We start from the raw sequence: 57131 nt of genomic DNA, 5'->3' as shown, positions 1-57131 counted from the left end.
GAGTTAAAAAAATGGATTGAATCCGGCAATTTTACCCTCACAGAACCCGTGGCTCCCATCTCTGACAATCGTTCCTTTATTCCCCAAAATACTTGGGGTTCTCAAATTAGTTTAGAGTGAATTACTGATAACGGGTAAGGGCGGGTTCTGTTAGATTTTTGTTAATTACCGCGCCTTTTGATGAACCCGCCCCTACAACTGATAACTGATAACTGATAACTGATTTTAGCTTTCTTCCGGGGAAGATTTGCGTTTTAACGGTTTAGGAATTGGTTCTCGACGCGCCGGGGGCGGAGCATCATCCGATGGGAATTTGGGTTTATAGGGAGGATGAGAAGATCCAGCGTTAAACTGACCTTGACCGGATGGTCTTCTCGGGCCTCCTTTTTGAAACGGAGGTCGGCGTTTTTTAGTCGGAATCATGCCGATATCATGGCTTTCTTGGATGACTAAATAATCTTCTTGTAACTGAACGTGTAAATCCCAGAAATGACCAACGGCTCTCATCCCAGCAATCCCTAGGAGTTTCAGCTTAAAAAACTTAGGTTTATCATTATCTTTGCGGGGAGCTTGGCGAATTTTAACAATCACATACTTCTCAACTTCTTGAGACTGATAAACCACTTCACCCCGAATGGAAAAATAGCCCGGCTGAACATTCGCCAAAGCTCCCGTTTTCTCCTCTGATGCTGCTAATTGAGTTTCAGAAGTAACGGCGGTGGAATCCTCGGGTGATTCATCGGATCTCAGGGTTTGGGGTTCCCAAACCCCCATAATTTGAACGTGCAGATTATCTTCTTCTTGGCGGGTACGGGGATAAACCACCCAAAGATGATCTTGATCTAAGTCAATATGTTTTTTCACTAAACTCATGACCCGACCCAATAACACGGCATCGAGTAGTTTCCCTTCACTGGTGAGTAAAGTTCCCTGGGTAAACTGATCCGCAGAAGCAATATATCGGCCATGAACCAATCCAATGGCTCGATATTGACGGGCTTCGCTGGGGGGCGGAATCGGATGTTGCCAGAGTCGCTCGATCGAGTCGAGAGCATCTGGCTCTGATTCTGCGGTTTCATCGATTTGATCCGGCTCAGACGTGCCAAGGCTCGTCTGGGGCAGATCTTCTGGCGTTTCTGGCGTTTCTACAATTACACTTTCACTTTCGTTCGGTGTATCAATGGAGACATCTTGAGACATATTCACGGCGGGCTCACTGGCTGGAGTTGAGCTTGAAGAACGTTTGGATCGAGAGGAACGATTCGGAGAAGGACTCATAACACCTCTTAGCGGAGACATATCCCTTATGGGAGCAAGGACACGGCGAGTAAAAACCCTTTTTCTTTAAAAATTGATCCGGGGCTTTATACTAAACTTAAATCAAGGATCAACACTATCAGGACATTTCAACATTTGCACCCCTGCTTGAGCAGGAGGCGGCCGTTGCAATCAAAATTGATACGGGTTAACTTGCTTATTGTACTGAATCCCCATGCGGATTGGATAAACCCAGGACTTTCTACAGGAACTGTTTCTGTTAACATATTAGCTGCAAGGAAGTTGGCCTCATAGGTACAGGATTGAGTTTCATGGTAGATAAACGTCGTGGGTTAATTAGTGTGGTCTTGGTTTTAGCGGTGATTGCCTTTGTGGGATTTTCTATGGGGCCACTGATTAGTGGGATTGTCCAGAACAATCAGTCGAAACAACAACCGACTCCCACTCCCACACAATCGGCTCAAGCGGGTAAACAATCGGATTTACAAGCACAAGCCCGGGGTTATGAGTTAGTATTGCAGCGAGAACCCGATAATGAAACGGCTTTGAAGGGTCTATTACAAGCCAGGTTAGAACTGATTCGGTTTAAGCAGGCCGAAATGAAGGATGTGATTGAACCTTTAGAGAAACTGGCGAAAAAACATCCTGAAGATACACGCTACAGTATTTTATTGGCACAGGCGAAAGCCTATACCGGAGATCAAGAAGGAGCGGCTCAAACCTATCGCACGGTTTTAGCCAGTCAACCTGGAGATATTCAAGCTTTGCAAGGTTTAGCAAATTTATTCTTACAACAAAAACGTCCAGAAGCGGCGATTGGATTATTACAGGATACCCTCAAAGCGGCGGCGAATGCGAATCAAACTGTACCTAATACGATTGATGAAATGTCGGTGCAGTTAATTTTGGGACAGGTTTATGCTGAAGATAAACGCTATGATGAGGCGATCGCTATTTATGATGAAGCGATCAAAAATGATGAAAAAGATTTTCGTCCAGTTTTTGCTAAAGCTCTAGTTTTAAAAGAACAGGGAAATTCGGGAGAAGCGGAACCTTTATTCGCTAAGGCGGTGGATTTAGCCCCAGCAGTTTATAAAGATCAAATTCAAAAACAAGCTGGTATTGGTATAGCTCCAGCTAAGTCGGTTGAACCGGTTTCTCCTAATGCTTTAGAAACTAAACCGGAAGCTAATTCCGCACCTAAAAAACCGGCGGAGTAAACTGGTGGCTTTCTCCTCCAAAATCTAGTTATAATTCCCTAGAATAGAGTTAGGGAAACATTAATTTTTTCAATCTAATCATGAACTTGAAACGTCTAGGCCATGTTGCCATTTGTGTAAATGATATTGACTTGTCCGTGGCATTTTATCAAAACTTAGGGATGGATTTGGTTTGGAAGGATGCAGACTGGGCTTATTTAAAAGCGGGTGAGGACGGATTAGCTTTACTGAGTCCGGGTTATGACCAGGCTGGCCCTCACTTTGGTTTTGTATTTAGTGATCGCACTGAAATGGAAAGTGCCTATCACAGCCTAAAGGCCCAAGGGATTCCCGTTACAACGATTCATGAACATCGGGATGGTACGGCCTCCTTTTATGGGCGAGATCTTGACGGAAATGGCTTTGAATACCTGTATGAACCCATTAAATAAGTAATAGTGTTTTAAGTAAAAACTATGTTTCAAAAAATTCGATGGGGAAGTCGCCGGAGTTCAATGTTTTATGCCTGGGCGGAGGCGGATTTGTGGCTGATGGGAGCCTGTCTTCTCCTCACCGTATTTGCGGGAATTATGATCCGCAGTGTGGAGTTAAACCAAGGTTTAACTGATTGGTGGCAACATTGGGTGACGGGAGCGATTGGTTTTACTTTAGCTTTAATTTTTTCCCGTTGTCGTTATGAACGTCTAATTCAGTGGAAATGGGTGATTTATGGAATCACAAATTTGTTGTTGATTGCGGTACAAATTATTGGGACAACGGCATTAGGGGCGCAACGATGGATTAATATTGCGGGTTTTCATGTCCAACCCTCGGAGTTTGCTAAAGTGGGAATTATTATTACTTTAGCGGCTTTACTTCAAGAGTTAAAAACTCCAAATTTGAGGGATATGATTCGGATTTTAGCGATCGCTGCTGTTCCTTGGGGGCTGGTTTTTATTGAACCTAACTTGGGAACTTCTTTGGTGTTTGGTGCGATTACTTTGGGGATGATGTATTGGGGTAATATTCATCCGGGTTGGCTAATTTTGCTGCTTTCTCCGGTAATCACGGCAGTTGTTTTTAATATCTATTTTCCAGCGGGAATTGTCTGGGCTATATTAATGGGTTTTGTCGGTTGGTGGAGTCTTCCCTGGCGATGGCTCACTGGCCCTTTAGCCCTATTAGTGAATTTAGCAGCCGGGGAGTTAAGCCATATCCTCTGGAATGTGTTGCAAGATTATCAAAAAATGCGACTGATTGGGTTTTTGAATCCTGAGCAAGATCCTTTGGGGAGTGGTTATCATTTAATTCAGTCTCGAATTGCGATTGGTGCCGGACAATTATATGGACGGGGACTTAATCATGGGACTCAAACTCAATTGAATTTTATTCCTGAACAACATACGGATTTTATCTTTTCCGCCGTGGGTGAGGAGTTGGGCTTGATCGGTTGCATTGCAGTATTAGCTATTTTTTGGTTTATCTGTTTACGCTTAGTGATTATTGCCCAAACTGCTAAGGATTCTTTTGGGTCTTTGATTGCTATTGGAGTCCTTTGTATGTTATTATTTCAGGTATTTGTTAACATTGGGATGAATATTGGTATAGCACCTGTTACCGGAATTCCTTTGCCTTTCTTAAGTTATGGTCGATCTTCATTATTGAGTAATTGGATAGCCATTGGAATTGTACAATCGGTCGCCAACTATCGACAAAGGATTAAGTTTTAAGCAATTTTACCTTTGACACCTATAGGAATTATTGTCTTAATTTAATACTTTTTTGTTTAAACAACATTTTTTTTAACCCTATGAGAAAAATATTACAAGTTTATTTTCTATTGTTTATAATTGCTAACTTTACGGTTTTTGTATATCCGAGTTTAGCTGCACCTGAAATATTAATTGCCCAAACTGTTCAGTGTCGGCCCGATGGCAATACTTTAGAAATGCGAAAATGTGCCTCTGATCAATATCAAATAGCGGATCAAAAGCTGAATCAAACTTACCAAAAACTTATCGGTCAATTATCCCCAGAACGGAAAAAACGTTTAACTGAAGCGCAAAAGGCTTGGATTTCCTTTCGAGACAAAACCTGTAGTTTTGAATCGAGTCAAGTGTTAGGAGGTACGGCAGAACCTTTATTTTTAACCCAATGTTTAGCAAAAGTGACTCAGCAAAGAGTTCAAGATTTACAAAACTATTTAGCTGAAATTAAGTAATGTCCACCAGTTCCTGGTTAAATTCCGAGATGAATCGAATGCGTAAGATTGTGCCTTCTATTCTCGGCTTTTTTCTATTTTGTCTCTCGATTTGGGCCATTAGCCAAAAGCTGGAAAAATATTCTATAGATGATGTTTTGATTAGTCTATCTAATCTTCCTAAAATTAATAGGTTAGGCGCAATTGCCCTGATGATACTCAGTTATTTGATGACCACAGCCTATGATATTTTAGCGTTTATTTATATCGGTTTTTCACTGAATTACGTTAAGATCGGCATCGGTGCATTTATCAGTTATGCCATTAGTAATAATGTGGGGTTTGCCCTATTAACAGGGAGTGCTGTTCGTTATCGCTTATATTCAAGGTGGCGTGTTCCTCCAGGTGTAATTGCCCAGGTAATTGCTTTTACTAACTTAACATTTTGGTTGGGATTATTGGGAGTCTGTGGATTAGTTTTTCTATTAACCCCCTTAAAAGTTCCCAGTATTTTAGATTTACCATTTGTATCAGTTCGTCCTGTGGGAATCATCTTTCTCCTAATTATTGGAGTCTATCTATTATGGGCGAGTTTTAATCATAAACCTATCAAATTTGGACAATTAGAATTAAACTTTCCTACCGTGAGTGTTTCACTGGCTTTAATTGCTTTTGCCTCCGTAGATTGGGGAGCCGCCGCCGGGGTTTTATATGTATTATTACCCGAAGGTAGCACCGCTTCTTATCTGAGTTGTTTTAGCATTTATTTATTAGCAATGACGGCTAGTATGGTTAGTAATATTCCCGGAGGTTTAGGGGTCTTTGAAACCGTTGTTTTAACCTTGGTTTCTTCAGAAGTAAATCCAGCTAATGTTTTAGGATCTTTATTAGCCTATCGCGCTATTTATTATCTACTTCCCATGATTGTAGCAACTGTGTTACTAGGAATTAATGAACTAAAAAAGCATCACTAAGCCGTTTAAAATTTACTCGCTACAGGTGACTATGACGACGAAATTTGAACCCCCAATTTCTACTCAACGCACAGGTTTATCTCTCCTCGTCGCTAGAATTTTAGCTCTGATTGTTACAGCTAATTTTTGTTTAGTTGTTTTTGATTTAAGTTATATTAAACTTCGTCGATTTTATTTACAATGGAGTCAACATCAAACCCAATCTGAAAATACACCTAAAAATCAATATTTGCAGCAAGTTGATCAACTGGAAAAAACCATTAATCAGTTTGGAATTGAGTCTGAAGAAGTTAAGTTAGCATTAACCGATATTCGTGAGTCTAGTTTAGAATTATTGATAGAAAATCCCCCGTTTCGGGTTCTCAATTCCTATGGAACTTTAGCAGAAATTCAAAATCGCTTTCAGAATCATGTCAAAATTAATAATTTTCAGCAAGCGTTAGAAAAATTCTGGAGTCCCAGTTTTTTCAATCAAAAACAATGGCAAAAAGAGTTAGATTTTTTTAATAAAAATATCAGGTTTTTAATTTTATTTAATGAACCCAGTTTAACCTATGATATCATTAAAGGGATTGAACCCGATCGATTAACTCAAAGTTATTTAGTTAAAGTTTCAGAATTAAAAGTTTATTTAAAATACAATGGTTTGGATACACCTAAATCCCAGGCTTTACTTAAAGAACTTCGAGAATCAAGTGCTAAGATTATTGACCGCAGTTATTTCTTACAATTAGAACATAATTTGGGGCCATTAACCGCAGCGAAATATCGCATGATTGATCATATCTATAGCCGAGATCCCAAAGTAACAACCCGGCTAACACCGACTCTAAAATTTTTATATAAAATTAAACTGTTAAATTTTTTAGCCCCTGAGTTAATTTGGTCAGATCGATCCTCCAGACAGGCTTTTTATGTCTTTTGGAGTGTGGAAAATTTAGAAAAACAAGGATGGGAAAAAGAACTCGAATTTTTTGAAAATGACATTCAAGATTTAATGGAGTCATTCTATTTTCGACAATTGAGTTTAAATGGTCAATTTGTGAATCGATTTTGGTTGATTGATTTACCTTGGATCAACCTGTTTTTCTTAATATTTTTAATGGAAATATATGTCCTCCGGTCTCGCCAACCTCAACTAACACTAAGGGAGGCAATTTTAAAATTATGGTATTATGTATTTTTGTTAATTCCTAAATTATTATTTTTGCGTTTTATTTCAGCCATTTATCACTTAAATCGAGCCAATTTTCCGAGTTTACAACCGACGATTGATTACCTAAAATTAAAAATAATCTATAGTTTTGCTCAAGAATTAGTTCAGGTTTTAGTCAATCAAGGGGTTGATAAAATTCAAAATTTTGTTAAACAAGGAAGCCTGAAAAAGTTAGTTAATCCGCCTTCCTCCTATCAATCGATTTCCTTAGAAGCTATTGAACTTGAATCCCAGTCTCCCCCCGGAATTTCCAACCAAATTGTTGAGATTACAATTTCTAAAGTTTTACCCACCATTCGTCCTGAATTAGAGGCTTACCTACACTATCAAGTCACTAACTCTATTCAACAGTCTCTGATTTATAAAGGATTAAATAAAATTCCTTTGATCGGACATTTGCCTCAACAAGTTGCTGATAGTGTTGTGAAAAAGATTGCAATTACCATTTCAGAAAGTCCTAAAAAATCTCTGGAAGCCGGGAAAAATAAACCCCCTGATTTTATCGCTATGCAGTTACAAAAACGCTTAACACGACAGTTTGTAGATACATTAAGAATGGAATTACAAAAAGAACAAATTGTTGATGATGCCGAACTAATTTTAGTTAAGTGGTTAGAAGGTTTAAAATCTAATCGCGTTAAAGATTTAGCAGCAAAACAAATTATTAAAACGGCTAATATTGAAGAAATTCAACAGATTTCTCCTAGTCCAGATTGAAGGATTATATTAATGATTTTTAATTGATCGGAGTTGCGAAAGGGAAGCGCACTCACCATACTACTTTTTTTGTTTGATTTTCATTAATTAATATGAAGTTAAATTTTAAAGCTGGACAAGTTTGACGGCCTGTCTTTTGACAAGGGGAAAACCCTTTTGCACCATAGAATAATTGATTAAATTTCCTCACAGGAGAATATTGATGAAAAAGTTAATCTCAGCCTTGTTAATCATTGCTGTAACTGTTTTAAGTTTTGTTCCTAATGCCTTCGCCGCCGATTTAGCAAGTGGGGCTAAAGTATTTTCAGCAAATTGCGCTTCTTGTCATGCTGGGGGTAAAAACCTGATCAATGCTGCGAAAAGTTTGAAAAAAGCCGATCTCGAAAAATATGGGATGTATGATGTCGAGAAAATCAAAACCCAAGTGACAAATGGTAAAGCTGCAATGCCCAGTTTCAAAGGTCGTTTAAAAGACGATCAAATTGCTGATGTTGCAGCTTATGTATTAGCTCAAGCGGATAAAGAATGGAAAAAGTAATATAAATTAACCCTGAATTTTAATACAGTTAAACCTCTTACTCTCTATAATTAATTAGAGTTTGGGGGGTTTTCTGTTTTTAGATATTGAGTGGAGAAATCAGAACAACTTGATTTTTATTCAAATCATCTATTACACTAATTCAATAATAGTATTTTTATGGATTCTCTATGGCTCCTCTGCCTAATTATCGTCCTCGGCAACTTTCCCTCGGCCCTTTAGAAACCGAAATCCTAGAAATAGTCTGGGAATTGGGTATAACCACGGTGAAAGATGTCCATGAACGGATTTTATCTGACCCGAACCGAGAATTAGCCTATACTTCAGTAACCACCGTATTGCGTCGTTTAACAGATAAGGGTTGGTTAGTTTGCAATAAACAGGAACGGGCTTTTTATTGGCAAGCTTTAGTCACCCGTGAACAAGCCCAGGCTATTTTAGCTTATGATCGTTTAAATCGATTTTTAGCCATAGGTAATCCCGATATAGTTGCTTCTTTTGCTGATAGTTTGGATACCGCAAGTTTAGATCAAATTGATGCCATTGCCTCACGCCTTGATGCTATTCGTCGCCAACGGGAGGGACAACAATAATGCACTTAATGATTATTTTATTCGCCCTAGGATGCGCGGTTGGTTTGCGACTTATCCCCTTACCTCAAGGGGGAAGTTGGCATCAACGCTGGCAAAAATCTCTATTTTTGTTTGTCTGTCCGCCTTTGGTTTTATTAATGACAGCCTTGGCGGTATTATCGATGGGAACAAAGGGGGAAATGTTGGGACTTGAAGCCAGTTGGTTTAGTTATTTTTTGGCTTTGGGATTTGTCGGTTGGGGAATATTAACGGTTATTCAGTTAATCGGTCAATTGTGGCAATCTCAATGCCGAATTCATCGCTTATCTCAACAGGTTGTTATGGGAAAAACAGCGAGAATTTTAGAAGATGATTTTCCCTATAGTGCTCAGATTGGATTTTGGCAACCGGAATTGGTAGTCAGCCAAGGATTATTAAACCTCTTAGATGAGACTCATTTAGAAGCAGTAATTGCCCATGAACAAGCCCATTTAAACTATCGAGATACTTTTTGGTTTTTTACCTTGGGTTGGCTACAAACTTTAACCTGTTGGCTTCCTAATACCAACCAACTCTGGCAAGAATTACTATTATTAAGGGAAATGCGGGCTGACCGTTACGCAACCCAACAAGTTGACGCTTTAGTATTAGCAGAATCCCTATTATATCTCGCCAAAGCTCCGTTTAAATCCCCTGATTATGGCAATTTATCCTTTAGTTGTTCGATTCGGAGTAGTCGTTTAGAGGAAAGAATAGATGCAATTTTAACGGAAGATTCTGTTCCTTTAACCTGGGGATGGTGGGTCTGGATATTACTATTTTGGGTCTGTTTACCTTGGATTACCGTCCCCTTCCATTATTCCTAATTACACCAATTATTTGAATACCCTGAACCTCCTCCTTTAACCTTGGAGGACAGGGATTTTAGTTTGTTGACGATAGCGATAATAGGCGGCACAAGCGCCTTCAGAGGAAACCATTGGCGCCCCTAAAGGATGTTCGGGAGTACAACGGGTTGCAAAAACCGGACATTCCTGGGGTTTTTTAATCCCTTGGAGAATTTCACCACTAATACAATCTTGGCAGGGGGAAGAAACGGGAATTAACTGTTGAGAATTAAAGCGTTTTTGAGCATCAAAATTAATATATTTTTGTTTAATTCCTAACCCACTTTGGGGAATTTCTCCCAGTCCTCGCCATTCCCTGGGGACAATTTCAAATACTTCTTGAATAATCGTTTGAGCGGTTTCATTTCCCCCTCGACGCACGGAACGATTATATTGATTTTCTAATTTATATTCTCCTTTTTCCAGTTGTTGAATACATAAATAAATTCCTTGTAAAATATCAATGGGTTCAAACCCTGTCACCACAATTGGAATCTTATATTTATCAACAATCGGTTCATATTCCTTATATCCCATGACGGTACAAACATGACCCGCGGCTAAAAACCCTTGCACCTGACAATTCGGACTCGATAAGAGGGCTTCCATCGCCGGAGGCACCAGAACATGGGAGACTAAAAGGGAGAAGTTATTAATATTTTGTTGCTGGGCTTGATAGACTGCCATGGCGGTGATTGGGGCAGTGGTTTCAAAGCCAACGGCAAAGAAAATTACCTGTTTTGTGGGGTTTTGTTGGGCAATTTTTAAACAGTCTAAGGGATTATAAATAATTCGGATATCTCCCCCGGTAGCTTTAACACTTAATAGGTCTTTTTCACTCCCCGGAACTCGCAACATATCTCCAAAGGAACAAAAAATAATATTAGGTAAGGAAGCGAGGGCAATAGCTTGATCAATAATATTAATATCGGTGACACAAACGGGGCAACCAGGGCCATGAATTAAGGTAATTTCTGAGGGGAGAAGTTCATCAATTCCGTATTTAACAATAGAATGGGTTTGGCCTCCACAAATCTCCATAATTTTCCAGGGTTTTGTGGTGATTGATGTGATCGCTTTGGCATAATCCTGAGCGAGTTTTCCATCCCGGTATTCGTCAACAAATTTCATAATATTTTTTATAACTAATCAATCAATTATCGTTATATTAACACTTGTTCCCTGGCTCTGCCACGGAATGAAAGCTAACATCTTTGCAAATACAGATAATCCTGATTTTCGATGCACTTGCGGAGTTCTTGCAGGATTTTTAAGCGGTATGTCGCCTGTTGATACTCCTGTTTCGAGGGAGAATCGCCAAGTTGAGTTAGCACTTGATCACTTTCTTGGGTGATCACATCTCGAAAAAAATTCTTGAACTTTTTGCGAGTGTCTTTCCCTAACTTAACCAAAAATAGTTTTTCTGTTTCTCCATCAATCTCCATTTTTCGCAATACCGACTTCCCAATTTTAGAGAATTCGGATTTCGCTAACCATTGATAAATTTCTTCTGAAACATCAACAGAATAAGATAACTCACCATTAGCAGGATAGAACACAATATCTAACATTATCCTTCCTCCTCTACTTCAGATTCCATGAACTCGCTTTCAGGGATTTCTGCATAGGCAATTCATTTTTAGTTGTTTCTTGACAATTTATTCCTTGTTCTTTTAACTTTTTTATAACAAATCTCTTTAAATTTCTATGTTTAATATATATTTCTATCATTCTATCTTCATCGGACATGAAATTAGACATTTAAGACCCCCTTTAGTGTTTTATCTAAATTTTAAAGACGGTCGAATTTTCGATTAAATATGGACAAAAGCAGTTTTAGATGTAGCTCTAACCTGAAAAAAGTATTCCCCGGCCGAAACCAGGGAATCACAAAAAAAGATATTAACCGCCAACGGTGATGGGTTGTCCATCTGCGTCTAATAGCGCCCGTTTCGGGCCGTGAATCGGATCTTCGACAATAATAGTTTGATCTCGACTCGCACCTAAAGAAACAATCGCGATCGGAACTTTCATTAATTCCGCCAAAAATTTCAAATAACTGAGTGCGGCTGGAGGTAAATCTTCTAATTTCCGACAGTCTGCGGTGGATTCTTTCCAACCTGGAACCGTTTCATAAATGGGTTCGCACCGGGCAAAGGTTCGCGCACTACTGGGGAAATGTTCACACCGTTTTCCATCAATATCATAGGCGATGCAAACCTTAATTTCATCTAAGCCATCCAAAACATCTAATTTAGTAATGGCTAAACAGTCTAAACCATTAATTCTGACAGCATAACGGCCAATCACCGCATCAAACCAACCGCAACGGCGTTGACGTCCGGTGGTGGTTCCAAATTCTGCACCGCGATCGCACAAGACCTGGCCAATTCCATCCACCATTTCCGTCGGGAATGGCCCCTCTCCGACCCGGGTAGTATAGGCTTTCGCCACCCCAATCACCCGGTCAATCATTGTCGGGCCAACTCCCGTACCCACACAGGCGCCACCTGCAACCGGGTTAGAAGATGTGACATAGGGGTACGTCCCATGATCTAAATCTAACAGGGTTCCTTGTGCCCCTTCAAATAAAATATTCCGTCGATCCTGCACCGCCGCGTAGATTTTTAGTGACGCATCAACAACATGGGGACGCAAGCGTTCTGCATAGCGCAAATACTCCGCAATCACCGCTTCCGGGTCGAGGGGCGGGAGATTATAGAGTTTTTCGAGAATAACGTTTTTATTGCTAATCGTCCAGCGCAACTGATCGGGTAAACTCTCGGTTTCCATCAAATCAATGATCCGAATACCCGTGCGTTCAGACTTATCGGCGTAGGTCGGGCCAATTCCCCGGCCCGTTGTCCCAATCTTTTGAGATCCCCGTTGTTCTTCCGATGCTTGATCCAGGAGGCGATGGTAGGGCATCGTCACATGGGCTGTCTGGGAAATCATCAAATTTTTGGTGGAAATCTTCAGAGACTCCAGTTGATCCAGTTCTTCAATTAAAATTTTGGGATCAATGACGGTTCCTGAACCGATAATGCACTCGGTATCGGGATATAAGATGCCTGAAGGAATCAAGTGCAGTTTGAAGGTTTGATTGTCCACAACAACTGTGTGACCTGCATTTACGCCACCTTGGTAGCGGACAACCACATCTGCTGAACCACTGAGCAGATCGGTTATTTTGCCTTTTCCTTCATCGCCCCACTGGGCACCGATAACAACTACGTTAGCCAAGAGAGTTTTCACTCCGACAGTTTACACAAATCCTGATTATCTGTGATTACAGGCACTCTGTCAAATTAAGTTTTGTGAAATATAGGGCTATGCTATGGTTAATGGTCAATATCATCATCATTCTATTATGCCGTTACACGCCGAGTTACATCGCCATTTAGGGGGTTCAGTTGTACCGCGCATTCTGTGGCGGTATTTCCAACGTCATAACCCTCAGTTTACCCAAGGTTTTGCAGAATATGAACGGTTTGAAGATTTTTATACCAAACCCCGCAATACCTTAGATGAATATTTAGAACTGCATACCATGGTGGAAAGTGTGCAGACCGTTGAAACCCTCCCCTATTTTATTTATCGGTTGATGCGCGGCGCTTATACTTTTGAAAATTTAGCTTATTTAGAATTACGTTATACACCCTATTTACGCACCCCAGAACATCTGAGTCAGTCCCAAAGAATTGACTGTATGGCTGAAATTGTGGAGGTGGTGGGAAAAGCCAGTCAACTGAGTGATACCCCCATTATCACCAGCCAAATTTTGTGTATGCACACCCGACTTCCGTTTGAAGTCAATCAAGCGATTATTAATTTGGCTGCCCAAATGCCCCAATATGTCTGTGCAGTTGATATCGCCGGAGGGGATAATCATTATGCTCAACGGTTGGATGAATTTATCAATTTGTACAAATATGCCCTATCCTTGGGCTTGAAAACCACCGGACATTTATATGAAACCCCGGAAGGTTGTTATCCTGAATTATTACCCTATTTAATGCGAATTGGCCATGGCATCCAAATTCCGTTATTACATCCAGAATTATTACCGGAATTAGCCAGAAATAATCAATGTTTAGAAGTTTGTCCCACCACCTATATTAAAACGGGAACCCTCAAGGATATTCAGCAGTTAAAAATTGTCTTTGAACGCTGTTTTGAGGCCGGGGTTGATATTGCGATTTGTACCGATAATGCGGGGTTACATAATGTTCGTTTACCTTTTGAATACGAGAATTTATTAACCCTCGATATTATCGAGTTTGAACAATTAGAAGCCTGTCAACAAGCCGCCTTTCGCCATGCCTTTGCCTGGCCCCATCAAAACCCGCCTACACAAATTCTTCATGGCTTATTAAAACCCGAACCAATAATCAGTTATCAGTAATCAGTAATCAGTAATCAGTTATCAGTTTAAAATTGCTTAATAATTAATAGACAATTGCGTCCATCTTCACCGTGTTCATAACTTAAATAGTCCGCAATATCGCGCATTAATAGTAAGCCTCTTGTGCCACCCCCACCTAAAGGAGGATCACTATCCGTTGGAGTATCCTTGATTTCTTTCGTTATATCCTTGATTTTCTTCATTAAATCAAAAGGTACGCCAAAATCCCAGATCCGAATTTCAATTTGCCGATCTAAAATAGTAACTTCTAAATCAATATATAAATCAGAAGAAAGTCCTTGGTGGGCGTGACGAACTGCATTAGTAAACCCCTCGGCTAAAGCTAACTGACAGCGTAACCAAACGGATTTAGGAATAAAGGACTGATACAGTTGATCAAACCAGGACAAGACCTTAGCTAGACTGTCTAGGCTAGAGGGAACTTGCAGTTGGGTAATTTGGGGTAATGGCAATGGTTTTAAACCCTCTTATTCAATCACAATAAGTTTATGATCATAAAATGAAAGTTCAAGCTCCAGTGATCTCGGTTGAACCTCTGAGACAGCTTGGGACTAACGATCTGATTATTCCGACTGAAATCAGTAATCGCTCGTTGAGTCTCCCTATACTTTACTGCATTTTTAGAAAGTTTTGCAGTTGGATTGAACCGTAGTTGTGCCAAATCAAGTAAAATACTTCTTTCCACCGCGAGAGATCGCCCCCGACTTGTTGTAACCTTTAAGCAAAATCAACCTATTTAGGAGTTAAAACACCTTCCTTGGAAATTAAACTGACCTTCTATGGATGAACATTAATATTGCACAAAATTATTGCTCTAAAATTCCAGAGGATTAATCAGAACTTTTATGGGACAAACTGTATGAATCTTCAATATTAACTGAACATCATCCTAAATTCCTTCAATCTTAAATTCAGTCAACCCTCCAATTAGACTATACTCAAAGAGCATTCATAGAAAAGTCTTAACTTAGCCTTGATTACCCTCATCTGGTGTACCAACGTACCTCAACACTCATGTTTAAAATTCTGGTTATTGATGATGATGTTGCCATTTTAGAACTTCTTAAAAGAACGCTGAAGAAACAGGGTTATGATGTCAGTGTGGCAACTAATGGTGAAGAAGGCATAGAACAGGCTAAACAGCTATGTCCGGCATTAATTATTTGTGATTGGATCATGCCCAGGCTAACGGGGATTGAGGTCTGTCGTCAAGTTAAGGCTACCCCGGAATTATCAACCACACAGTTTTTCCTATTAACTTCCTTGGGTTCGGTTTCTGATCGGGTTACGGGGCTGGATGCGGGGGCTGATGATTTTATTTCTAAACCCATTGAAATGAATGAACTCTATGCTAGAGTTCGGGCTGGATTAAGATTACATCAACTTAGTCAAGATTTACAAACCCAAAAACAACTAATTGAAGCCGAACTAGCCGAAGCCGCTGAGTATGTGCGATCGCTCCTTCCCGAACCCTTAATGGAACCGATCAGAATTGATACTAAATTCATTCCTTCTCGTCAATTAGGCGGTGACTCCTTTGACTATTTTTGGCTAGATTCTGACCATTTATCAATTTATTTATTAGATACATCAGGACATGGTTTAAAAGCGGCTCTCCCTTCAGTTTCCGTGCTGAATTTACTCCGATCTAGGGCAATTCCTAATATTAATTACTATCAACCCAGTAACGTTTTAAAAGCCTTAAATACTACCTTTCAAATGACCTACCAAAACGATAAATATTTTACGATTTGGTATGGGGTTTATGATTTTTCCACTCGAAAATTATTGTATTCTAGCGCCGGTCATCCCCCCGCTATTTTGTTAACTGGCAAAGATCCAAAAAATCTCAAAATTGAAATGTTAAAAACCCGAGGAATGCCCGTCGGAATGTTTTTAGACGCTGAATATATAGATGCAACCCACGATATTGCAGAATTCAGTAATCTTTATATTTTTAGTGACGGAGTTTATGAAATCCAACCACCAGAGAATAATACGATGTTGGGTTTAGATGGATTTATCTCTATTTTAACAGAATATAATCATTTACAATCAGATACTTTAGAATTGGTATTAAATACGGTTAAAAAATATAATTCCAACAATCCCTTTGATGATGATTTCTCACTCCTAAAAGTAAGTTTTGATTAACTTTTGATCAAGAATAGAATTGAGGGTGAAATTGGGAAACACCAATCTGCATAAATTCAGATCAACCCCCGTTTTCACCCCGTCTTAGTGACCCAATAGCACCAGGTTAGCTTTCAACAAATTCCAAAAATTTCTCTTGGCTTTCAAAAATCTCGAACACCCGATCCATGCTGGTAAGTTCAAACAAAATCCTAATTTGCTCATTAATAGAACAAACAAATAATCGACTTCCAGCCGCTCTGACTGCTTTCAAAGCTAATACTAATGCACCCAAACCAGAACTATCCATAAACGTGACATCTTGGAAGTCAATTAATATGGTCTTGGCTCCTTTCTCAACTAAAGCAACAATATCCTGCCGAAATTGACTCGCTTTAGTGCCATCCAAAATCCCGTTAGGTTTAAGAATTTTAACATCAGAACTCATAGTTTTTTAGGGGTTGAACCCTCCATAAGACTCGCTCGACTCCGTTAGTATAGCTTTGAGTTGAACTCCATGCCAAATCTATCCATTTAACTTGAACAGGCCTATACTGGACTGACCTTAGCGCGATAGAGCAGTTTACTTCCCTGTCGGTATCCAGTATATCGCACAATCACCGGTTCTCCTGGTTGAGCCGTTCCCTCCAAAAGCTGGTGAAGATGGGGATCATAAGCAACTTCTGCCCCAACAGGTGCGATCGCTTCTACTCCCCATTCTCCCATAAGCTGTTCCACCGGACTTACAAAGCGTAATAATTTGACCGCCGGGAGTTGGGGATTTTCTTGAACTCGATAGACCACCGTTGGCCATTGTAAGAGCCAAGACTCCAAGGTGTGCAGACTTTCCCGTTTCCATTCCTCCAGCAATACAGAACGTTGCTGTTCCATCTGGGTTTGTAAGTGTTGATATTCCTGTGCCAAATTCCCTGGAGAGGCTTTTTCTTCATCTGGGACAGCACCCGCAGCAAACACCGATAGGAGTTCGGTCAGGGAAATCTTTAAACCCTGGCTAATTTTCAGCAAAATACCCACAGGGGTTTGCAGCGCCAGTCCCCGTCGCAGTCGAATAATCTGTAACGGGGAAACCCCAGCATTTTGACTGAGTTCTTCTAAGCTAGAAACCCCCGCCCGTTGCATTAATTCCTGCAATTGGGAAGTACAATCAGGCAACGCAGATTCACTCATTTTAATTTTTAGTTCACGAGTTATCTGCCATTGACGGCTCTTTAATTGCCTTGTAAATGGGATTCTAAGAACCACAAGCGCTGATCAATGGCGCGGGAAATTCCAGTATACAAATCGGTGGTATCCGCGTCGCCCAATGCGCTTGTTTTATCAATGGCTTCTCGAACTATTTTGCCATAAGGAGCATAGCGATCGGCTAAAGCCACCACATAATCTTTATCATTAGCGAGATCCAAGGGAAATTCAGGTAAAATTGTATCGGCAACCGCCATCCGAGCCGTTCCCATGGCTGTCCCGCCCAAAGCCGTCGCTCGTTCCGCAATTAAATCCACATATCCTTCTAATTCCGTTGCCATTTCATCAAACAGCAAATGCAACTGATAGAAATTAATCCCTTTGACATTCCAGTGGGCTTGTTTGACTTGGGTTTTTAAGTCTAATGTTGTCGCTAAACTGTAATTAAGAATCTCAATAATTTTGGCGCGGGTGGCTTCGGGTAAATCAATTCGAGTTGCATAAAGACGTTGTTTACGATTTGTTGTTACCATGATTAAAAAAGCTCCTTTAAAGGTTTTATTGGATGAATAGAAAATTTCAAAACAGACAGGAAACTAGGGGTACTATATCGGATTTTAAACCTTTCTAAATCTACCTCAAGCCAGATGTTTTTGCAGAATAGAACGGGGCGCTTTTCGCACATTACAGCGAATGGTTTCTAACCCTAATTTTGTACAGGCTTCATAGCGATGACACCCAGAAAAACCGTAATATTCCCCCTCTACTTCTAAAACATCAATCGGTTCTTGCAACCCAATTTCTTGAATCGATTGCATTAATAGTTCTACTTTAGCTTGATCAGTCTGCCGGGGCAGGGGACGACGAATCTGCCGGAGAGGAATTTCTTTAACCTGCATGGAGTCTATTCTCCTTGTTCTTGTCTTTTTAGATCATACTCGTAATGACTTCGACTTACAACCCATGGAGCTCAAAAATTGAGCCGTTGGGTTTCCGGCATCGGTGATTGAATCGCGAGAAGTAATGCAGTAGGGTAGGTCGGGGCAAGGATACTTGGCTTTAAACCGTCGATAGACTTGACAACTGAGCTATCCACCCTCGATAAAAGACAATCAAAGACAGATTTTTAACCCATGACAACGGACAATCGACAAAAAAGAATCGCAATATTTGATAGTGGTGTGGGGGGATTAACGGTTTTAAGGGAACTGTACCGCCAACTTCCGAATGAATCCGTTCTTTACTTTGGAGATACGGCGCACTTGCCCTATGGAACCCGTTCACGAGAGGAAATCTTGCAGTTTGTCCGTCCGATTATTCTTTGGGCGATGCAACAGGACGCCAAAATGATTCTCATGGCCTGTAATACCAGTTCCGCCCTGGCCTTAGAAACAGTTCAAGATGAATTTGATATCCCCATACTAGGACTTATTCTTCCGGGTGCTCAAGCAGCAGTTCGACAAGGAAAACGGATTGGAGTAATTGCCACCCCCGCCACGGCCGCCAGTAATGCCTACCGCCATGCGATTCAAGAAACCGATCCGTCGGTTCAGGTTTGGCAAGTGGGGTGTCCAGAATTTGTTCCCCTCATTGAACAAAACCGAATTCATGATCCTTATACCTATCAAGTGGCACGGGAATATTTAACTCCGTTAATTCAGCAGCAAATTGATACTCTGATTTATGGCTGTACCCATTATCCTCATTTAGCCCCGGTGTTGCGCTCAATCCTTCCGGCTCAGGTTCGGTTGGTTGACCCGGCGGTTTCTTTAGTTAAAGCTACTGCTAAGGAATTAGAACTATTAGGAATGCAGAACACCCAGTCTCCTAAACCGACGCGGTTTTGTGTGAGTGGCTGCCCTCAACAGTTTGCCGATCTTTCGGTGCAGTGGTTGGGATTTACTCCCGCAGTAGAAGCCACCACCTTACCCACGATGGAACCCGTAACCGTCAGTAATCAGTAATCAGTTATCGACCATCCGTAAAACGGTGGCGCGGCGAGGAATCACCGCACTTCTAGGGCGGTGAGGATGTCAACAAATTACACTGACACCGTAATGGGCGAGGAGACCTCGCCCCTACGATCAGGAGATGTTTGTCGTATACTTAGCAAGGGCTAAGAGTAAATAAATCATTAAAACATAACCCGCGGCCAGGAGCGGGATGGTTAAAGGCATATCGTTATAGAACATCATGAGTCAGCCCGAAGAAATAGGAGGAGGAGCATCACAGAAGTTTAAGACCCGCTACATCAGGTCAACACGCGATCGCTAACGCCTGCGCTCTTGATGACCCACAAATAGAAAATCTCCGAGGGAAATTCTCATTTCCCCGAAATATTGCTTATACCGAAACTCAGCAGAGGATTCCCTACTTTAAAACCCAGGATTCTCTCATCAAACCCTAAATAGAGACTCCCCTCACCGATATTGTGGACAGCCTAATGACCAGAATGAAGTTAGAAGCTCGTCGAGAAGTCCTAACGGCTATCCTTAAGCCAATAGATTAATTAGGTGGCGATAGATTCTCCTGAACCCAGTCGCTAGACCTGTTGTCCCTAATGTATAGAATTCCTTAAACTCCTGCTTCCAAGATAACATAAAAATTAGAGAATGGAGGCTATTCACGGAAATTTTTTTCAGTATTTAATCCGCCCACCGAGCCTAAAAAATAGAGTAGGGGAAAGGGGGCGCAAAAGCACCAGAAGCGACCTTTTTCAAGGGTTAACGGTGTTTAAATTTTTGAGGACTGCTTCCGGCTACGGAGAGTTCTCGATACAATATTTTAGCAAAAATGCGATCCCCTGAGCCGAAACAGCTTAGAATCAGACTATAATATGTAAAATTTTGTTAACTCAATGCCTGAGTTGGCTAATCCATGACATCGCAAACTTTTTTATTTTCGCCAGTTGAAGCAGACCTGCGGCAGTTAACCGATAACTTAAAACAGCTTGTCGGTGCACGACATCCGATTTTGTATGCCGCCGCAGAACACCTGTTTAGTGTCAAAGGGAAACGGGTACGTCCTGCGATTGTCCTGTTAATTTCCCGAATGACAATGCCCGATCAAAATATTACCCTCAAGCACCGGAGGTTAGCAGAAATCACGGAAATGATCCATACCGCCAGTCTTGTCCATGATGATGTCGTGGACGATTCTGAAATGCGTCGGGGAGTTCCCACGGTTCATAGTTTGTTTAATAACCGAGTTGCGGTATTAGCAGGAGACTTTCTCTTTGCCCAATCTTCTTGGTATTTAGCCAATTTGGATAACCTGGAAGTGGTGAAATTGTTGTCCCAGGTGATTATGAATTTAGCAGAAGGAGAAATTCAACAGGGTCTGAATCGGTTTGATACAGGGTTATCCATTGAAGCCTACCTAGAAAAAAGTTATTATAAAACGGCTTCTTTGATTGCCAATAGTTCTAAAGCGGCAGGTGTTTTGAGTGAAGTTTCTCCGCAACAAACCGAAGATTTATATAACTATGGTCGTTATCTAGGTTTAGCCTTTCAAATTGTTGATGATATTTTGGATTTTACGGGTTTAACCGAGGAATTAGGGAAACCCGCAGCGTCTGATCTCAAAAGTGGAAATTTAACTGCACCCACCCTTTATGCTTTAGAAGAAAAACCCTACCTGGAAACTTTAATTGAGCGGGAATTTACTGCTGATGGAGATTTAGAACAGGCTTTGACCTTAATTAAAGATAGCTCCGGGATTCAACGCTCTAGGGAATTAGCCTCTTATCATGCCCAACAAGCGGTCAAGTATTTGGAATCTTTTCAAACTTGTGAATCTCGACAGGCGTTAATTGGTTTAGCAGATTATGTTTTAAGTCGGCTGTATTAAAAGGAGTTGACAGTTGACTGATGACAGTTAACTGTTAACTAACAAGGCAGTTATTGTTTGCATCCCGAAATCAATTAAGCTACATTTTCAGAAAAGAAAAATACCTTTCCGCCATAGGCTTGTTGTAGATAATCTTCTTTCAAAACTTGTTGACGATTGCCCATAGCAATGACTTCTTGATTGAGAAGAACCAAATCATCAAAATTAACAATGGATTCCCCCAAATCATGGTTAATCACAATTACAATTTTACCCGATTCGGCTAACTCTCGAAATAAACTAAAAATCACCGCTTCGGTTTTTTGATCAATCCCGACAAAGGGTTCATCAAAACAAAAAATCTCCGCTTCCTGGGCTAAAGATCGGGCTAAAAATACGCGCTGTTGTTGACCGCCCGACAGTTGACCAATGGGGCGATGTTTATATTCAACCATTCCTACCCTTTCTAACGCTTGGGTGGCGATGCGACGACTGACTCCAGAAAAAGGACGCAACCACCCGGTTTTCCGCACTCTCCCCATCATCACAATATCCCAAACTGTTGCTGGATAGTTCCAGTCAATTTGCGATCGCTGAGGAACATAGGCGACCCGTTGACGTTGCTGAATTAGGGGTTTTCCGTCATAGACCACCGCACCCTTGCCCATGGGAATTAACCCCAACATCGCCTTCATTAAGGTACTTTTCCCCGCCCCATTCGGCCCAATAATCCCGGTTAGTCGTCTGGGTTGGATGTTTAAACAGATATCTCGCAATGCTTCTACCCCGCGATAGTTGACGCTAAGGTGGTCGATAGTTAAGGCTGGGTTAGGATGGGGGAAGTCTATAATGTTCATCGGCGTTTGCTGTGTTTTTTATTCCCTTTTGGGGGAGGATGATGTTTCTAGTCTATCATGAAAATGAAAAGATTATGAAAATCATAAAATGATGTTGCCAATAATTGCTCAAAAGTCCTTTTCTATAAGGTTTAGGGGTATTTTTTTCGGGATTCTGTTAACGGGATTAAGTAGTTGTACTCAAGGGAAAACCGACCTTTCTGTTAATAGCAATCAACCAAAAGTAGTATCTACGAGTACCATTATTGCTGATTTAACTGAACAAATTGCTGGGGATGAAATTGAACATCTAGGAATTTTAAAGCCGGGTACAGATCCCCATGTTTATGAACCTGTTCCTCAAGATAGTATTGCTTTAGAAAAGGCGGATTTAATTTTTTATAATGGTTATAATTTAGAACCGGGATTAATTAAGTTAATTAGGGCGGCGGGAACTCAAGGAAAAAAAGTGGCTGTGGGGGAGGTAGTTAAACCTTTGGATTTTCAATATAAAGGACAAAAACAACCCGATCCTCATGTTTGGGGAACGGCTAAAAATGCTATTTTAATGGCGAATAAAATTAGGGATGAGTTGATTATTTTATCTCCTGAAGATCGGGAGATTTTCAATAAAAATGCAGCAAAATTGACACGGGAGTTAACTCAATTAGATACTTGGATTCAAGAACAAATCGCAACTATTCCCCCTAAAAATAGAAAGTTAGTGACAACCCATGATGCGTTTCAATATTATGCCCATGACTATAAATTAGAGGTTATTGGTACATTAATTGGGATTAGTACGGAAGAACAACCGAGTGCAAAAACTGTTAAAACTTTAGCGAGTTCGATTCAACAAGCGGGAGTTCCAGCTATTTTTGCGGAAACCACTATTAACCCGCAATTAATTACAACGGTTGCGGAAGAATCGGGAGTTAAATTAGCTCCAGAGCAGTTATATTCTGATTCGATTGGAATTCCAGGAAGTGCGGGAGAAACCTATATTAAAATGTTGGTTAAAAATACTAAAACTATTGTGGAAGCATTGGGGGGAAAATATACTCCTTTTAATCCTAATTAAAAGTTTGTTGTTGCGCTTCAGCGCAATCTTTATGAGGGCACTGAAGCACAACAACAAATGTTTTTGGTTGTTGGGATGAACACTCTGATCAAGAGTGCGCTGAAGCGCAACAACGGGCAACAACGCCATAATTTTAATCATTCAGGACTTGATAAATATTAATTAACTGTTGACGTCCATGTAATTGAACCCGACCAACATAACAGGTAGGAAACCTACTATCAATTTGTTTATGGGTTTCTTCATTAATTAATATCCGACAGATTCCTTGATTATAAAACGATTTATCATAACTTTCTAAGCGAGCCGCAATATTAACACTATCCCCTAAAGTTGTGTATTCCATTCGTTGAGAACTTCCTAAACTTCCGGTTACGACAATTCCGGTCGCAATCCCAATTCTCATAGAAATTATGGGTTGATTTTGTTGTTTCCAATGTTGATTTAGAGAGCGCAATTTTTCCCCCATTGCTAAAGCACAGGATACCGCCGATGTGGCATCTTGAGCAATTTCTTGATCGGAATTTCTAGGAATAGGAACTCCAAAAACCGCCATCACAGCATCCCCCATAAATTTATCCACAACTCCATCATGTTCAAACACAGTATTAGCCATAGCATTCATATATTCATTTAACCAACCCATTAACATAGCTGGTTCCATTTGTTCAGCAATGGTACTAAATCCTCTAATATCAGTAAATAGGACAGTAGCAATCATTTTCTGTCCCATGATTTGACCTTTTTCTAATAAATCCTCTCGATTTTGCCAAATTGTTTCGGCAATTTTAGGAGTCACATAACGTTGAAATAAAGTCATTACCATTTTCCGGTCTTGACGTTCAACATTAGCAATATAAGCTGTGACCACCATTCCCGAACTAACTAATGCTAATAGAGGAGAAATTAAGGGGAGCCACCATCCACTTAAAAAAGCCCAGTAGGAAATCAGAATTAAACTCCCGGTCGCTAAAATCAAACAATAGGCAGTCCAACGGGTTCCCCCATAAACCCAGCCTAAGCTACTTCCTAAAGTTGACCAAACAAATACCCAAAACCACTCCATTCGATCTGACCAAACATAAATTAAAGGCCGTCCATCTAAGGCGCTACTAATGATTTTACTGGCAATATTGGCATGAATAATCACCCCAGGAGTTCGATCGCTGATACTAAATAAATTACTGGTATAGGGAGTAAAAAATAAATCATTTAAACTTTGAGCAAAGGGGCCAATTAATACAATTTTATTTTTAAAAAAATCTGGAGGAATTTGATTATTTAAAACCTCCGTTATCGAAATTTTATTAAAATTATCCTGCGATCCTCGATAATTTAATAGGATTTGATACCCCTTATCATCAGCACGAACATAACCGCCATCATTTTTAGTAAATCTAATGAATTCGGCTTTTCCTAATTTCACCTGATGATTTGCCGTCATTTCCGGTGTCACTCCTTGAGCTTCTAAATACATCAGAGCAACCCGCGCCCCCAAATTAAGAATTGTAGGACTATTCGGGGGTTTTATGGATAATAATGCCCGACGAATTTTGCCATCGGCATCTAAAATTAAATCCGCAGCCCCCACTTGATCTTTCTCTTTTAAGATGGGTGGGGGTTCAATAGAAGCTCGATTTTGATCCTCAACAACTTTTTCTACACCAATTAAATTGGGAGTAGTTTTAAAAACAGTAACTAAGTCCTTATTCCCTGGTTCAACGGGTAAGTTTCTATAAATATCTAAGCCAATGGCAACGGGGTGTTGTTGCTTGATTTTCTTAATTAATTTTGCTAAAATAGCATCAGGAATTGGCCATTGTCCGAGCTTTTTTAAATCCGGTTCATCAATCGTAACAATAACGATTCGAGGGTCGGGAGCTTCCAGGGGTCGCCAACGGACAAATTGATCAAAAGTTGCCCAATCTAAAAGTTGTAAAAAACCTGTACTTTGCAAGGCAATGACTGAAGCGGTTATCAATGGACTTAACCATAAATAACGGAATAACTTCAGCCCTTGCCAAGAAACTCGCATTCTTAAAGTATGAAGTCTGAAGGCGGTTTTTTTTGATTTCATAACTTCATACTGCATGGGAGTTTAACCTTAATTAATGATCAAGGGTATTTACAAATGGTTGATTGGCAATCGTTTCTAAACCAACGGATTCCAAAAGTTGTTTCCATTCTTGAGTTAAATTGCTATCGGTTGGTTGAGTTTGACGCAATTTGGCTAAGGTGGTTAAACTCTCAAACCAAATCCCATTTTCAGCATAAATTTTAGCCTGTTCCAAGGGTTTAGCTTGTTGCAATTTTGCCTTTAAGCTGGCATCGGGTTCGGTTCTTTTGATTTCCCCAGTCACAAACACAACTTTAGGTTCGGTGGTATTTTCCGCACTACAAATTACCCCAAATGACCAACGATAGGTTTGACCAACTTTTAAGGGCGGGGTGTCTTTGGGAATTTCAATACTAACAATTCCCTGTTGATCAGAAATCGCCACATTGGTTTGGTAAATGTCGTTGTTGTTTTGATCTTTCAGACTAAAAGCGGCTTTGGTTGCCGGAATTGGGGGAACATAAAAAAAGAAGGTCGGAGTTGCTGCCACCGTCAACCCTTTAATATCCGTTTGTTTGCTATTCGGCTGAGTCGAAAAAGCCGGAACTAAAGCCATTAAGGGGGGGTTGATTCCCTGGGCAACATTAGGGCATTGACCGCGAGAACCTCCCCCGGCGGTGCGGCTGGGCATTCCTTCCCCGGCTGGGGGTTCAAAAGCCATACTGATTCGGATGCCCTCAGCACTGTTAGGCTGGGCGATAACAGACAGTTGGGGAACAAAAGCTCCTCCCACAAGGGTAAGGAGAGACAGGCTAATCCAATGTTGGTGCAAATGTTTCCGAGGCATAAAAGTATAAGTCTCCAAAGAATACCAATAAATCATGGAATCAGATTCAACGGGACTGGTCTGAGATGAATTTGTCCCGGGTGATGCACTAATATTTTAATTTTATCAAAAACCTATCTAAAAACCAGGATAGCAAACGCAATTAAATCTTTAATAACCTACGGTCAGAGTCACAAATTCACTGCCAATTTCCTACTAAAACAAAGGGAGCCCAATAATAGGGATCTTGATATTCAGGCTGCTGTAACAGTTTTAACTGGGCTTGGCGCAGGGCTTGGGATTTAGTGACTTGGGGCCGTATTAATTCTTGATAGAATTGTGCCATCAAGGAGGCGGTGGAGGTATCATTAACTTGCCATAAGGTCGCCAAGGTACTCCGCGCCCCCGAACGCACGGCTACCCCCGCTAACCCTAAAGCGGCTCGTTGATCTCCGGTGGCGGTTTCGCAGGCACTCAAAACCAGTAATTCCACAGGGTTTTGTTCTCCGGGTTGGCGACTACGAAGCAGATAATCTAAATCTTTAACATTAATTCGACTTTCCCAAGTTAATAAAAATGTATCTTCGGCTTTAGAACTAAATTGTCCATGGGTGGCTAAATGTACGATAGGAAAGGCGTTTTTTTGAATTTGTTGTTCAACGGCATCCCGGGTAAATTGTTGATTCAATAAAACTTTTGTGGGAATATTTTCCTGAATTTGTTGAATTTCCGAGGCAACCGCAGGTAAGGCGGAAAATCCTTGGCGAGCTTCACTTAATCCGACGGTTAAGGTTTGTAGTTGATTCGGTTTTAGGGAGCGAGAAGCCAGGAGTTGTAAACCGGGGGTTAGGGCTAGATTATAGTTTTCAACGAGATATTTTTTACCATCATATAGGGCAGCCATGGGGATATTCCGCAGGGAACCATCTAAGACAAAAACCAAGGTTTTAATCGAATTATTTTTGAGATCCTGTTCGGCTGAACGAATCAGCCATTCATAAACCTGTTGAGATAATTCTATCCGCTCTTTTGTGGAAAAAATCGGTTGGAAAGATAGTCGTAATTTCCGCAGGATATTTTCAACTTGTTCTTGAGGAATTGTGGTGGAATACTGTTGTAAGGGTTTACCAGGAATTGAGATAATTACTTCTAATCGATTCGCTAAAATAATCGGATAAATTACGGCGGCTTGGGAATCGATTTGATCAATTTGTTGGGGTTTAATTTTTTGATCTAAACAGGCTTCTTGGAAAAAGTTATCGAGTTCTGCGACCTGTAGGGATTCTATCAGTTCCCGGGCGATTTTCAGGTTTTCCTGGGTGGGAGATTGTAAAATTAAATCGACTAATTCTCGATAGACAGGTTCCACACTTTCCCGAAAGGAAAACTGCACATTTTGGTCAATGGATACTAGGTCTTTTCTCAGGGATTTTAGGTTATTAACGGCTTCTGTATAGGCGGTGATCGCTTCGTTTTTGTGATTTTGTTGTTTGAGCAGTCTTCCTAACTGCCATTGCCATTGATAGGCAATATCGGAGGCATTAATAGATTGGGCAATTAGCAATGCTTTTTCCGTTAACTCTTGGGCTTTTAAGGGTTGTTGATTTTGTTCATAAAACTTGCCCAAACTTCCTAATGCGTAGGATTCTGCTCGCAAATCCTGTAGATTTTTAGCATCTTGAATTGCCGTATTAATCAGGGCAATCACTTCAGAAAAATTACCCTCTGATTTTTTTTCAGCTTTGATTAAATAATTACTAAAATTAACTTTAGCATAAATTGAACTCCGACTGACGGGAACTTGTGGCAGAAAAGATTGAATTTGATTTGACAAAGTTTCAGCTTCCGTTTGTTTGTTTAAGTCAATCAGTAAACTATATTGATTAATTAGGGCTTGGATTTTTCCCGAGGCATCGGGAGCAATTTTGGTGGCATTTTGATAATAGTTTAAAGCCAGATCCAAATTATTTTGACTGCGATTAAGATTGGCTAAACTCAAATAAACTTGACTTAATAACTGCCAGTTATTTAAGGTTTTAGCTAATTCTAAACTTTGTTTTAAAACCTTTTCAGAAGTTGTTAAATCTCCCACCTGTTTTAAGGTATTTCCCAAACTCAATAAAGCCGTTGCTTTAATTAAAGAATCCGGTTGTGATTTTAGAGTTTCGTTGACTTCTGTTAAGGTTTTTAAAGATTGTCGATAAAGTCCTAAACTTTGTAAAGCAATTGATTGATTAATTTGATTGGTAATTTTTCCTAACCAATTTCCTGCTTCAGCATAGAGTTTAAAGGCTTGTTTCCAGGTTTTAATAGCTTGTTCAGGCTGTCCTGTTGTTAGTTGTAATTGACCTTGAATATCTAAGATTTGAGCTAGAATTAAAGGTTGTTTAGAAAAAGATGAATCCTGAATCAATCCCAAACTTTCTTCCAGGGTTTTTTCGGCTTTCTGCCATTGTCCTAATTGCTGAAAGACCAAAGAGAGGTTACTTAAAGCGATCGCTTGATTCACCCGATCTCCCTGTTGAGAAAAACCTAAAATTGCCCGTTGTAAAATTTCAGCCGCGTCAATATATTGTCCCTGATTGTAATATTGTTTTCCCTGTTGAAATAAAGCCGTTGTATCCTGGGTATTATTTTGAACAATAGTGTTATTTGTTGGCGGTTGAAAATTGCCCAAATTCAGGGTAAAATTATTGAATAATACAATGGGTAAAATTCCTAAACTCATTAAACCTTTATTTAACATAATTAACCTCTTTCTCTATTTCCCGTTCTCTGCTATACTACAATAATGAATTGATTCTAACAGGATCAGTTATTGTTTTTCTTTTCGTTATTGAAGTTTATATGGGGAAAAATGGCTAACTTATTAGTGACCGGGGTGGCGGGATTTATTGGATTTCACCTGTGTCAACGTTTGTTAGACCGAGGGGACACCATCATCGGAATTGATAATCTCAGTGATTATTATGATGTTTCTCTGAAACAAGCCCGTTTAGAACAGTTAAAAAACCGAACAGGATTTTCCTTTCAAAAACTAGATTTAGCGGATAGAGAGGGAATCAATCAGTTATTTGTTCAGGGAAATTTTGAACAAGTTGCCCATCTTGCTGCCCAAGCCGGGGTAAGATATTCTTTAAAAAATCCCTATGCTTATATTAATAGTAACCTAGTGGGGTTTATCAATATTTTAGAAGGGTGTCGCTATTCCCCAATTAAACATTTAGTTTATGCGTCTTCCAGTTCCGTTTATGGGGCAAATAAAAAAATACCGTTTTCAGTAGAAGATAATGTAGATTATCCGATTAGTTTATATGCAGCAACCAAAAAATCTAATGAATTAATCGCCCACAGCTACAGTCATTTATATCATATTCCGATGACAGGATTACGATTTTTCACTGTTTATGGGCCTTGGTATCGTCCTGATATGGCGATGTTTATTTTCACCAAAGCCATTCTCGAAGAAAAACCCATTGATGTGTTTAACTATGGCAAAATGCAGCGGGATTTTACCTATATTGACGATATCGTAGAAGGAGTAATTAGAACATTAGATAGAATTCCCCAATCCGGTGAAAACCCACATACAAACGCACCCTATAAACTTTATAATATCGGGAATAATCAACCGATTGAATTATTACATTTGATTGAAGTCTTAGAAACGGCATTGGGTAAACCCGCAATCAAAAATTTCATGCCCATTCAACCCGGAGATGTCCCTATAACCTATGCGGATGTCGATGCTTTAATTCAAGATATCAACTTTCAACCCAATACTTCTATAGAAGTCGGAGTCCAACGCTTTGTAGAATGGTATCGCTCCTATTATCAGGTTTAAGTCGAAAATTACTGTAGCGTTATTCGCGAGTATGCTGTTTTACCCAAAATGGCAAGATTTTTCACGAATAGTTGCAATACTTCAATATAGAATGCTATTATGGAAGTGCCTGCACTTTTCTATACTCTGGGAATAGTGCATAGAAAAAGATGCCAACTCTGAATGTCATTGCAAGGAACCTTTAAACCAAGTGACTACAATAATAGAGCGGGAAAACGAACTCCAAAAGATTCCAAAATCTTTGATAGATTTGTTTGAGCGTTGTTTTAACTCTAATGTTGTTGAAGCAGAAGATCATCAGTGCATAACAGAACTAGCTGCAAACCCTGGTGTGTATAGAAAAAAAATAAAAGAGGTTGAACCCTTTTTTAAGAAAAGAAATCGCTTACTAGCTCTTCAAACCGAGCTTTGCAGAAGTATCCGCCCTCTTAGAACAAAAAATATTCGTAAAATCAATAAAAAGCTTAAGCGTCAACTTGAAATACTGGTGGCTATTAATTTAATTTTGATAGAAATTGTTGAACAGTATTGGTGCGATCTTCCCTGTAAACAGAGAGAAAACTTTGAGGAACTAACTACCTCACTGGCATTACTTAAACCAGATATTTTAGTCGAAGGTTTGCTTAACGATAAGAAAAACTCTGGTTATTTACCTCCCTTTAAGAAAGTTTATTTTCATTTATTTAAAACTGCTTCAAAGTTTATAAATGCTGTGGTTAACGCTGATGATCCTGAAGACGAAAAGTTATTTTTAGATGATGGTCATTGTCGCGAATTTCTTAACTTTATAAATGAGGATGTTAAAAAAAATCATGATAATTTGGTTCCTTATACAGAGGAAATGAATTTGGAGTTGAATCAACTTCTTAAGGGGATTTAAGCAGATCAAACACTATGAACTTTCTACTTTGTAATGGGTGTAAAATCTACTTTCATCCCGCTTTTTTAGGATATTATAATGAATTAGTTTCTAGGGTAAAGAAGTTAGAATCAAAGCGAAACCCAGATGAATTTGCTAAACACCCGGAAGTCAAGTTGCTAAAATCATTAATAAGACTAATAACAGAGATCATTCCCGCAGATCCAACTGCCACCTATTTTCAACTACATGGTGATTTGTCTAATTATAAACGGGTGAAAAAGATGGGCCTAGAGAAGCGACATAGGTTATTTTTTAAGTATAATGAAGATGAAAAAGAAATTGTTATTTTATGGTTAGGGTTTCCTCGAAAACAAGGAGATAAAAAGGATTGCTATACGGTTTTTACTAAAATGGTTGAAAGTGGAAAGTTTCCAGATAGTTTTAAAGAACTTGTAGAAGATTCCTCTATTGGAAACTTTGAAGAATTTTGAAGAATAAAGATAGTGACGGTATTGTAAAAGCGGAAAACCGTACTTGATAGGTTGGTATATACAACCTAGAGGAGATTGCCAAGTTTGTTTACAATTCGTTACAATAGGTTTATAAAAGACCAGAGGTTGAATCTACTTCTGGATAATTAATAAGAGGTAGCCAACATGAATGGCTCTATTCGCGTCGGTAATTTATTCGGTATCCCATTTTATATTAACCTTTCTTGGTTTCTGATTCTGGGATTAATGACCCTCAGTTATGGGGGGAATTTGGGGTCTCAATTTCCCCAATTAGGTTTAGGACTGTCATTATTCCTCGGATTAATTGCCGCATTACTCCTATTTGCTTCGGTTTTAGCCCATGAATTAGGACATAGTTTTGTAGCAATCAAACAAGGAATTCAGGTTAAATCTATTACGTTATTTTTATTTGGGGGATTAGCCGGGTTAGACCAAGAAGCGAAAACACCCGCCGGGGCTTTTTGGATTGCCATTGCCGGGCCTTTAGTCAGTTTATTATTATTTTTGGGGTTGCATTTTATTGGCTCCTATTTGATAGTAACGGGTGCTTTAAGCTGTTGTGCATTTAAACTGTGATTATAGCATTACCTTTGTTTTTAAGTTTACGTCCCCATTTAATAGATAACTGTCCCTCATTTAAAAGCTGATGCAATAAACACTCTAGCTCATCAACTGATTTAAAGAGTCGATTAGCAATATATTCTTTAGCTGAATGCCAGACCAATTCAATTAAATTATAATCTGGACTATATTCTGGAAGAAATTCTAAATAGATATTCGGCATTTCTGCTTTGATTTTTTCTAGGTATTCTTCTTTTTTGTGAAAACTTGCATTATCAAGAATAATGACAATCTTGGCTCCTTTTTCTACAAATTCTTCTGCTTGATTTCCCGCTAATACCCACTCATGAATTAGCTCTTGATAAAAACTTTTTAACACTTGATAAAAATTATTTGCATTCCCTTTATCCAGAAATTCTACAAATCTTTTTTTGTCCGAGTACCTCAATCCTCCCATAACATTAACTTTTCCTTTTCTTCTGTCTCCTCTAATCTTTCTCCTCTTTCCTTTTTTACACCAGTTCTTTCTTTTTATTACTCTTAAATTAAATCCACTTTCATCCCAAAACCATACCTGTAATTGTTCTGGACTTTCTTTTGTTATTTTTAAATACTCTTCTATTTTATTTTTAAATAATTTCCTTTTTTCTGGATCTCTTTTCTCTTCCAAGCTATACTTTGCCCACAAGTAAACATACTTTTTTTTCTTTAATATCCTTCTCACTTGTGAACCACTTAATTTTATTTCTGTGATTTGTTCTAAATAAGTTGCCAATCTTTCTCCTGTCCATCTCCCAAATTCATATCCTAATTCTTCCGGTTCTTTTTCTACAGTTTCTAATAATATCTCTATATATTTATCTGTGGCTTTTCTATAATTTCCTTTCATTCTTTCATCTTTTAGGCTTTCTAACTTGTCCGGATCTCCATGTACACACCAATAACATACTTTATTTATTGAACATCCCAAAAAATTGGCAATTTCACTTTGTTTTTTACCATCATTTAGCAATAGTAGAATCAAGATTCTTTCTCTAATTTGTCCATTTTCTTCCTCTTTCAATCTTTTCTGTAGTTTCTCTACTTGCTTTTCATTTAAGTGATTTTTAGCAGGCATATTTTTATTGATTTTTCTAAACTTAGTTTTTCATTATACCCTATTTAGATGCTTAACAGCTTATCGGCTTTAGTAAATCTTTTAGCTTATGTTAATTTAGCCTTAGCGGTCTTTAATTTAATTCCTGGTTTACCCCTTGATGGTGGGAATATTCTCAAGGCGTTGGTTTGGAAAATTACCGGGAATCAATATCAGGGGACTATCTTTGCCAGTCGGGCGGGTCAAGGATTAGGTTTAATCGGAATTTCCTTGGGATTTTTACCTCTGTTAACCTCCGGTGGGTCTCCTAATTTCTGGACAATTTTGATTGGGTGGTTTGTATTTAGTAATGCCGGGATTTTAGCCAAAGATGCCAAGCTGCGGAATAAATTATCGGGTTTTACCGCCGAGGATGCTTTAGTGAATCAAAATTCCGTGGTTTCTCAAGACATTTCATTAAGAAACTTTGTCAATGATTATATTATTGGGAAACCTGCAATTCAACAATTTTTAGTCATCAATGAAGTAGGCAAATTAGTCGGTCAAATTAGCGGAGATGACCTTAAACTTATTCCCACCGCGCAATGGCCGTTAACTCATATTGAAACAGTCATGAAACCCGTTGAATTCACAACAATCATTGATGCTAAACAATCCCTATTAGAAGTCGTGAATTTACTGGAACAACAACAGTTAAATGAAGTCCCAGTTGTTCGGAATGGGGTGTTAGTGGGGTTTATTGAAAAAGCATCAATTCGTCGTCTGTTAGATGAATCTTTGCAAGCTAATCCCGCTTAGATATTAACCGATTTATCATCGTCATTGTAGGGGCGAGGTTTTCTCGCCCTTATATTTATCACCAATCATTTAGGATTGCTATAGGGATCTAAAGTAACCAAGTGCTATCAGAAAAATCCTCACCGGAAACGGGTTGAGATGTGGAAGAATAGGGACGACGGGCTAATGGATGGGCTTTGGGTTTTTCGATCGCTTTCGGGGGCAAAGGTAAAGGTTGAGCTTTGGGTTCCAAGGCTGTTTTCAACGATTCATTTTCTTGTTTTAGGGTTTTCAATTCCGCAATTAATTTAGAATTCACCTCAGATAATTGTAAGGCTGCATCTTGAGCTTTTTGTAATTTTCCTTTTAAATCCGCTTCTTGAATTTCAGTTTTCATCCGAGCAATAAATTGATTTCTGTCGTTTAATTCCGCTTGTAATTGTAATATTTTTTCTTGAAGCGATCGCTCTTGATTTTGAACCGTTTCTAAAGCCGATTTCAACTCAACAATTTTCTCCTCTAAGTCCGGTTGTATCACCGATGTTGTAGGTGAGGCGGTTGATTCAGTCACCACCACACTTTCATTCGGGACAATTTCCACTTCAGCCGTTGAACTTTTTTCCGTTTCCTGGCGTACCATATCGGAAAGACGTTTCCGCACCATCATTCTTCCCCTTGAATGAGTATTGATTTCCAAATCATAACCCTAATCTGCCCTTGAGAGACAATAAAAAAAGGAATCAGGAGAGACTTTAACATTCCCTGATTCCCCAAAATCTCAATAATATCTAAACTAGATTAAGGTTCAACAATAACCGGAGTTCCGACATCAACCTGTTCAAATAAGGCAACAACATCCTCATTTCGCATCCGCACACAGCCATGGGAAGCTGCCTGTCCGATGGAGTTTACCGTGGGGGTGCCATGGAATCCAATTGAATCTTTTCCATCTGTCCAGAAGCCAATCCAACGCAATCCCAAGGCTGTATTTGGCCCGGGAGAACGGACTTCTCCCGTCCAGGGATCTTGCCAAACCGGGTTTTCAATTTTTTGCATGACTTTAAAATTCCCGGTTGGGGTTTCCCATCCCTCTTTCCCCACTGCCACCGGATAACTGGCAATCACCTGTTCTCCTTGATAGAGATAAACCCGGCGCTGACCTAACCGTAAAATTACACGCTTGGGCTGTTCTAAGGAGGGCAAAAACAAGCCCGGGTTATCCAAGGGGGGAACCATGGGGTTGAGGGACTGACTCGGAATAATCGGCATGGGGGTAGAGGAAGCCGCACTCAGGGTTTCCGTGGCAGGGGCGGTTTGGGCGGTACCGGGTTGCTGTCCCCCTAAAAATAACGTGGCTATTGCGATACCAGCGCTAATCAAATATTGAGATAAACTTTGAGCGCTGACTTTGATGGTCATATTTGACTCCTCACTTAGAAATAATATTTAGTATTTACAAAATACGACTGGGTAAAAATCAAACTGTTCCTTAATTGAAAAGTATCATAGCAGGGCAGCAGCGAGTTACTGCCCCGGTTTTCTATTTACTTTTTCTTTTGCAATTCCTTTAAGGCAGCTTGGGCTTTTTGCACCCCTTCAGTATTTCCTTGTTGTTGATAAAGTTCCAGGGCTTTTTGGAAAAATGTGATCGCCTGTGACTCCCGACTTCCCCGACCTTTGAGGGCCATTCCCATATTAAAGTGGGCTCCGGCATCCTCGGGATTATTTTCAATCACCCGACGATAACTAATAATTGCCCCGACATAATCTTCTTTCGCCAGTTGAATTTCCCCTAGGGCTGCATTGGCTGCCATCAGGGTCGGTTTTAAGGCTAAAGCCCGTTCATAGGCTTGGCTGGCGGCTTCAAAGTTCTGTTCCACCTTGAAAATTTCACCGATTTGGAATTGCACATCGCCATCCCGGGGGGCGAGTTGGGCGGCTTTTTCAAAGGCTGCAATTCCGCCATTGCGATCGCCATATTTGAGTAAAGCGGCCCCCAATTTAATCTGGATACTGGCTTCATTCGGGGCTAACATCTCCGCCTGTTGTAGCACTTCTAAAGCCTTCATCACATTCTCTTGCTTCAGAAACGCCATGCCCATGGCGGAATAGGCTTGCCAATTCCTCGGATCAACGGTCAGGAGGGTTTGATAGGCTCGGATTGCCCCGGCATAGTCCCCTTTGCGAAATAGGGTGGCTGCTAATCCCTGGTGAGCTTGGATATTGTCTCGTTTGAGCATTGTGGCTCGACGATAGGCGTCCGCCGCCGCATCATATTGTTGTAAATTGGCGAGGGTAAACCCTAAACCGTACTGAAAATCAGCATTATTGGGTTCTAGGATTAAGGCGTTTTGATAATATTGGGCTGCTACTTGGAAGTTACCGCGTAATGCTTCTAGGTAGGCAATCCCAGAATAAATTTTCGGGTTTCTAGGATCTAAAGTAACGGCCTGGGTATAGATGCTAATGGCATTTTCCACATCTCCCGAATCCACCAACTTCCGACCCTGTTCTAACAAATCATTAAGCTGTTTGTTAGCTTGGGGGTTGGCTTGAGCTACAATTTCCGTAGCTTGAGCAATTTGGGGTGTACTTATGGCAATCACAGCCATAAATACACTACTGATTAATAATTGAGTTCGATTTGACACGGCCTATTTTGTGTGAGAAGTTGAGCGAGTTGTCACAGGAGTTCCTAACCGATGGTTAGGGGTGAAATTGATACTGACATACTTCGGGCCATTTGTGAAGCTATCCGGTTGATCGGATTTCCCCATTCGTAATTCGTAATTCCTTTTATTTAATTATTTATATGCGATCGCCCCAACCCCGCAAACAATTCGCTCAACATTGGTTACGCAGTGAAAAAGCCCTGAGTAAAATTGTTAAATCTGCCCTATTATCCCCATCGGATTGTCTCTTGGAAATTGGCCCAGGAACTGGGATTTTAACCACGCAATTATTATCGGTAGCTCGGTCGGTTGTGGCGGTGGAAATTGATCGGGATTTATCTCAAAATCTAGTTAAAAGATTCGGTAATCGGGATAATTTTTTATTACTAGAAGGGGATATTTTGACCTTAGATATTCAGGGTCAACTCCAGGGTTTTCCTAAGTTTCAAAATCCGAATAAAGTCGTTGCCAATATTCCCTATAATATTACTGGGCCGATTGTTGAACAATTGTTAGGAACGATTTCTGAGCCTAATCCTCACCCTTATGAATTAATTGTCCTGTTAGTTCAAAAAGAAGTCGCCCAACGAATCACGGCCAATGCTGGGTCTAAAACCTTTGGGGCGTTGTCGGTGCGAGTCCAATATTTGGCTAACTGTGAATATATCTGTGATGTCCCCGCCAAGGCCTTTTATCCAGCCCCAAAAGTCGATTCTGCGGTGTTGCGTTTAAGTCCCCGTGCCATTGCCCATCCCGCCACCAACCCCCAATATTTGGAAACCTTACTCAAATTAGGATTTTCCAGTAAACGAAAAATGTTAAGAAATAATTTACAAAGTGTGATCAGTCGAGATCAATTAACCCAATTACTGGAACAATTAGAGATTAACCCCCAAGTTCGCGCCGAAGACCTCAGCGTTGAACAATGGGTTAATTTAGCTAACTTGATGGAAATAACGGATTTAGTCACTGATTAAAAACAGTCTATCTATTTCCTTCCCCCCTGTAGAGACGTGCCACGGCGCGTCTATCTATCCTAATTCCGAATAAAAATGCGTTCCTATTCTTTAATTGCTCCGGCAAAAATCAACCTTTACTTAGAGATTATAGGCGATCGCCCCGACGGATATCACGAACTGGCGATGGTGTTACAAAGTATCAGTTTAGCTGATCAAATTGATATTCAATCGATTGGAATTGACACCATTAGTGTCCGTTGTGATCATGCAGAAGTTCCTAATGATCACACCAATTTAGCCTATCGAGCGGCGGCGTTATTAGCTAAACAATTCCCCGAGGCTATGGCACAATTTGGGGGAGTAGAAATTAACATCAAAAAAAATATTCCCATTGCCGCAGGGTTAGCCGGAGGTTCCACCGATGCAGCGGCGGTTTTAGTAGGTTTAGATCTGATGTGGCAATTGGGCTTAACTCAAAGCGAATTAGAAGTATTAGGGGCTCAAATTGGTTCCGATGTTCCCTTTTGTATTCAAGGAGGAACAGCCTTAGCTACCGGACGGGGGGAAGAACTTTCTCCCCTGAAAAATTTAGATCATTTGTATGTGGTTTTAGCCAAATATCGGAACTTGGGAATTTCTACGATTTGGGCCTATAAAACCTATCGTCAACAGTTTAGCCAGACCTATATTTCCCAAGCTGAAGATTTAGAAACTCGTCAACACCGAGTCCATTCGGGGCCAATGGTTTCTGCCATTATGCACGGAAATGGCGCGGAAATTGGTAAATTACTGCACAATGATTTAGAGAAAGTTGCCTTACCCGAACATCCCCAAGTCCTGGAACTGCGACAAGCCTTTGAGTCCCAGGGGGTTCTGGGAACCATGATGTCCGGTTCCGGGCCAACGGTTTTCGCCTTAACCGAATCTGAAGCCGAAGCATTACGGGTTTTAGAAGCAGTTAAAACCCAAATAGCTAACCCGGAATTAGAGTTTTGGACTGCAAAATTTGTCTCCACTGGTATTCGTTTAGCCCAATTATAAACCATGACTCAAAATACTCCTAAAACCTCCGAAATTTCCTCAAAAACGGATTCAGTTAATTTATTCCGTTGTATTAGTAATGCGGGGATTTATGCCGCCATTGCCTTCGGTCTTTATAATTTAACCCATAATATTTCTGGAAAGTTTGCAGCCAAACCTATCCATTCTGAGAATTTTACCGTGATCCAAATGTCAGCAGCCGTTAGGACTCTGGTGGTTGGTGTATTGACGATGGGAACGGTTTTATTTTCTTTCCTGGCCGTAGGATTAATCGGATTAGCTTTTTACGTTAGTATTCAACGGTTAATTAAACCTAAGATTCCTTCCTCTAATGGTTGAAAAATAGTATAGAAGGGAACAGGGAATAGGGAATAAGATTATCGACAACTGAGTGCGGCTTTTGGATAAGCAATCCGTTTATGATTAACTTGTTCCCAAACCCGCACAAAGATTTCAGCAATTTTTGCCATTTCTGCCCGGGTTAAACCCGAATCAATTAATTGATTATCTTGCCATCGAGCCTTTAATATTTTATTCACCATATTTAATGCTTCTTCGTGGGTGGCATCTTTGAGCGATCGCAATGCCGCCTCACAGGAATCTGCTAACATGACAATACCCGTTTCTTTCGATTGGGGAATCGGCCCATCATAGCGAAAATCATCTTCCCGGACTTCCAATTCAGGATTTTCTTTAGCCAGTTGTTGGGCGTGATAATAGAAATAGGCAATCTGCATACTGCCTTGATGTTCAGGAATAAACGCTTGAATTGCTTTGGGTAAACGATATTTTTTCGCCATTACTAACCCCTCACTAACGTGCTTTTTAATAATTTTGGCACTTTTCCAAGGGTCATCAATCGTATCATGTTTATTCGTTCCCCCCATTTGATTTTCAATAAATCCTAAAGGGTCGTGCATTTTTCCAATATCATGATATAAAGTTCCCGTTCTGACCAATTCCACATTACAGCCCAATTCTTGAGCGGCGGCTTCGGCTAAAGTTGCCACAAACATTGTATGTTGAAACGTTCCAGGCGCTACGGTCGCTAATTTTTTTAATAACGGTCGATTGGGATTTGCTAACTCCGCTAATCGAATCGGGGTAATTAAATCAAACAGATGTTCTAAATAGGGACTTAACCCCAAGGCAACAATACTCCAAGCCACTCCTTCTAATACTTGTAATCCCACAATCTTGAGCATGATATACCAAATTGATCCGGCCGTGGCACTCGCCATCAAATTAAAAATTAAGTAAACAGCACCTTGAGCAATTCCCACCTCTAATCCTAGTAACGCTAATTCTTCTCGACTCCGAGATTGTCCCGCCAAAAGACTTCCGACTAATCCCCCTACAACACTTGCTAACAAATGAAAGCTATCAATTTCCATCCCAATCGGCAATAAAATTGAAAGTAAACCCACAACCGTTACCCCCACAGCCGAGCCATAAAAACTGCCCACCAATAACCCCACCGCAGGTAAATTAATCAGAGGTAATTTCAACAAAATAATAATCGGCGTACTCAGGGTTAGCAGTAATAATAAAAGCCGATCTCGACGACGTAAGCCCCGATGAAATCTCCACTCAACCAATAAAACAATTCCAACTCCGGCACTAACTAACCCCACTAACTTAATTAATCCTTTTGAATTAATTCCCCGTTCACTCAAACCAAAATAATCCAGTAAGACAAAATCCCGTTGAGTAATTTTTTGTCCTTTGTTAACAATAACTTCTCCCTTATTAATATTGACTAAAACAGGTTCAATTTTTTGTGCAACCAACTCTGCTCGACGACGGGTGGCTTCGGGATCTTTAACTAAATTTGCTTTCAAAACTTGATCTAACAAATTAGTCGCAAATAATTGAGTTTCTAAAGGAATCGTATATTTAACATGGACTTCAATGGCTTTTTTCAGAATTTCATCGGGTACGCCAGGAGCAATCCCCTGGGCTAACATCTCCTCGGTAATTTGAGCAATTCCTTGTTGGGTTTGTAACCAAATTTGCTCAGACCAGCTAAAGATGGACTCACTATAAAAGACTGTTTGATCAATAGAGGATTCCTGAGAAAAGGCATTTAATGATGCGGCATATTGCCAACGGGCTTGGGTCACATCGGATAATAATTGTGAAAATTCAACCGGGGTGGTTCCCTGACGGTAAGCCTGTAATTGTGTGAGGGTGTGTTGGCGAATTTCGACTAAATTGGCTTCTTGCCAATCGGTAAATTTTGTCGGGTTTTTTTTATTTGGAGTTTTTGGTGGGGTAGTTGAGGGAATTTGTACACTCACCTGTTCAACTTGGGCGATTAAATCTTGCCATTCTCGTTCTGGAACCCCGCGCAAGTAATGCTGAACTTCCGTGGATAAAATTCCCGTATTCACAAATGGAAAAGGTTCGGCGATATTGCGGATAGATGTCCCCTGGGCTAATACCTTTTGAATGGTTTGCTCAATATCTTGATTAACGGCACCGTCAATCACTAAAACGGGAATGGCACCAATTTCAGAGGCTTTGCGTTTTTCATCGGTGGTTTTCAGGTCAGGAACACTGGCATCCCAGGGGGCGTTAATGGTTTCCTCGGCAATGCGACCGACATCTAATTTGGGTTGGTTGTAAAATCGAACGCCGATAACGCTGGTTAGGGAAACCACACTCACCAGAAAAAAGCTTGGACTGGTGAGGGAACTAAATTTTTTTTTGACTTTTCGGGGTTGACGATTTAACAATGAAGGGTTGGAACCAGATAGCTTCGTGGGTGAAGGCTGTGTAGGAGGCGAGGCGAAATGGGCGCGGCGACAAAGCCGTTCAATCTGTTGCGTCAGACTATGGAGCGTATTCATCTGCTTGGAAACTAGATCAAGGGGTTTAGCAGCCGTTTGAATTTAATTGTATAGTATTGCTTTGAGTTTTTAAGGAAAGCCAGTGACCATTGGTTTGAAAGGGCGATATATCCCTGACCAAAGGGCAAACAGATTCTGAGCCAACTGTAGCAGTTCTTCCTGGGTGGGGTTGAGTTTTACAGGATTATTTTCGGTTTCTGGAGCAGTTGAAGGCCAAATAGAGTGGTCTTGAAACTCCAAACGCCATTTGACTGGAATTGCGATTAAGCCCTGATAGGCACCGGATAAAGCCCCACTAATGGCTGCGGTGATTTCAGGGTGGTATCTGGTTTGTAGCGATCTCAAAACCGTTAAAGAATAGTCTTCTGGGGTGCTGAGGAAACAATAGAAGCCCAGGGCTAAGGCCGTCCAATTCTGTGGATCAAAATCGGTCGGAATAGTCGGTTGAGGAGAACGACTCAGTTTTGGGGTCTGGGTCAGTTGACGAACGGCCGTTTCCAAGCTGGCTTTTTGCTGTAGGAGGGTTTGAACTTGGTCTAATTGAGCCGTTAAAGCGGATTCGGTAGGTAACAGCTTTAACAAATTGGGAATGAGTTGGGGGAGTTCTGGATTTTGAGTTAGGGTCTGTGCGATCGCAACCGCCATGACCAAAACCCCATCCCAGACACTGGCAAACTGTTCCGGGCTATTCGATCTTAACTTTTGTAAGCAACTCAAATTATCGTGAAAAAATAGGGCTAGTGGAAAGCCAACAATAGCCACCTCACTGCCTGAATTTAACCCCTGGGGCAATGTGATCGCGGGTTTTTGAGATATTTCCCATTTTAGAGGTTCTTCCCTCTGGTTCGTTACTAACGACCAGTAATCAAGGGGATGAAATCCCTGATGTTGAATTAAGCTTTGAGCGAGTCCGGGAATCAGTCCCCCCCCATTTAGGGACGAACCGGGAGATCGGGTTTCAGACCTGAGTTTCATCAGTTGACCCAACCGATAACCAAGGACTATTCCTAGAAAAGACCCTTGAAATTGGCCAGATAGTGAATAGGGTTTCATGGAGAGGATTCTAAAGGTTTTTGCCCCTGCAAATGATGAACCAAAGCCTGTAGTCCCAAGCGGTAACTTTCTGCTCCAAATCCACTAATTTGTCCAATCGCCACTGCTGCAATGAAAGAATGATGCCGGAACGCTTCTCGACGGTAAATATTGCTTAGATGTACTTCAACGGTCGGAATTCCGACTCCTGAGATAGCATCTCGCAGGGCAATACTGGTGTGAGTATAGGCTCCGGCATTAATTAACAAGCCCTGGTGTTGCCCGAATGCGGAGTGTATTGCATCCACCAAAACCCCTTCGTGGTTAGACTGGATGATCGAGAGTTTAACCAGGAGTAACTGAGCTTCCTGTTCCAACAATCGATTAATTCCTTCTAACGTTGTTTTCCCGTAAATTTCGGGTTCTCGCTGACCCAAGAGATTCAGATTGGGGCCATGCAATACTAAAAGACTTAGCAACGGAGTAACCTTAATCAAATGTTAAATTAACTACCTCCGACGGCGGGGCTCATCCACGGGTACAGGAATTGGCTCTGCTTCGGGTTGAGTCGCCGGGCCCAATAGGGCATCAATAAGCTCCCGCGCCCATTCTTTTAACTTTTCCAGTATTCTATCAATGTATTCCATTGAACAAAAAGCTCCTCGCTGTAAACTAGCTACGCAACTGGACTGGGGGTTAAGGTCAACCGAATGGTTAGCCCAATCACCGCATAAAGCTGAAAACCAAGGCTTGCTATGGGTTAGCAAGTTTTATCCTTAACAGATATCTCCTCTATATTTCCTATTCTATTATATTACTCCGATTCTGGCTTAAAATTCTATAAAAGTTTCTAAAATTTTAAGCATTTGGTAATAGAACATCCTAGAATAATCTCTTTAATTTAGGGGATTTTTACAGCCCTAACCATCTCCTAGAGCCAGGGCATTTAGGATTAATTGAAAATTGGTTTGATCAGGGTCGCTAATCCGCAACTGCCTGACTCAAACAAACCTAGAGAGACACTGTACTAGCTTCATCTTAACAATTTTGGCAATTATGATTAGGCATGATATTGAACAATACCACCTCCAGCATAACGAATCTTTACAAATTTAGGCAATAGCTTGACAATTTCTTGTTTCCCCCAACCATTCATTAACCCTTACCGATCAGATGACGACGCAGAAGGTCGAGGGCCGTACTGCTACTGACCCGCCGTATCCAGTCCCGACTCCGTTTTTCCCCAAAACGACATTCCAGACTCTCTACCTGGCCCTGGGGCGTCGCTAAACCAATGTAAACCAGTCCGACGGGTTTGGTCGCTGTCCCTCCCCCTGGCCCGGCAATCCCGGTAATACTTAAACCCCAAGTGGTTTGTAGGAGATTTTTTACACCGATGGCCATTTGTTCGGCGACGACCGCACTCACGGCCCCGTGTTCGGCTAAATCATCGGGGTTGACCTGGAGGACAGCAGCCTTCACCCGATTATTATAGGCAATTACACCGCCTAGAAAATATTCAGAACTGCCGGGAATTTGGGTCAGGATGTGTCCTAAACCTCCTCCAGTACAGGATTCTGCCACACTCAAGGTGGCTTGATGTTGTTGCAATAATTCCCCCACCACCGAGGCTAGGGTTTGATCATTTGCCCCATAACAATCGAGTCCAGAAATTTCTCGGAGTTGGGTTTCAATGGGGGTAATTAATTGTTGAGCAATTTCTGGAGAGTCTGCCCGGGCGGAAATTCTTAATTTCACCTCTCCATGATTAGCATAGGGGGCAACGGTGGGATTTTTTAGATCTAGGAAATCAGCGGCTTTTTCGGCCAAAGTGGATTCGGCTATGCCCCAAAATTTTAGGGTACAACTTTGAATAATTCCTTGACACCAACCCTGATTTTTTAGATAGGGAATTGCCACATCTGACCACATTTGATATAGTTCGGCGGGAACTCCGGGAAAGGTTAAAATTGTCAGCCCATCTCCCCTGGGTTTCCAGATAATTCCCGGTGCAGTTCCAGTTAAGTTAGCCAGAATTTCTGCCCCTTGAGGAATTAGGGCTTGTTTGCGATTACTCGCCGACATTACCCTTCCCCGTTGACTAAATTTTTGAGTGATATCTTCAATAATTTCCGATCTTTCTATCAGGGGAAATCCAAAAAAATCAGCGATGGTTTCAACGGTTAAATCATCAGGAGTCGGCCCTAAACCTCCGGTAAAAATCAATAATTGAGAGCGTTCAGATGCGATCGCAATTACTTTTTTTAGGCGTTCTCGATTATCTCCGACGACACTTTGATAATAATGGGGAATGCCTAATTGAGCCAATTGTTGCCCTAAAAACTGAGCATTGCTATTGAGAATATCACCCAAAAGCAATTCCGTACCGACACAAATAATTTCAGCAACCATATTTTCTCTAAAAATTGTAGGATTCAAAGGTTAGTTTGGATTTAATCTAAAGCTGGAGGCGAGATATCCTCACCCTGATAAACCCTGAATTATTCAGGATTTAAACGTTTGCGTTTGGCTTTATAGCTACGAACTGTGGTGACAATTAAGGTGATAATGGTAATGGGAATTACAAAACCGATCATCACAAAATTAAACAGAGGAAGCTCAGAATGTTTGGAAGAATCGAGGATTAAATAGATGGCATAGGCAAAATAATATGCTAAAAAAAGTACACCTTCCCAACGGTCAATAGATTTGCCCGTATAAAAAATCGGGAAACAGGAAATTGCCACTGCAATCATCACCGGAATATCAAAATTTAAAGCTGCCGGGGAAACATTAATTCCTTCTGGGGAAATAGCAGAGGATAGTCCTAACACCGCCAGGATATTAAAAATATTGCTTCCAATGACATTCCCAACGGCAATATCCCGTTCTCCTTTAATTGTAGCCACAACAGAACTGGCTAATTCTGGCAGGGAAGTTCCTGCGGCTACAATAGTTAATCCGATGACTAATTCACTAACTCCAATAGCTCTAGCAATAGAAATTGAACTTTCAACCAACCAATTAGACCCTTGAACCAGTAACACTAATCCAATCACAATTAAACTAATATTAATCAGCCAGTTTTTGGGTGTATTTTCAACTATATTCTGGGATTCATCCGAGTCGGGTTCATCATTTTTTTGTTTCTTGGCTTCATAAATTAAAAACAGAGTATAAACAATTGCCCCAATAAATAAAATCGTGCCATCAACCCGACTAATTTTGCCATCACTGCCAAACATTAAGGTTAAAACAGATACGCCAATCATAATCGGAACATCTAACCGAATTAACTGATTGGCTACCATTAAAGGAGCAATTAAAGCCGAAATCCCTAATATGATTAACACATTAAAAATATTACTTCCAACTACATTTCCCAAGGCGATATCCGCTTGACCGACTAAACTTGATTGAATACTGACGGACATTTCTGGAGAACTGGTTCCATAAGCAACAATTGTTAGCCCCACAAGTAAGGAAGGAATTCCCAAAATTGAAGCAATGGTTGAAGCACCACGAACTAATAGTTCTGCTCCCAAAACCAGCAAGACTAAACCCGCTATCAGCAACAAAATCACGCTCAAGCTCATACAATAAAAATCCTTAACCGTTAAGACTGGGATTCTTTGTTTAGAATGAAATATCACAACCCCTTTTGTCAATTTATCATGGTTTTAATCGACTTTGTTATTGGGGGTGTGGTAAAATGGAGGGGTTGGGATTTCGGCCCCTATAAACCTAATTTGTTTAAACCATAAATTTTGAGGAATAAAACATGACTTATTCAGAAGATTTAACAACGTTGGTTGTTGTCGCTTACCCGGAACAAGAAAAAGCTAAAGAAGTTTTAAAAGAACTCAAGGAATTGCAAACACAAGGGATTATTTCCATTGTGAATGCTGCGGTCATGGTTAAGAATGAAAAAGGCAAAGTTGCTATTAGTGAAACTGGAGATACGGACGCGAAAGGGGGGGCAATTATTGGCGGGATTACGGCGGGATTAATTGCCCTGTTTAACCCGATTGGAGCTTTGGGAGTCATTGCTTTAACCGCAGGTGGGGCAGGAGTTGGAGCTTTAATTACTCATTTTATGGATTTAGGATTTCCCCAGGAAGATCTTAAAGAACTGTCGGAATCTTTAACCCCGGGAAGTTCGGCGATTATTGCCTTAGTTGAGCATACTTGGGTCGATAAATTAACGGAAACTTTAGAGGAGTATGCCGGAAAATTGTATAAACGTTCGATTAAATCGGATATTGCGTCTCAACTAGAAACAACGGCAAAAACCATCAGTGCTGAGGCTGAATCTACGCCCCCGGAAGCCTAATTAATCTCAATAAAAATAGGTGGAACTCTCCACCTATTTAATTTTTTGATTCAGAGCATTCTGGGAAATTTTTGTGATATAAATTGTAACAATTACCGTTATGATTAATCCTATTCCATAGAATAACCATTCTACCGTGGTACGCGATCGCCCTCCCATTCCTAACTGAGCTAAACTTCCGATTAAAGATCCCACATAAACATATAAAATTGTACCTGGTAACATCCCAATCCAAGAGGCTAGAAAATAATCTTTTAAGGAAATATTCGTCAGTCCAAAAGCATAATTAAGTAAATTAAACGGAAAAATTGGGGAAAGACGAGTTAGACCCACTATTTTCCATCCCTCTTGACTTACCGCTTGATCAATGGCTTTAAACTGTTCATGATTTTCTAGTTTTTTAGCAACCCAATTCCTGGCAAAATATCGTCCAATTAAAAAGGCAAAAGTAGCCCCAATCACCGAACCAATAGAAACATAAATTGAACCCCAAACTATCCCAAAAATAACGCCAGCGCCCAAGGTCAATAAAGAACCTGGAACAAATAATATTGTGGCTAAATTGTAGATAATAATAAAAGCAACTGGCCCCCAAAATCCCAAATTAGCAACCCAATCTAAGAGATTTTTTAATAAGTCTTGAACGCCCATTTTATTCTCCCAAGTCTTTAAAAGTATATCCCGGAGCAGGTTGGTCTTGAAAACTTCTTTGTGTCTTTGTGGTTAAATTTGGCTTTACCCTTGTTAAGATCAACTATAATTTCAAACTAAAGATCCCCCACAACTAGAACCACATCCGGCGGTACATCCATAACAATAGGGTGCTGTTTTTACGGTGTCAATTAAATCTAAATTATTAGCATCTAATAAATCACTAACGGTTAATAATTGTCCCGAAGCATTCCGGGCTGGAATATTTTCCATTTGGTTAAAGTCACAATCATAAATATAGCCTTGATAATCAATTGATAATTGATTTCGACACATTAAATTAGATACTGTTTTAGGATTATAGTTAGATTCTAAAAACTCCAAATAGGAAGATTCTAATTTTTTCTGCTGTAAATAAGATTTTGTGCGCCCGATGGGTAAATTGGTAATCGTTAATAGCTGATTAAAATGAATATCAAACTGTTGTTTTAAATAATCTTTATAGGTTTTTTCAAGTTGAGATTGTTCAGGGGGTAAGGTAAATTTTTCAGTCGTTGGTAAGGCGGGGTTATAAACCAAATCCAAGATTAATTCCGGTATTTTACCATAGCCCAAATGGTTTAACCCTTGGATGGCTTGAATGGAATCCTGATAGACACCATTTCCTCGCATTTTATCCACATTATTTTCTAAATAACAGGGCAAAGATGCAATAATTCTTAACTGATGATTGGCACAATATTCGGGTATATCTTCATAACCAGGGACAAAATAAAGGGTTAAATTAGACCTAACAATTACTTGTTTTTCAAGGTTTCTGGCTGCTTCGACTAAAGGTTTAAATCCATAATTCATTTCTGGAGCCCCTCCGGTTAAATCCACCGTTTGAATTTGGGGAAAACGATTAATTAATTCAATCAATTGTAAACTAATCTCTAGGTCTAGTTCTTCGGTACGTTTTGGCCCAGCTTCGACATGACAATGGTGACACGCTAAATTACACCGTTTTCCTAAATTAATTTGTAATATTGTAATCGGTTGTTTTGTGAGGGGAAAACCGAGTTTTTGTGAAAACGGGGTCAACGTTGTTTGAATCATAAGTTAAGTGGGGATTAACTGTAATATTTAGCTTGTGCTAATTTTAGCATAAGAATAGCGATACAATCTGATTGAAGACTCAATTTTTCATTTCAATGTTACCTTTCCTCACTCGTATCCCGTCTTTACATCCAGAATCAAAATTCTTAACAATCTGGGAATCATTACTGGTTTTTGTTACCCTATATAACTGTTTTATTATTCCCTTTCGGATGGCGTTTAATGCCATAATTTTTGATTTTTGGTTTCTGATAGATTGTCTGGCAGATTTTATTTTGATTTCAGATATTTTTTTAAGATTTCATATTGGCTATATTGATGAGGGAGAAGTCGTTAAAGATAAACAAAAAATTAGCTATTATTATCGCAATACAGACTTTAAATCTAATCTATTAGCGAGTTTACCGATCAATATATTTGTTCATTTATTTTTACCTAATACTTCTTTGTTTTTTATTGGATTATGTAGAATACCTAGGCTTTTAAGGTTTTCTCAATGTCTTTTGATATTTAGAAAATGGGATAATAATGTTTATTTTAATTCGGCTATTGTCCGAATGTTTGAGTTATTAATTGTTGTGTTTTTAATTGATCATTGGATAGCTTGTCTGTGGTTTCTTATTGGGAATATAACTGGACAATCGGGAGAATCTTGGCTACAAATTAATGATTTATATTTAGAAAATACAACAACACAATATTTGCATTCCTTATATTGGTCAATCACAACTTTAACAACGGTAGGTTATGGTGATATTACGCCTCAAAATAATGTCGAACTTATCTTTACATTTACAGTCATGTTTTTGGGTGTATCATTGTATGCCTTTATTATCGGGAATGTAGCGGCAATAATTGCTAATTTAGATGCTAGTAAAAACCGATTTCGAGATAAATTAGGTCAAATTCAATCCTATATGTGGGAAAGAAAAATCCCCCGCTCTTTACAAAAAAATGTTTTAGATTATTACCAATATATGTGGGAATATAATCGGGATGTTTCCATAGATTTTGATTTATTGGATGAACTTCCTCACTCTATTAAAACCCAAATGTATTGTTATCTCTATCAAGAACTTTTAGAAAAAGTTCCACTATTTCAAAATGCTGAACCCGGTTTTATTGAAGACTTAGTAATTAAATTAAAACCCAGAATTCTCCCCCCTAATGACTATGTAATTCGGGAAGAACAAATGGGTCATGAAATGTACTTTGTCAAACGGGGAAAATTACAAGCCTTTTCTGAAAAAACCGGAAAAGTTTATACCATTATGGTGGCGGGTTCATTTTTTGGTGAAATTGCCTTACTTTATAATAGTCCTCGTACTGCTTCGGTGAAAACCTTAACTTACTGTGAGTTATTTGTTTTGTACAAGGAAGATTTCGATAAAGTCCTAGAAAATTATCCAAAATTCTCAGAAAAAGTTAAACAAATTGCCCAAAAACGGTATCAGTCCCGGGAATAATTTTGATCCAGTGATTAGCCCCATCAATGAGATAAAAAATGCTAATCACTGATCATTTATCGATTGATTGGCTGTTCCAATTGTGCTGGATGTCCGGTAATATTAAATCTCTGCATTAAATACAAAACCCCCGCCGCCATAAACACCCCAAAAACCAACCCAATTACCGTTAAAATAATAAACGAACGTTGAATAATTTCTACGGTTCTAGGGTCATGTTTTATCCCTTTAACATCTTCGATTTCTTCAGAAACTTCACTGGGTTCGGGTTGGGGAAAGTGCAGTTTATTGGCGTTGCCATTTTGATGAAACGGGTCGGGATTATTGGAAGGAAAATTCATAATCGAATCCAAAATGATTTAAACCGTTAACTCATTCTATTATAGAGATACTCGAACTTGCAGAATTTGTTCCCTTGTAACCATGACTGTTCTTTCCGCCGAACTAAAACACCGTTTATCCACACCCCTGAAAATTGGCACTGTAGAAGTCAACAGTCGTGTCCTCCAATCCCCCCTATCCGGTGTCACCGATTTGGTTTTTCGGCGTTTAGTGCGTCGCTACGCCCCTGATTCCATGATGTACACTGAAATGGTTCATGCCAGCGAAGTTTGTCATGTGCGGGGACTTCCAAAAATCATGGAAGTTGACCCCAACGAACGGCCAATTAGTATTCAATTATTCGACTGTCGCCCCGATTTTTTAGCCGAAGCTGCCCAAAAAGCCGTCCAGGAAGGAGCCGATACTATTGATATTAATATGGGTTGTCCTGTTAATAAAATTACTAAAAATGGCGGCGGGTCTTCGTTATTGCGACAACCGGAAATGGCGGAAACTATTATTCGGTCAGTGGTGGCGGCGGTGGATGTGCCTGTCACCGTAAAAACTCGGATTGGTTGGAGTGATGAAGAAATCACGATTTTAGATTTTGCCCGTAGAATCCAGGATGCGGGAGCAAAAATGATTACTATTCACGCCCGCACCCGCGCCCAGGGTTATCACGGTCAGGCAAAATGGGATTGGATTCGACAGGTTAAGGAACAGTTAAGGATTCCCGTGATTGCCAATGGCGATATTTTTTCTGTAGAAACGGCGATTCAATGTTTACAAGAAACCGGGGCTGATGGGGTGATGTGTTCCCGGGGAACTCTGGGTTATCCGTTTTTAGTGGGAGAAATTGACTATTTTTTGAAAACGGGAGAATTTAAAACCCTTCCCTCCGTAATTGAACGGTTGCAATGTGCAAAAGAACACCTACAAGCGTTGTGGGAATATAAGGGTGAACGGGGGATTTATCAATCTCGAAAACATTTAACCTGGTATGCCAAAGGGTTTCCTGGGGCCCATGAATTGCGGGATCATTTGGCCAGAATTGAAACCGTTGCTCAGGGATGGGAATTATTAGATGATGCCATAAATCAGTTATCCCGGAACAGTTTTGTGGCTTAGAAAACTTTAGAATTAGAACAGCGTTGATCTCTTTCAATCTTTGACTTGGGTTTGAAATCCCCCTAAATCCCCCTAAAAAGGGGGACTTTGAAGTCCGGTTTCCCTCCTTAAAAAAGGATAACTTTTAACTCCGGTTCCCCCTTTTCTAAGGGGGGTTAGGGGGGATCAACATAATTGTTAGTAACTTAGGACAAATCATGGAAACATTAAAAGGACGGGATTTTTTAAGTTTGGCGGATGTTAGTATTGAGGAACTCTATTTTTTATTAGATTTGGCGACCAAATTAAAATCAGGAATGGTTAAATTGCGTCGTAATAAAGTATTAGGATTAATATTTTCTAAGGCTTCAACCCGAACCCGGGTTAGTTTTACCGTTGCTATGTATCAATTGGGGGGTCAAGTGATTGATTTAAACCCGAATGTTACCCAGGTAAGTCGCGGAGAACCATTAATAGATACGGCTAGGGTATTAGATCGATATTTAGATATTACGGCTATTCGTACCTTTGAACAAAAGGATTTAGAAACCTTTGCTAATTATGCCGAAATTCCGGTAATTAATGCGTTAACAGATTGGGAACATCCCTGTCAAGTATTAGCGGATTTAATGACAGTTAAAGAATGTTTTGGCACCTTAGAAGGTTTGACTTTAAGTTATTTTGGCGATGGGGCTAATAATATGGCGCATTCTTTATTGTTAGGCTGTGCCATGGTGGGAATGAATGTTAGAATTGCTACCCCGGCTAACTATTTACCCAATGCAGATATTGTTGAACAAGCTAAAGATATTGCTCAGGGAAAAACCGAGGTAATTGTTACCGAAGATCCTATTAAAGCGGCAAAAGATGCAAATGTTGTTTATACCGATGTTTGGGCAAGTATGGGACAGGAAGAAGAAGCCCGAGCTAGAATTCCTCTGTTTCAACCCTATCAAGTGAATACTAAATTAATGGAAAAAACCGCCGATAATTCGATTGTTTTACATTGTTTACCCGCCCATCGGGATGAAGAAATTACCGATGAAGTTATTGAGGGATCTCGTTCAAAAGTTTGGGATGAAGCGGAAAACAGAATGCACGTTCAAAAGGCATTATTAGCCGTATTATTAGGGGATGATTAACCTTTAGATCCTAAGAAATAAGCGATCGCTTACTTCTTCAATCCCCCCTTCTCAATCGGGGGTTGGGGGGATCTCCACCCTTATTACCCGAAAAATATCCCCCCTAGCCCATTAAAAAGGGGGGAACAAGATGTTAAGATAAATTTGTGTTAAAGAGGGCGATCGCTTTTTGATTGCAGTTATGGCACTCATCTCCGAAGCTGATTACTTTCTCTCCCCAACTACGCAAAAGCAGAATATAATACAATCGGTAAAAGCGATCATCTTAAAGAGATCCAAACCATGAAAGTTATTTCCTTGTCCGCACATTTTGATGGGCAGTCTATTCAGCTAGATGAACCCTACAAGTTTGAACCAAACACAAAACTTATTATCACAATTCTCCCGGAACAATCAGCAGAATACGAAGCCTGGTTGTACCTGTCAAAGCATCAACTAAACAATGCTTATAGTCAGGATGACGAGTATCCACTGGATGCAATTAAAATAGCAAATCCTGACTATGAAGGAAGCTGATATTGTTCTAACCCCAATTCCCCAAACTGACGGGAAAATCAAGAATCGTCCAGTCATCCTACTCAGGGAATTACCCCCTTATAAAGATTTCTTAGTCTGTGGTGTTAGTACCCAACTACATCAACAAGTGCAGGGTTTTGACGATATTATTTCTCCTTCTGACCCAGATTTTGCGGCTAGTGGTTTACCGGAAATTTTGGGTTTAAAGCCCCTAAGTTCCACTTAGGCTTTTTATTCTATTTTAGTGTATACTAAAGAAGTGATCGTGAGCAACAAAAGCATGAAAGCCAGATATCGTTATAGATGCTATCCAACACCTTCCCAAAAATTGGCATTAGCCAAATTATTTGGTTGTGTGCGGGTAGTGTGGAACGATACACTGGCTTTTTGTATTTCTGAGTACAAAGGAGGTAAAAAGAAGCCCAAAAATGCTGAACTTCAGAAACAATTCATCACCCAAGCTAAGAAACTAGAAGAACGGGAATGGTTATCGGAAGTTTCAGCAATTCCCCTGCAACAATCGTTAAACAACCTAGAACAAGCCTATCAAAATTTCTTCAATTCCTGTAAAGGAACACGGAAAGGTCAACGGGTTAAACCTCCAAAATTCAAGAAACGAAAATCACAACAGTCTGCCCATTTCACTAAGTTGGGATTTTCCTTTAAAGGCGAGAAAGTTTATCTCGCTAAAATTGGTAAGATTGATGTAGTTTGGTCAAGGCAACTACCCTCTGAACCCAGTTCGGTCACAATTATTAAAGACAGTGCTGATCGATATTTCCTGAGTTTTGTAGTGGAAATTCAACCCGAAATATTGCCACAATCCGAAAACTCAGTTGCCATTGATTTGGGAATAACCACCTTTGCCACATTAAGTAATGGGCAAAAAATAAAAGCCCCTAAACCGCTAAAACAGCGAATTAAGAAGCTTCGTAAATTTTCTAAGCAATTGTCTCGGAAAACCAAGGGGTCTAAGCGTTATGAAAAAGCCAGAAAAAGATTAGCTAAGATTCACGCTAAAGTTTCTGATACCCGTACCGATTTCCTACATAAGTTATCTACACAGATTGTTCGTGAAAACCAAACAATAGTCTTGGAAGATTTGAATGTGTCAGGGATGATTAAGAACCGGAAATTATCAAGAGCTATTTCTGATTTAGGATGGAGAAGTTTTAGAACTTTCCTAGAAGCTAAATCGGAAAAATATGGTAGAGATTTCCGAGTGATAGACCGATGGGAGCCTACGTCAAAGACTTGCTCTTGTTGTGGATTTAAAATCGGTAAATTAGATTTGTCTGTAAGAAATTGGATTTGTTTGAATTGTGGCACTTCTCATGATCGAGATGTTAATGCTGCAATTAATATTAAAGTCGCCGGAGGGATGCACGGAGACTTTAAACGGACGTGGAGAGAAGGTTAGACTTTCCAAGGAAAGCGCATCTCGGCGAAGCGTCAACCCACCAGCATTTCAACAGCTATCAATTTTTGATTTGTTGAAATAGATGGAATCCCCATCCGTTTACGGCGGGGCGGATGTCAAGCTCTCAATCTTTGATTCGGTTAGGTTTTCTTGCTGTATTGCCTCGTAATCAAATTATCGGTTCTATTTGAGCTATTTCATCAGAGCGACATCGACACTTACTCAAAACTCTGAGTGATTATCTTGTGAATTAGAGAAAGGGGCAATTGCTTTTGTCAGCAATGTTTTTGTACAGGATAGCGATCGCTGTTTATTCTCTAATTATAAATACTAGCTTTGCTTTTCCTTTCACCGCATAAAGTTTTTCTAGGTTCTATTCTAAACCTGCGTAAGTGGTTGTTGGTTCCTCCGTTGATTCTGCTATGGTGCTTGGAGGTTTTTCTAAGAAAATAATCGGCTTTTGAGTGGGATCAATTCGGTTCCCCTGTTCCTGCATAATACTTTTAGTTTGCTGGGGATCAAAATAGCGAGTAAATTCTTCCCTTTCTTTGGTCACTCTTTCTTCTGTGATTTTCACCTCAGCTCGAATATCCTGAAGTTTTTCTGAGGCAGAACGATGTTGGGGCAAAATCTGAATTAAGGCAGAGAGGGCAAACGCAGATAAAATCAGATTGACACCTAACTTGACGGTTGTTTCCACCGTAAGTAGACCGGGGTTATGAATCGGTCGGCGCTTGGAGGTTCGACGCGCACGGGGACGGCGAGAAGGGGAAACGGGTGGAATAATTTGGGGAACAGGTCGAATCGCAGACATGATCTTTTCACTAACGTCACAACGCACGGAACACCAACAGTAGTAGCGGGTTTTAGCTTTCCCTAAAACGGGTAAAGAATTAACATCCGATGCAGATCCCTATAAAAAACTGTCCCGACACCTTTACCGAGTTAACACACAATACTTTATCCCATTTGGGGTTAATTGTCTGCTATTTGGGTTATTTTTGTCGAGACAGATTTAGAAATTGACCAGTTACCAGTGAATTTTCACTAATAAGTTCGAAATTTTCTATTTATACAGTTCGGTCGCCAAACGGAAGGCCAAAATTCCAGGGATCAAGGCAACAACCAGGGCAATATACACCTGAGTATCTGTTAATGCCATTCTTGAATAGCTCCTTCATAAATTGAGATAATCGTTAACCAATGTCAACTAATTTGGGCATTTTGGGAAGGGTATCGTAACAAAAAGTTGAAAAGCGAAGGGTTTTGACAGTTAATGCTTGACTGTTGTTAATAACCGAGGACACCCTGCCTCCCCTGCTCCCCCTACTCCCCCTGCCCCCCATCCTGAGCAATCGGCGACAAAGATGGCAAACTCTAATATAATCAAAAATTAGGACACTATAGGAATCATCAATCGTTAATGTTAGATCTTGATAACGTTCTTGAATTTTCTCGAAATATAGAGTTAAATCTTCTCGTATTACTGCCGATTTTAATTGCCCTAGAAGCAGTATTATCAGCTGATAATGCTATTGCTCTTGCTTCTATTTCCTGTGGATTGGAAGATCCAAAACTTCAAAACAAAGCTTTAAATATTGGTTTATTTTTAGCTTTTATTTTACGAATTATCTTGATCATTACTGCAACTTGGGTGATTAAGTATTGGCAGTTTGAATTATTAGGAGCTTTATATTTACTTTGGTTAGTATTTCGATATTTTTTCAATAAAAGTCAGGAAGATGATTCAGAAAAAGTATTGCGTTATAAGTCTTTTTGGCAAGTTCTCCCCCTGATTGCCGTAACGGATCTGGCTTTTTCTCTTGATAGTGTCACTGCCGCGATTGCCATTTCAGATCGAGCTTGGCTAGTAATTACAGGGGCAACCATCGGAATTATTATTTTGCGATTTATGGCGAGTTTATTTATTAAGTGGTTAAAGGAATATGTCTATTTAGAAACTGCTGGATATTTAACCGTTGGTTTAGTGGGGTTACGATTATTAATGCGGGTGATTGATTCGGCTTTAGTCCCGCCGGAATGGTTAATGGTTGTTCTCACTCTGAGTTTATTTGCTTGGGGATTTTCCCAACGAGTTGCGGATGCCCCGAATAATAGTTAATCGTTAACGGTTAACCGATAATTGTTAACCGCTAACACCATTAAAACTACTCAACTAACCAAGGTTTAATCGTCGATTCCCAGTTGGCTAATTCAGCATCGGTAAACCAGAGACTAATTTCCCGTTGTGCGGTTTCAATGGCATCGGAACCATGGATAATATTACGGCCAATACTAATCGCAAAATCTCCCCGAATTGTACCCGGTTCGGCGGTTAAGGGGTTGGTTGCTCCAATAATTCTCCGGGCAGAAGCTACAACGCCATCCCCTTCCCAGACCATGGCTACTAAGGGGCCGGAGGTAATAAAAGACACTAAATCCTTGAAAAAAGGTCTTTCTTTGTGGATATCATAGTGGCGTTCGGCTAACTCCTGGCTGGCAATCACCAACTTTAAACCAATCAGGGTAAAGCCTTTGGCTTCAAAGCGCCCAATAATTTCTCCCACCAGTCCACGCTGGACGCCATCGGGTTTAATTGCAATAAATGTCCGTTCCAAGGGAATCTCCTTAACTGTGATTCAAGTTCACAATTTAGATTACCGTATCCTTGGTAACAGATGGCTGGTCAAGATTAACTTAAACCGCTACACTGTCTGATGGTTGCTCAACGGCAAGGATAGAAAAAGATGGATGTCAATGCACTCGCCCCTAAAACCCAGACACCCGAGGTGACAATGGAGTCCCCCCAGGTGACGGTGAAAAAGACCTGGACAATTGAAGATAGCGAAAAACTCTATCGGATTCAGGGATGGGGTGATCCTTATTTTTCGATTAATGC

60 protein-coding genes and 1 pseudogene (2 of these 61 running past the window's edge) are annotated in these 57131 nt (G+C 40.2%); 32 read left to right on the top strand and 29 right to left on the bottom strand.

Features of this window, described 5'->3' with window-relative positions:
- Positions 1-120: the end of a homocysteine biosynthesis protein gene (locus tag PL11201_RS13750; RefSeq protein WP_079679425.1), read on the top strand. 1056 nt of this gene lie to the left of the window's left edge; only the last 120 of its 1176 coding nucleotides appear in the window; its start codon lies off the left edge, out of view; the stop codon is at positions 118-120.
- Between the two features lie 105 nt (positions 121-225).
- On the opposite strand, the gene PL11201_RS13745 is transcribed toward PL11201_RS13750, so the two are convergent.
- Positions 226-1278, bottom strand: coding sequence for a hypothetical protein (locus tag PL11201_RS13745; protein ID WP_079679423.1), 1053 nt, complete (start codon positions 1276-1278; stop codon positions 226-228).
- A gap of 311 nt (positions 1279-1589) precedes the next feature.
- Between PL11201_RS13745 and PL11201_RS13740 the strand changes: the two genes are divergently transcribed.
- The 9 genes from PL11201_RS13740 to PL11201_RS13700 all read left to right on the top strand — a co-directional run bounded on the left by PL11201_RS13740 (position 1590) and on the right by PL11201_RS13700 (position 9560).
- The gene (locus tag PL11201_RS13740; protein WP_079679422.1) at positions 1590-2498 is read left to right on the top strand and encodes a tetratricopeptide repeat protein; all 909 of its coding nucleotides are present in this window, start codon (positions 1590-1592) and stop codon (positions 2496-2498) included.
- An 80-nt stretch (positions 2499-2578) separates the two neighbouring features.
- The gene (locus tag PL11201_RS13735) at positions 2579-2929 is read left to right on the top strand and encodes a VOC family protein (protein ID WP_079679420.1); all 351 of its coding nucleotides are present in this window, start codon (positions 2579-2581) and stop codon (positions 2927-2929) included.
- 24 nt (positions 2930-2953) lie between these two features.
- Complete coding sequence (rodA, locus tag PL11201_RS13730; RefSeq protein ID WP_079679418.1) at positions 2954-4207, top strand: rod shape-determining protein RodA; 1254 nt, start codon at positions 2954-2956, stop codon at positions 4205-4207.
- An 80-nt stretch (positions 4208-4287) separates the two neighbouring features.
- A complete protein-coding gene (locus PL11201_RS13725; RefSeq protein ID WP_079679416.1) occupies positions 4288-4698 on the top strand; it encodes a lysozyme inhibitor LprI family protein in 411 nt (136 codons plus the stop codon).
- Positions 4698-5651, top strand: coding sequence for a lysylphosphatidylglycerol synthase domain-containing protein (locus PL11201_RS13720; RefSeq protein WP_200816767.1), 954 nt, complete (start codon positions 4698-4700; stop codon positions 5649-5651). The genes PL11201_RS13725 and PL11201_RS13720 overlap by 1 nt, the downstream gene beginning before the upstream one ends.
- Positions 5652-5682: 31 nt before the next feature.
- The gene (locus PL11201_RS13715; RefSeq protein ID WP_079679414.1) at positions 5683-7584 is read left to right on the top strand and encodes a hypothetical protein; all 1902 of its coding nucleotides are present in this window, start codon (positions 5683-5685) and stop codon (positions 7582-7584) included.
- A 202-nt stretch (positions 7585-7786) separates the two neighbouring features.
- On the top strand, positions 7787-8122 hold the full coding sequence (petJ, locus tag PL11201_RS13710; protein WP_079679412.1) for a cytochrome c6 PetJ: 336 nt from the start codon (positions 7787-7789) through the stop codon (positions 8120-8122).
- 170 nt (positions 8123-8292) lie between these two features.
- Positions 8293-8715, top strand: a complete 423-nt coding sequence (locus PL11201_RS13705; protein WP_079679410.1) for a BlaI/MecI/CopY family transcriptional regulator — start codon at positions 8293-8295, stop codon at positions 8713-8715.
- Positions 8715-9560: a M56 family metallopeptidase gene (locus tag PL11201_RS13700; RefSeq protein ID WP_079679409.1), complete on the top strand. Its 846-nt coding sequence runs from the start codon at positions 8715-8717 to the stop codon at positions 9558-9560. Before PL11201_RS13705 ends, PL11201_RS13700 begins: the two co-directional genes overlap by 1 nt.
- 36 nt (positions 9561-9596) lie before the next feature.
- Here PL11201_RS13700 and hypD read toward each other — a convergent pair whose 3' ends face one another.
- The 3 genes from hypD to PL11201_RS13685 all read right to left on the bottom strand — a co-directional run bounded on the left by hypD (position 9597) and on the right by PL11201_RS13685 (position 12824).
- The gene (gene hypD / locus PL11201_RS13695; RefSeq protein WP_079679408.1) at positions 9597-10712 is read right to left on the bottom strand and encodes a hydrogenase formation protein HypD; all 1116 of its coding nucleotides are present in this window, start codon (positions 10710-10712) and stop codon (positions 9597-9599) included.
- Positions 10713-10786: 74 nt separating this feature from the next.
- Complete coding sequence (locus tag PL11201_RS13690) at positions 10787-11152, bottom strand: hypothetical protein (protein ID WP_079679406.1); 366 nt, start codon at positions 11150-11152, stop codon at positions 10787-10789.
- A gap of 331 nt (positions 11153-11483) precedes the next feature.
- Entirely contained in the window at positions 11484-12824 is a 1341-nt protein-coding gene (locus tag PL11201_RS13685) for an adenylosuccinate synthase (RefSeq protein WP_079679609.1), read from the bottom strand.
- Positions 12825-12951: 127 nt separating this feature from the next.
- On the opposite strand from PL11201_RS13685, the gene PL11201_RS13680 reads away from it, so the two are divergent.
- Complete coding sequence (locus PL11201_RS13680; protein ID WP_079679608.1) at positions 12952-13986, top strand: amidohydrolase family protein; 1035 nt, start codon at positions 12952-12954, stop codon at positions 13984-13986.
- Positions 13987-14012: 26 nt separating this feature from the next.
- Here the strand turns inward: PL11201_RS13680 and PL11201_RS13675 are convergent, their stop codons facing one another.
- A complete protein-coding gene (locus PL11201_RS13675) occupies positions 14013-14459 on the bottom strand; it encodes an ATP-binding protein (protein ID WP_144017753.1) in 447 nt (148 codons plus the stop codon).
- Positions 14460-15021: 562 nt separating this feature from the next.
- Here PL11201_RS13675 and PL11201_RS13670 point away from each other — a divergent pair.
- Positions 15022-16161, top strand: a complete 1140-nt coding sequence (locus PL11201_RS13670) for a PP2C family protein-serine/threonine phosphatase (RefSeq protein WP_079679404.1) — start codon at positions 15022-15024, stop codon at positions 16159-16161.
- A gap of 106 nt (positions 16162-16267) precedes the next feature.
- Here the strand turns inward: PL11201_RS13670 and PL11201_RS13665 are convergent, their stop codons facing one another.
- The 4 genes from PL11201_RS13665 to PL11201_RS13650 form a co-directional block, all read right to left on the bottom strand.
- Entirely contained in the window at positions 16268-16588 is a 321-nt protein-coding gene (locus PL11201_RS13665; RefSeq protein ID WP_079679402.1) for an STAS domain-containing protein, read from the bottom strand.
- 101 nt (positions 16589-16689) lie between these two features.
- Entirely contained in the window at positions 16690-17328 is a 639-nt protein-coding gene (locus PL11201_RS13660; protein WP_079679400.1) for a helix-turn-helix domain-containing protein, read from the bottom strand.
- Between the two features lie 41 nt (positions 17329-17369).
- Positions 17370-17876, bottom strand: a complete 507-nt coding sequence (gene dps, locus PL11201_RS13655; protein ID WP_079679399.1) for a DNA starvation/stationary phase protection protein Dps — start codon at positions 17874-17876, stop codon at positions 17370-17372.
- A 105-nt stretch (positions 17877-17981) separates the two neighbouring features.
- The gene (locus PL11201_RS13650) at positions 17982-18242 is read right to left on the bottom strand and encodes a ParB N-terminal domain-containing protein (protein ID WP_079679397.1); all 261 of its coding nucleotides are present in this window, start codon (positions 18240-18242) and stop codon (positions 17982-17984) included.
- 234 nt (positions 18243-18476) lie between these two features.
- On the opposite strand from PL11201_RS13650, the gene murI reads away from it, so the two are divergent.
- The gene (gene murI / locus PL11201_RS13645) at positions 18477-19307 is read left to right on the top strand and encodes a glutamate racemase (protein WP_079679395.1); all 831 of its coding nucleotides are present in this window, start codon (positions 18477-18479) and stop codon (positions 19305-19307) included.
- Positions 19308-20220: 913 nt separating this feature from the next.
- Positions 20221-21192 (top strand): solanesyl diphosphate synthase, encoded by a 972-nt coding sequence (gene sds, locus PL11201_RS13640; RefSeq protein WP_079679393.1) that lies wholly within the window; start codon positions 20221-20223, stop codon positions 21190-21192.
- Between the two features lie 74 nt (positions 21193-21266).
- On the opposite strand, the gene PL11201_RS13635 is transcribed toward sds, so the two are convergent.
- Complete coding sequence (locus PL11201_RS13635; RefSeq protein WP_079679392.1) at positions 21267-22028, bottom strand: metal ABC transporter ATP-binding protein; 762 nt, start codon at positions 22026-22028, stop codon at positions 21267-21269.
- Positions 22029-22119: 91 nt separating this feature from the next.
- Here PL11201_RS13635 and PL11201_RS13630 point away from each other — a divergent pair, with 91 nt between their 5' ends.
- Positions 22120-23088, top strand: coding sequence for a metal ABC transporter solute-binding protein, Zn/Mn family (locus PL11201_RS13630; RefSeq protein WP_079679607.1), 969 nt, complete (start codon positions 22120-22122; stop codon positions 23086-23088).
- A 133-nt stretch (positions 23089-23221) separates the two neighbouring features.
- Here the strand turns inward: PL11201_RS13630 and PL11201_RS13625 are convergent, their stop codons facing one another.
- From PL11201_RS13625 to PL11201_RS13615, 3 genes are all read right to left on the bottom strand, one after another.
- Positions 23222-25165 (bottom strand): CHASE2 domain-containing protein, encoded by a 1944-nt coding sequence (locus tag PL11201_RS13625; protein WP_234996692.1) that lies wholly within the window; start codon positions 25163-25165, stop codon positions 23222-23224.
- Positions 25166-25196: 31 nt separating this feature from the next.
- Positions 25197-26027 (bottom strand): DUF928 domain-containing protein, encoded by an 831-nt coding sequence (locus tag PL11201_RS13620; protein ID WP_234996691.1) that lies wholly within the window; start codon positions 26025-26027, stop codon positions 25197-25199.
- Between the two features lie 142 nt (positions 26028-26169).
- On the bottom strand, positions 26170-28716 hold the full coding sequence (locus PL11201_RS13615; protein WP_079679387.1) for a CHAT domain-containing protein: 2547 nt from the start codon (positions 28714-28716) through the stop codon (positions 26170-26172).
- Positions 28717-28827: 111 nt separating this feature from the next.
- On the opposite strand from PL11201_RS13615, the gene PL11201_RS13610 reads away from it, so the two are divergent.
- From PL11201_RS13610 to PL11201_RS13595, 4 genes and pseudogenes are all read left to right on the top strand, one after another.
- On the top strand, positions 28828-29814 hold the full coding sequence (locus PL11201_RS13610; protein ID WP_079679385.1) for an NAD-dependent epimerase: 987 nt from the start codon (positions 28828-28830) through the stop codon (positions 29812-29814).
- Between the two features lie 190 nt (positions 29815-30004).
- Positions 30005-30694, top strand: coding sequence for a hypothetical protein (locus PL11201_RS13605; RefSeq protein WP_079679383.1), 690 nt, complete (start codon positions 30005-30007; stop codon positions 30692-30694).
- Between the two features lie 14 nt (positions 30695-30708).
- Positions 30709-31167, top strand: coding sequence for a type II toxin-antitoxin system YhaV family toxin (locus tag PL11201_RS13600; protein WP_079679381.1), 459 nt, complete (start codon positions 30709-30711; stop codon positions 31165-31167).
- Between the two features lie 165 nt (positions 31168-31332).
- A pseudogene (locus tag PL11201_RS13595) lies at positions 31333-31743 on the top strand (M50 family metallopeptidase); the annotation flags it as partial.
- A 10-nt stretch (positions 31744-31753) separates the two neighbouring features.
- Here the strand turns inward: PL11201_RS13595 and PL11201_RS13590 are convergent.
- The gene (locus PL11201_RS13590; RefSeq protein ID WP_079678737.1) at positions 31754-32866 is read right to left on the bottom strand and encodes an IS630 family transposase; all 1113 of its coding nucleotides are present in this window, start codon (positions 32864-32866) and stop codon (positions 31754-31756) included.
- Between the two features lie 48 nt (positions 32867-32914).
- Here PL11201_RS13590 and PL11201_RS13585 point away from each other — a divergent pair, with 48 nt between their 5' ends.
- Entirely contained in the window at positions 32915-33643 is a 729-nt protein-coding gene (locus PL11201_RS13585) for a site-2 protease family protein (protein WP_079679378.1), read from the top strand.
- 88 nt (positions 33644-33731) lie between these two features.
- Here the strand turns inward: PL11201_RS13585 and PL11201_RS13580 are convergent, their stop codons facing one another.
- The 3 genes from PL11201_RS13580 to PL11201_RS13570 form a co-directional block, all read right to left on the bottom strand.
- Positions 33732-34289: a hypothetical protein gene (locus PL11201_RS13580; protein WP_144017752.1), complete on the bottom strand. Its 558-nt coding sequence runs from the start codon at positions 34287-34289 to the stop codon at positions 33732-33734.
- A gap of 131 nt (positions 34290-34420) precedes the next feature.
- Positions 34421-35041 (bottom strand): L,D-transpeptidase, encoded by a 621-nt coding sequence (locus PL11201_RS13575; RefSeq protein ID WP_079679375.1) that lies wholly within the window; start codon positions 35039-35041, stop codon positions 34421-34423.
- Positions 35042-35166: 125 nt separating this feature from the next.
- Positions 35167-36273 (bottom strand): tetratricopeptide repeat protein, encoded by a 1107-nt coding sequence (locus PL11201_RS13570; protein ID WP_144017751.1) that lies wholly within the window; start codon positions 36271-36273, stop codon positions 35167-35169.
- Positions 36274-36434: 161 nt separating this feature from the next.
- Between PL11201_RS13570 and rsmA the strand changes: the two genes are divergently transcribed.
- The 3 genes from rsmA to PL11201_RS13555 all read left to right on the top strand — a co-directional run bounded on the left by rsmA (position 36435) and on the right by PL11201_RS13555 (position 38633).
- On the top strand, positions 36435-37271 hold the full coding sequence (gene rsmA, locus PL11201_RS13565; RefSeq protein ID WP_079679372.1) for a 16S rRNA (adenine(1518)-N(6)/adenine(1519)-N(6))-dimethyltransferase RsmA: 837 nt from the start codon (positions 36435-36437) through the stop codon (positions 37269-37271).
- Between the two features lie 75 nt (positions 37272-37346).
- The gene (ispE, locus tag PL11201_RS13560; RefSeq protein ID WP_079679370.1) at positions 37347-38294 is read left to right on the top strand and encodes a 4-(cytidine 5'-diphospho)-2-C-methyl-D-erythritol kinase; all 948 of its coding nucleotides are present in this window, start codon (positions 37347-37349) and stop codon (positions 38292-38294) included.
- A gap of 3 nt (positions 38295-38297) precedes the next feature.
- A complete protein-coding gene (locus PL11201_RS13555; protein WP_079679368.1) occupies positions 38298-38633 on the top strand; it encodes a DUF3082 domain-containing protein in 336 nt (111 codons plus the stop codon).
- A gap of 38 nt (positions 38634-38671) precedes the next feature.
- On the opposite strand, the gene PL11201_RS13550 is transcribed toward PL11201_RS13555, so the two are convergent.
- The 6 genes from PL11201_RS13550 to PL11201_RS13525 form a co-directional block, all read right to left on the bottom strand.
- Positions 38672-41146, bottom strand: a complete 2475-nt coding sequence (locus PL11201_RS13550; protein ID WP_079679366.1) for an HD family phosphohydrolase — start codon at positions 41144-41146, stop codon at positions 38672-38674.
- A gap of 69 nt (positions 41147-41215) precedes the next feature.
- The gene (locus PL11201_RS13545; protein ID WP_159451541.1) at positions 41216-42121 is read right to left on the bottom strand and encodes an ADP-ribosylglycohydrolase family protein; all 906 of its coding nucleotides are present in this window, start codon (positions 42119-42121) and stop codon (positions 41216-41218) included.
- Positions 42122-42195: 74 nt separating this feature from the next.
- Positions 42196-42657 (bottom strand): type II 3-dehydroquinate dehydratase, encoded by a 462-nt coding sequence (gene aroQ / locus PL11201_RS13540; RefSeq protein ID WP_079679362.1) that lies wholly within the window; start codon positions 42655-42657, stop codon positions 42196-42198.
- 30 nt (positions 42658-42687) lie between these two features.
- Complete coding sequence (locus tag PL11201_RS26810) at positions 42688-42825, bottom strand: hypothetical protein (protein ID WP_197046423.1); 138 nt, start codon at positions 42823-42825, stop codon at positions 42688-42690.
- A 508-nt stretch (positions 42826-43333) separates the two neighbouring features.
- Positions 43334-44590, bottom strand: coding sequence for a competence/damage-inducible protein A (locus PL11201_RS13530; protein ID WP_079679360.1), 1257 nt, complete (start codon positions 44588-44590; stop codon positions 43334-43336).
- An 89-nt stretch (positions 44591-44679) separates the two neighbouring features.
- The gene (locus PL11201_RS13525; RefSeq protein WP_079679359.1) at positions 44680-45774 is read right to left on the bottom strand and encodes a calcium/sodium antiporter; all 1095 of its coding nucleotides are present in this window, start codon (positions 45772-45774) and stop codon (positions 44680-44682) included.
- 185 nt (positions 45775-45959) lie between these two features.
- Here PL11201_RS13525 and PL11201_RS13520 point away from each other — a divergent pair, with 185 nt between their 5' ends.
- Positions 45960-46511 carry a DUF1269 domain-containing protein gene (locus PL11201_RS13520; protein WP_079679358.1) on the top strand — a complete coding sequence of 184 codons (552 nt, stop codon included), beginning with the start codon at positions 45960-45962 and terminating at the stop codon, positions 46509-46511.
- 33 nt (positions 46512-46544) lie between these two features.
- Here PL11201_RS13520 and PL11201_RS13515 read toward each other — a convergent pair whose 3' ends face one another.
- Together PL11201_RS13515 and arsS are read right to left on the bottom strand one after the other, a co-directional pair.
- A complete protein-coding gene (locus PL11201_RS13515; protein WP_079679357.1) occupies positions 46545-47162 on the bottom strand; it encodes a TVP38/TMEM64 family protein in 618 nt (205 codons plus the stop codon).
- Positions 47163-47273: 111 nt separating this feature from the next.
- Complete coding sequence (arsS, locus tag PL11201_RS13510) at positions 47274-48260, bottom strand: arsenosugar biosynthesis radical SAM (seleno)protein ArsS (RefSeq protein ID WP_079679356.1); 987 nt, start codon at positions 48258-48260, stop codon at positions 47274-47276.
- Positions 48261-48355: 95 nt separating this feature from the next.
- Between arsS and PL11201_RS13505 the strand changes: the two genes are divergently transcribed.
- A complete protein-coding gene (locus PL11201_RS13505) occupies positions 48356-49726 on the top strand; it encodes an ion transporter (RefSeq protein ID WP_079679355.1) in 1371 nt (456 codons plus the stop codon).
- A 56-nt stretch (positions 49727-49782) separates the two neighbouring features.
- Here PL11201_RS13505 and PL11201_RS13500 read toward each other — a convergent pair whose 3' ends face one another.
- Positions 49783-50067 carry a hypothetical protein gene (locus PL11201_RS13500; protein ID WP_079679354.1) on the bottom strand — a complete coding sequence of 95 codons (285 nt, stop codon included), beginning with the start codon at positions 50065-50067 and terminating at the stop codon, positions 49783-49785.
- 82 nt (positions 50068-50149) lie between these two features.
- On the opposite strand from PL11201_RS13500, the gene dusB reads away from it, so the two are divergent.
- The 5 genes from dusB (at position 50150) to PL11201_RS13475 (ending at position 54232) form a co-directional block, all read left to right on the top strand.
- Complete coding sequence (dusB, locus tag PL11201_RS13495; protein ID WP_079679353.1) at positions 50150-51175, top strand: tRNA dihydrouridine synthase DusB; 1026 nt, start codon at positions 50150-50152, stop codon at positions 51173-51175.
- 197 nt (positions 51176-51372) lie between these two features.
- Positions 51373-52296, top strand: coding sequence for an ornithine carbamoyltransferase (argF, locus tag PL11201_RS13490; RefSeq protein WP_079679352.1), 924 nt, complete (start codon positions 51373-51375; stop codon positions 52294-52296).
- A gap of 282 nt (positions 52297-52578) precedes the next feature.
- Entirely contained in the window at positions 52579-52812 is a 234-nt protein-coding gene (locus PL11201_RS13485; RefSeq protein ID WP_079679351.1) for a hypothetical protein, read from the top strand.
- Entirely contained in the window at positions 52799-53038 is a 240-nt protein-coding gene (locus PL11201_RS13480; protein ID WP_200816765.1) for a hypothetical protein, read from the top strand. Before PL11201_RS13485 ends, PL11201_RS13480 begins: the two co-directional genes overlap by 14 nt.
- Before the next feature lie 54 nt (positions 53039-53092).
- Positions 53093-54232, top strand: coding sequence for an RNA-guided endonuclease InsQ/TnpB family protein (locus PL11201_RS13475; RefSeq protein ID WP_200816764.1), 1140 nt, complete (start codon positions 53093-53095; stop codon positions 54230-54232).
- Between the two features lie 373 nt (positions 54233-54605).
- Here the strand turns inward: PL11201_RS13475 and PL11201_RS13470 are convergent, their stop codons facing one another.
- Complete coding sequence (locus PL11201_RS13470; RefSeq protein ID WP_079679350.1) at positions 54606-55046, bottom strand: slr1601 family putative cell division protein; 441 nt, start codon at positions 55044-55046, stop codon at positions 54606-54608.
- A 252-nt stretch (positions 55047-55298) separates the two neighbouring features.
- Positions 55299-55394 carry a photosystem I reaction center subunit XII gene (gene psaM, locus PL11201_RS13465; RefSeq protein WP_026788242.1) on the bottom strand — a complete coding sequence of 32 codons (96 nt, stop codon included), beginning with the start codon at positions 55392-55394 and terminating at the stop codon, positions 55299-55301.
- 261 nt (positions 55395-55655) lie between these two features.
- Here psaM and PL11201_RS13460 point away from each other — a divergent pair, with 261 nt between their 5' ends.
- Positions 55656-56354 (top strand): TerC family protein, encoded by a 699-nt coding sequence (locus tag PL11201_RS13460; protein WP_079679349.1) that lies wholly within the window; start codon positions 55656-55658, stop codon positions 56352-56354.
- A 46-nt stretch (positions 56355-56400) separates the two neighbouring features.
- Here the strand turns inward: PL11201_RS13460 and ndk are convergent, their stop codons facing one another.
- Entirely contained in the window at positions 56401-56850 is a 450-nt protein-coding gene (gene ndk / locus PL11201_RS13455; protein ID WP_079679348.1) for a nucleoside-diphosphate kinase, read from the bottom strand.
- A gap of 129 nt (positions 56851-56979) precedes the next feature.
- Between ndk and speA the strand changes: the two genes are divergently transcribed.
- A protein-coding gene (gene speA, locus PL11201_RS13450) for a biosynthetic arginine decarboxylase (RefSeq protein WP_079679347.1) crosses the window boundary here: on the top strand, positions 56980-57131 show its 5' portion. 1840 nt of this gene lie beyond the right edge of the window; the window shows 152 of its 1992 coding nt (coding positions 1-152); it begins with the start codon at positions 56980-56982; its stop codon lies beyond the right edge, outside the window.

Source organism: Planktothrix sp. PCC 11201 (assembly GCF_900009135.1).
GTDB lineage: Bacteria > Cyanobacteriota > Cyanobacteriia > Cyanobacteriales > Microcoleaceae > Planktothrix.
Note: the sequence above shows the minus strand (reverse complement) of the source record. Positions and strands in the feature narration are given on the sequence as shown.

What these genes read in the sequence shown, in the direction of transcription:
- PL11201_RS13745 (WP_079679423.1), bottom strand. Translation starts at nt 1,278, where the DNA reads ATGAGTCCTTCTCCGAATCGTTCCTCTCGATCCAAACGTTCTTCAAGC.
- PL11201_RS13740 (WP_079679422.1), top strand. Translation starts at nt 1,590, where the DNA reads ATGGTAGATAAACGTCGTGGGTTAATTAGTGTGGTCTTGGTTTTAGCG.
- PL11201_RS13735 (WP_079679420.1), top strand. Translation starts at nt 2,579, where the DNA reads ATGAACTTGAAACGTCTAGGCCATGTTGCCATTTGTGTAAATGATATT.
- rodA (WP_079679418.1), top strand. Translation starts at nt 2,954, where the DNA reads ATGTTTCAAAAAATTCGATGGGGAAGTCGCCGGAGTTCAATGTTTTAT.
- PL11201_RS13725 (WP_079679416.1), top strand. Translation starts at nt 4,288, where the DNA reads ATGAGAAAAATATTACAAGTTTATTTTCTATTGTTTATAATTGCTAAC.
- PL11201_RS13720 (WP_200816767.1), top strand. Translation starts at nt 4,698, where the DNA reads ATGTCCACCAGTTCCTGGTTAAATTCCGAGATGAATCGAATGCGTAAG.
- PL11201_RS13715 (WP_079679414.1), top strand. Translation starts at nt 5,683, where the DNA reads ATGACGACGAAATTTGAACCCCCAATTTCTACTCAACGCACAGGTTTA.
- petJ (WP_079679412.1), top strand. Translation starts at nt 7,787, where the DNA reads ATGAAAAAGTTAATCTCAGCCTTGTTAATCATTGCTGTAACTGTTTTA.
- PL11201_RS13705 (WP_079679410.1), top strand. Translation starts at nt 8,293, where the DNA reads ATGGCTCCTCTGCCTAATTATCGTCCTCGGCAACTTTCCCTCGGCCCT.
- PL11201_RS13700 (WP_079679409.1), top strand. Translation starts at nt 8,715, where the DNA reads ATGCACTTAATGATTATTTTATTCGCCCTAGGATGCGCGGTTGGTTTG.
- hypD (WP_079679408.1), bottom strand. Translation starts at nt 10,712, where the DNA reads ATGAAATTTGTTGACGAATACCGGGATGGAAAACTCGCTCAGGATTAT.
- PL11201_RS13690 (WP_079679406.1), bottom strand. Translation starts at nt 11,152, where the DNA reads ATGTTAGATATTGTGTTCTATCCTGCTAATGGTGAGTTATCTTATTCT.
- PL11201_RS13680 (WP_079679608.1), top strand. Translation starts at nt 12,952, where the DNA reads ATGCCGTTACACGCCGAGTTACATCGCCATTTAGGGGGTTCAGTTGTA.
- PL11201_RS13670 (WP_079679404.1), top strand. Translation starts at nt 15,022, where the DNA reads ATGTTTAAAATTCTGGTTATTGATGATGATGTTGCCATTTTAGAACTT.
- PL11201_RS13665 (WP_079679402.1), bottom strand. Translation starts at nt 16,588, where the DNA reads ATGAGTTCTGATGTTAAAATTCTTAAACCTAACGGGATTTTGGATGGC.
- PL11201_RS13660 (WP_079679400.1), bottom strand. Translation starts at nt 17,328, where the DNA reads ATGAGTGAATCTGCGTTGCCTGATTGTACTTCCCAATTGCAGGAATTA.
- dps (WP_079679399.1), bottom strand. Translation starts at nt 17,876, where the DNA reads ATGGTAACAACAAATCGTAAACAACGTCTTTATGCAACTCGAATTGAT.
- PL11201_RS13650 (WP_079679397.1), bottom strand. Translation starts at nt 18,242, where the DNA reads ATGCAGGTTAAAGAAATTCCTCTCCGGCAGATTCGTCGTCCCCTGCCC.
- murI (WP_079679395.1), top strand. Translation starts at nt 18,477, where the DNA reads ATGACAACGGACAATCGACAAAAAAGAATCGCAATATTTGATAGTGGT.
- sds (WP_079679393.1), top strand. Translation starts at nt 20,221, where the DNA reads ATGACATCGCAAACTTTTTTATTTTCGCCAGTTGAAGCAGACCTGCGG.
- PL11201_RS13635 (WP_079679392.1), bottom strand. Translation starts at nt 22,028, where the DNA reads ATGAACATTATAGACTTCCCCCATCCTAACCCAGCCTTAACTATCGAC.
- PL11201_RS13630 (WP_079679607.1), top strand. Translation starts at nt 22,120, where the DNA reads ATGTTGCCAATAATTGCTCAAAAGTCCTTTTCTATAAGGTTTAGGGGT.
- PL11201_RS13625 (WP_234996692.1), bottom strand. Translation starts at nt 25,165, where the DNA reads ATGAAATCAAAAAAAACCGCCTTCAGACTTCATACTTTAAGAATGCGA.
- PL11201_RS13620 (WP_234996691.1), bottom strand. Translation starts at nt 26,027, where the DNA reads ATGATTTATTGGTATTCTTTGGAGACTTATACTTTTATGCCTCGGAAA.
- PL11201_RS13615 (WP_079679387.1), bottom strand. Translation starts at nt 28,716, where the DNA reads ATGTTAAATAAAGGTTTAATGAGTTTAGGAATTTTACCCATTGTATTA.
- PL11201_RS13610 (WP_079679385.1), top strand. Translation starts at nt 28,828, where the DNA reads ATGGCTAACTTATTAGTGACCGGGGTGGCGGGATTTATTGGATTTCAC.
- PL11201_RS13600 (WP_079679381.1), top strand. Translation starts at nt 30,709, where the DNA reads ATGAACTTTCTACTTTGTAATGGGTGTAAAATCTACTTTCATCCCGCT.
- PL11201_RS13590 (WP_079678737.1), bottom strand. Translation starts at nt 32,866, where the DNA reads ATGCCTGCTAAAAATCACTTAAATGAAAAGCAAGTAGAGAAACTACAG.
- PL11201_RS13585 (WP_079679378.1), top strand. Translation starts at nt 32,915, where the DNA reads ATGCTTAACAGCTTATCGGCTTTAGTAAATCTTTTAGCTTATGTTAAT.
- PL11201_RS13580 (WP_144017752.1), bottom strand. Translation starts at nt 34,289, where the DNA reads ATGATGGTGCGGAAACGTCTTTCCGATATGGTACGCCAGGAAACGGAA.
- PL11201_RS13575 (WP_079679375.1), bottom strand. Translation starts at nt 35,041, where the DNA reads ATGACCATCAAAGTCAGCGCTCAAAGTTTATCTCAATATTTGATTAGC.
- rsmA (WP_079679372.1), top strand. Translation starts at nt 36,435, where the DNA reads ATGCGATCGCCCCAACCCCGCAAACAATTCGCTCAACATTGGTTACGC.
- ispE (WP_079679370.1), top strand. Translation starts at nt 37,347, where the DNA reads ATGCGTTCCTATTCTTTAATTGCTCCGGCAAAAATCAACCTTTACTTA.
- PL11201_RS13555 (WP_079679368.1), top strand. Translation starts at nt 38,298, where the DNA reads ATGACTCAAAATACTCCTAAAACCTCCGAAATTTCCTCAAAAACGGAT.
- PL11201_RS13550 (WP_079679366.1), bottom strand. Translation starts at nt 41,146, where the DNA reads ATGAATACGCTCCATAGTCTGACGCAACAGATTGAACGGCTTTGTCGC.
- PL11201_RS13545 (WP_159451541.1), bottom strand. Translation starts at nt 42,121, where the DNA reads ATGAAACTCAGGTCTGAAACCCGATCTCCCGGTTCGTCCCTAAATGGG.
- PL11201_RS26810 (WP_197046423.1), bottom strand. Translation starts at nt 42,825, where the DNA reads ATGGAATACATTGATAGAATACTGGAAAAGTTAAAAGAATGGGCGCGG.
- PL11201_RS13530 (WP_079679360.1), bottom strand. Translation starts at nt 44,590, where the DNA reads ATGGTTGCTGAAATTATTTGTGTCGGTACGGAATTGCTTTTGGGTGAT.
- PL11201_RS13525 (WP_079679359.1), bottom strand. Translation starts at nt 45,774, where the DNA reads ATGAGCTTGAGCGTGATTTTGTTGCTGATAGCGGGTTTAGTCTTGCTG.
- PL11201_RS13520 (WP_079679358.1), top strand. Translation starts at nt 45,960, where the DNA reads ATGACTTATTCAGAAGATTTAACAACGTTGGTTGTTGTCGCTTACCCG.
- PL11201_RS13515 (WP_079679357.1), bottom strand. Translation starts at nt 47,162, where the DNA reads ATGGGCGTTCAAGACTTATTAAAAAATCTCTTAGATTGGGTTGCTAAT.
- arsS (WP_079679356.1), bottom strand. Translation starts at nt 48,260, where the DNA reads ATGATTCAAACAACGTTGACCCCGTTTTCACAAAAACTCGGTTTTCCC.
- PL11201_RS13505 (WP_079679355.1), top strand. Translation starts at nt 48,356, where the DNA reads ATGTTACCTTTCCTCACTCGTATCCCGTCTTTACATCCAGAATCAAAA.
- PL11201_RS13500 (WP_079679354.1), bottom strand. Translation starts at nt 50,067, where the DNA reads ATGAATTTTCCTTCCAATAATCCCGACCCGTTTCATCAAAATGGCAAC.
- dusB (WP_079679353.1), top strand. Translation starts at nt 50,150, where the DNA reads ATGACTGTTCTTTCCGCCGAACTAAAACACCGTTTATCCACACCCCTG.
- argF (WP_079679352.1), top strand. Translation starts at nt 51,373, where the DNA reads ATGGAAACATTAAAAGGACGGGATTTTTTAAGTTTGGCGGATGTTAGT.
- PL11201_RS13485 (WP_079679351.1), top strand. Translation starts at nt 52,579, where the DNA reads ATGAAAGTTATTTCCTTGTCCGCACATTTTGATGGGCAGTCTATTCAG.
- PL11201_RS13480 (WP_200816765.1), top strand. Translation starts at nt 52,799, where the DNA reads ATGAAGGAAGCTGATATTGTTCTAACCCCAATTCCCCAAACTGACGGG.
- PL11201_RS13475 (WP_200816764.1), top strand. Translation starts at nt 53,093, where the DNA reads ATGAAAGCCAGATATCGTTATAGATGCTATCCAACACCTTCCCAAAAA.
- PL11201_RS13470 (WP_079679350.1), bottom strand. Translation starts at nt 55,046, where the DNA reads ATGTCTGCGATTCGACCTGTTCCCCAAATTATTCCACCCGTTTCCCCT.
- psaM (WP_026788242.1), bottom strand. Translation starts at nt 55,394, where the DNA reads ATGGCATTAACAGATACTCAGGTGTATATTGCCCTGGTTGTTGCCTTG.
- PL11201_RS13460 (WP_079679349.1), top strand. Translation starts at nt 55,656, where the DNA reads ATGTTAGATCTTGATAACGTTCTTGAATTTTCTCGAAATATAGAGTTA.